Origin of the sequence: Glutamicibacter uratoxydans, assembly GCF_006539925.1 — a bacterium.
GTDB classification, from domain to species: domain Bacteria; phylum Actinomycetota; class Actinomycetes; order Actinomycetales; family Micrococcaceae; genus Glutamicibacter; species Glutamicibacter uratoxydans.
Window position 1 is genome coordinate 1 of the sequence record NZ_BJNY01000014.1, and the last position, 57,671, is coordinate 57,671.

General features: G+C 61.9%; 49 protein-coding genes, 1 tRNA gene and 1 pseudogene (1 of these 51 running past the window's edge). 34 read left to right on the forward strand and 17 right to left on the reverse strand.

Annotated features, from left to right (window positions below):
* The 10 genes and pseudogenes from AUR04nite_RS17940 to AUR04nite_RS12430 all read left to right on the forward strand — a co-directional run.
* Window positions 1–973: pseudogene (locus tag AUR04nite_RS17940) on the forward strand (hypothetical protein); the annotation flags it as partial.
* A gap of 57 nt (window positions 974–1,030) precedes the next feature.
* Window positions 1,031–2,047 (forward strand): HAD-IIA family hydrolase, encoded by a 1,017-nt coding sequence (locus tag AUR04nite_RS12390; RefSeq protein WP_141365484.1) that lies wholly within the window; start codon window positions 1,031–1,033, stop codon window positions 2,045–2,047.
* A complete protein-coding gene (locus AUR04nite_RS12395; protein ID WP_141365486.1) occupies window positions 2,044–2,244 on the forward strand; it encodes a hypothetical protein in 201 nt (66 codons plus the stop codon). Before AUR04nite_RS12390 ends, AUR04nite_RS12395 begins: the two co-directional genes overlap by 4 nt.
* Complete coding sequence (locus AUR04nite_RS12400) at window positions 2,241–3,053, forward strand: TlyA family RNA methyltransferase (RefSeq protein ID WP_141365488.1); 813 nt, start codon at window positions 2,241–2,243, stop codon at window positions 3,051–3,053. Before AUR04nite_RS12395 ends, AUR04nite_RS12400 begins: the two co-directional genes overlap by 4 nt.
* A gap of 87 nt (window positions 3,054–3,140) precedes the next feature.
* Complete coding sequence (locus AUR04nite_RS12405) at window positions 3,141–4,175, forward strand: NAD kinase (RefSeq protein WP_141365490.1); 1,035 nt, start codon at window positions 3,141–3,143, stop codon at window positions 4,173–4,175.
* Window positions 4,176–4,295: 120 nt separating this feature from the next.
* Window positions 4,296–6,050 carry a DNA repair protein RecN gene (gene recN, locus AUR04nite_RS12410; RefSeq protein ID WP_141365492.1) on the forward strand — a complete coding sequence of 585 codons (1,755 nt, stop codon included), beginning with the start codon at window positions 4,296–4,298 and terminating at the stop codon, window positions 6,048–6,050.
* A gap of 107 nt (window positions 6,051–6,157) precedes the next feature.
* Window positions 6,158–7,843, forward strand: coding sequence for a CTP synthase (locus AUR04nite_RS12415; RefSeq protein ID WP_141365494.1), 1,686 nt, complete (start codon window positions 6,158–6,160; stop codon window positions 7,841–7,843).
* A 132-nt stretch (window positions 7,844–7,975) separates the two neighbouring features.
* Complete coding sequence (locus AUR04nite_RS12420; protein ID WP_141365496.1) at window positions 7,976–8,617, forward strand: NUDIX domain-containing protein; 642 nt, start codon at window positions 7,976–7,978, stop codon at window positions 8,615–8,617.
* Window positions 8,618–8,629: 12 nt separating this feature from the next.
* Window positions 8,630–9,553, forward strand: coding sequence for a site-specific tyrosine recombinase XerD (gene xerD, locus AUR04nite_RS12425; protein ID WP_141365498.1), 924 nt, complete (start codon window positions 8,630–8,632; stop codon window positions 9,551–9,553).
* A 4-nt stretch (window positions 9,554–9,557) separates the two neighbouring features.
* Window positions 9,558–10,064, forward strand: coding sequence for an 8-oxo-dGTP diphosphatase (locus AUR04nite_RS12430; protein WP_141365500.1), 507 nt, complete (start codon window positions 9,558–9,560; stop codon window positions 10,062–10,064).
* Here the strand turns inward: AUR04nite_RS12430 and AUR04nite_RS12435 are convergent.
* From AUR04nite_RS12435 to AUR04nite_RS12460, 6 genes are all read right to left on the reverse strand, one after another.
* Window positions 10,042–10,323 (reverse strand): helix-turn-helix domain-containing protein, encoded by a 282-nt coding sequence (locus tag AUR04nite_RS12435; RefSeq protein ID WP_141365502.1) that lies wholly within the window; start codon window positions 10,321–10,323, stop codon window positions 10,042–10,044. The genes AUR04nite_RS12430 and AUR04nite_RS12435 overlap by 23 nt on opposite strands.
* Complete coding sequence (locus AUR04nite_RS12440; RefSeq protein ID WP_141365504.1) at window positions 10,323–10,820, reverse strand: DUF2975 domain-containing protein; 498 nt, start codon at window positions 10,818–10,820, stop codon at window positions 10,323–10,325. Before AUR04nite_RS12440 ends, AUR04nite_RS12435 begins: the two co-directional genes overlap by 1 nt.
* 136 nt (window positions 10,821–10,956) lie before the next feature.
* A complete protein-coding gene (locus AUR04nite_RS12445) occupies window positions 10,957–12,093 on the reverse strand; it encodes a bifunctional 2-methylcitrate synthase/citrate synthase (protein ID WP_141365506.1) in 1,137 nt (378 codons plus the stop codon).
* Between the two features lie 95 nt (window positions 12,094–12,188).
* Window positions 12,189–13,118 carry a methylisocitrate lyase gene (prpB, locus tag AUR04nite_RS12450; RefSeq protein WP_141365508.1) on the reverse strand — a complete coding sequence of 310 codons (930 nt, stop codon included), beginning with the start codon at window positions 13,116–13,118 and terminating at the stop codon, window positions 12,189–12,191.
* Window positions 13,119–14,636 (reverse strand): MmgE/PrpD family protein, encoded by a 1,518-nt coding sequence (locus AUR04nite_RS12455; RefSeq protein WP_141365510.1) that lies wholly within the window; start codon window positions 14,634–14,636, stop codon window positions 13,119–13,121. It lies immediately after the preceding gene.
* A complete protein-coding gene (locus tag AUR04nite_RS12460) occupies window positions 14,633–15,286 on the reverse strand; it encodes a GntR family transcriptional regulator (RefSeq protein ID WP_141365512.1) in 654 nt (217 codons plus the stop codon). Before AUR04nite_RS12460 ends, AUR04nite_RS12455 begins: the two co-directional genes overlap by 4 nt.
* Before the next feature lie 162 nt (window positions 15,287–15,448).
* Between AUR04nite_RS12460 and AUR04nite_RS12465 the strand changes: the two genes are divergently transcribed.
* Window positions 15,449–17,365, forward strand: coding sequence for an acetate--CoA ligase (locus AUR04nite_RS12465; protein WP_141365514.1), 1,917 nt, complete (start codon window positions 15,449–15,451; stop codon window positions 17,363–17,365).
* Here the strand turns inward: AUR04nite_RS12465 and AUR04nite_RS12470 are convergent, their stop codons facing one another.
* Genes AUR04nite_RS12470 through AUR04nite_RS12480 form a run of 3 tightly spaced genes read right to left on the reverse strand, consistent with a single transcriptional unit; the run spans window position 17,366 to window position 20,571 of the window.
* Window positions 17,366–18,094 carry a VIT1/CCC1 transporter family protein gene (locus AUR04nite_RS12470; RefSeq protein WP_170184199.1) on the reverse strand — a complete coding sequence of 243 codons (729 nt, stop codon included), beginning with the start codon at window positions 18,092–18,094 and terminating at the stop codon, window positions 17,366–17,368.
* 51 nt (window positions 18,095–18,145) lie between these two features.
* Window positions 18,146–18,865, reverse strand: a complete 720-nt coding sequence (locus AUR04nite_RS12475) for a response regulator (protein ID WP_141365518.1) — start codon at window positions 18,863–18,865, stop codon at window positions 18,146–18,148.
* A gap of 20 nt (window positions 18,866–18,885) precedes the next feature.
* Entirely contained in the window at window positions 18,886–20,571 is a 1,686-nt protein-coding gene (locus AUR04nite_RS12480) for a sensor histidine kinase (protein WP_141365520.1), read from the reverse strand.
* A gap of 215 nt (window positions 20,572–20,786) precedes the next feature.
* On the opposite strand from AUR04nite_RS12480, the gene AUR04nite_RS12485 reads away from it, so the two are divergent.
* The 13 genes from AUR04nite_RS12485 (at window position 20,787) to AUR04nite_RS12545 (ending at window position 34,818) form a co-directional block, all read left to right on the forward strand.
* The gene (locus tag AUR04nite_RS12485; RefSeq protein WP_141365522.1) at window positions 20,787–22,082 is read left to right on the forward strand and encodes a cation:dicarboxylate symporter family transporter; all 1,296 of its coding nucleotides are present in this window, start codon (window positions 20,787–20,789) and stop codon (window positions 22,080–22,082) included.
* A gap of 89 nt (window positions 22,083–22,171) precedes the next feature.
* A complete protein-coding gene (locus tag AUR04nite_RS12490) occupies window positions 22,172–22,582 on the forward strand; it encodes a cytidine deaminase family protein (protein WP_141365524.1) in 411 nt (136 codons plus the stop codon).
* Between the two features lie 199 nt (window positions 22,583–22,781).
* A complete protein-coding gene (locus AUR04nite_RS12495) occupies window positions 22,782–23,678 on the forward strand; it encodes a ParA family protein (protein ID WP_141365526.1) in 897 nt (298 codons plus the stop codon).
* Window positions 23,678–24,598 carry a segregation and condensation protein A gene (locus AUR04nite_RS12500; RefSeq protein ID WP_141365528.1) on the forward strand — a complete coding sequence of 307 codons (921 nt, stop codon included), beginning with the start codon at window positions 23,678–23,680 and terminating at the stop codon, window positions 24,596–24,598. The genes AUR04nite_RS12495 and AUR04nite_RS12500 overlap by 1 nt, the downstream gene beginning before the upstream one ends.
* Window positions 24,591–25,181 (forward strand): SMC-Scp complex subunit ScpB, encoded by a 591-nt coding sequence (scpB, locus tag AUR04nite_RS12505; RefSeq protein ID WP_141365530.1) that lies wholly within the window; start codon window positions 24,591–24,593, stop codon window positions 25,179–25,181. Before AUR04nite_RS12500 ends, scpB begins: the two co-directional genes overlap by 8 nt.
* Window positions 25,182–25,282: 101 nt before the next feature.
* Window positions 25,283–26,419, forward strand: coding sequence for a pseudouridine synthase (locus AUR04nite_RS12510; RefSeq protein ID WP_141365532.1), 1,137 nt, complete (start codon window positions 25,283–25,285; stop codon window positions 26,417–26,419).
* A 5-nt stretch (window positions 26,420–26,424) separates the two neighbouring features.
* Complete coding sequence (locus AUR04nite_RS12515; RefSeq protein WP_141365534.1) at window positions 26,425–27,525, forward strand: prephenate dehydrogenase; 1,101 nt, start codon at window positions 26,425–26,427, stop codon at window positions 27,523–27,525.
* A complete protein-coding gene (gene cmk / locus AUR04nite_RS12520; protein ID WP_407646698.1) occupies window positions 27,522–28,202 on the forward strand; it encodes a (d)CMP kinase in 681 nt (226 codons plus the stop codon). The genes AUR04nite_RS12515 and cmk overlap by 4 nt, the downstream gene beginning before the upstream one ends.
* A gap of 65 nt (window positions 28,203–28,267) precedes the next feature.
* Complete coding sequence (gene der / locus AUR04nite_RS12525) at window positions 28,268–29,800, forward strand: ribosome biogenesis GTPase Der (protein WP_141365538.1); 1,533 nt, start codon at window positions 28,268–28,270, stop codon at window positions 29,798–29,800.
* A gap of 102 nt (window positions 29,801–29,902) precedes the next feature.
* Window positions 29,903–29,979, forward strand: a tRNA-Pro gene (locus AUR04nite_RS12530).
* Between the two features lie 82 nt (window positions 29,980–30,061).
* Window positions 30,062–30,901, forward strand: a complete 840-nt coding sequence (locus tag AUR04nite_RS12535) for a PhzF family phenazine biosynthesis protein (protein ID WP_246055520.1) — start codon at window positions 30,062–30,064, stop codon at window positions 30,899–30,901.
* 207 nt (window positions 30,902–31,108) lie between these two features.
* A complete protein-coding gene (locus AUR04nite_RS12540; protein ID WP_141365540.1) occupies window positions 31,109–32,800 on the forward strand; it encodes an ABC-F family ATP-binding cassette domain-containing protein in 1,692 nt (563 codons plus the stop codon).
* A 125-nt stretch (window positions 32,801–32,925) separates the two neighbouring features.
* The gene (locus AUR04nite_RS12545) at window positions 32,926–34,818 is read left to right on the forward strand and encodes an FAD-binding monooxygenase (protein ID WP_141365542.1); all 1,893 of its coding nucleotides are present in this window, start codon (window positions 32,926–32,928) and stop codon (window positions 34,816–34,818) included.
* Between the two features lie 203 nt (window positions 34,819–35,021).
* Here AUR04nite_RS12545 and AUR04nite_RS12550 read toward each other — a convergent pair whose 3' ends face one another.
* A complete protein-coding gene (locus tag AUR04nite_RS12550) occupies window positions 35,022–35,384 on the reverse strand; it encodes a DUF488 domain-containing protein (RefSeq protein WP_141365544.1) in 363 nt (120 codons plus the stop codon).
* 233 nt (window positions 35,385–35,617) lie between these two features.
* Between AUR04nite_RS12550 and AUR04nite_RS12555 the strand changes: the two genes are divergently transcribed.
* From AUR04nite_RS12555 to AUR04nite_RS12570, 4 genes are all read left to right on the forward strand, one after another.
* Window positions 35,618–36,070 (forward strand): FHA domain-containing protein, encoded by a 453-nt coding sequence (locus AUR04nite_RS12555; RefSeq protein WP_141365546.1) that lies wholly within the window; start codon window positions 35,618–35,620, stop codon window positions 36,068–36,070.
* Between the two features lie 83 nt (window positions 36,071–36,153).
* A complete protein-coding gene (gene ftsR, locus AUR04nite_RS12560) occupies window positions 36,154–36,903 on the forward strand; it encodes a transcriptional regulator FtsR (protein WP_141365548.1) in 750 nt (249 codons plus the stop codon).
* 41 nt (window positions 36,904–36,944) lie between these two features.
* Window positions 36,945–37,424, forward strand: coding sequence for a bifunctional nuclease family protein (locus tag AUR04nite_RS12565; protein ID WP_141365550.1), 480 nt, complete (start codon window positions 36,945–36,947; stop codon window positions 37,422–37,424).
* A 245-nt stretch (window positions 37,425–37,669) separates the two neighbouring features.
* A complete protein-coding gene (locus AUR04nite_RS12570) occupies window positions 37,670–38,263 on the forward strand; it encodes a MerR family transcriptional regulator (RefSeq protein ID WP_141365552.1) in 594 nt (197 codons plus the stop codon).
* A gap of 115 nt (window positions 38,264–38,378) precedes the next feature.
* On the opposite strand, the gene AUR04nite_RS12575 is transcribed toward AUR04nite_RS12570, so the two are convergent.
* Window positions 38,379–39,194 (reverse strand): ParA family protein, encoded by an 816-nt coding sequence (locus AUR04nite_RS12575; RefSeq protein WP_141365554.1) that lies wholly within the window; start codon window positions 39,192–39,194, stop codon window positions 38,379–38,381.
* 350 nt (window positions 39,195–39,544) lie between these two features.
* Here AUR04nite_RS12575 and AUR04nite_RS12580 point away from each other — a divergent pair, with 350 nt between their 5' ends.
* Both AUR04nite_RS12580 and AUR04nite_RS12585 read left to right on the forward strand, forming a co-directional pair.
* Window positions 39,545–42,997, forward strand: a complete 3,453-nt coding sequence (locus AUR04nite_RS12580; RefSeq protein ID WP_141365556.1) for a pyruvate carboxylase — start codon at window positions 39,545–39,547, stop codon at window positions 42,995–42,997.
* Window positions 42,998–43,145: 148 nt separating this feature from the next.
* A complete protein-coding gene (locus AUR04nite_RS12585; protein ID WP_141365558.1) occupies window positions 43,146–43,685 on the forward strand; it encodes a hypothetical protein in 540 nt (179 codons plus the stop codon).
* Here the strand turns inward: AUR04nite_RS12585 and AUR04nite_RS12590 are convergent.
* The 3 genes from AUR04nite_RS12590 to AUR04nite_RS12600 all read right to left on the reverse strand — a co-directional run bounded on the left by AUR04nite_RS12590 (window position 43,658) and on the right by AUR04nite_RS12600 (window position 46,784).
* Window positions 43,658–45,469 (reverse strand): AMP-dependent synthetase/ligase, encoded by a 1,812-nt coding sequence (locus AUR04nite_RS12590; protein WP_141365560.1) that lies wholly within the window; start codon window positions 45,467–45,469, stop codon window positions 43,658–43,660. The genes AUR04nite_RS12585 and AUR04nite_RS12590 overlap by 28 nt on opposite strands.
* Window positions 45,470–45,579: 110 nt before the next feature.
* A complete protein-coding gene (locus AUR04nite_RS12595; RefSeq protein ID WP_141365562.1) occupies window positions 45,580–46,026 on the reverse strand; it encodes a hypothetical protein in 447 nt (148 codons plus the stop codon).
* Entirely contained in the window at window positions 46,023–46,784 is a 762-nt protein-coding gene (locus AUR04nite_RS12600) for an alpha/beta hydrolase (protein ID WP_141365564.1), read from the reverse strand. Before AUR04nite_RS12600 ends, AUR04nite_RS12595 begins: the two co-directional genes overlap by 4 nt.
* A gap of 134 nt (window positions 46,785–46,918) precedes the next feature.
* Here AUR04nite_RS12600 and AUR04nite_RS12605 point away from each other — a divergent pair, with 134 nt between their 5' ends.
* On the forward strand, window positions 46,919–47,593 hold the full coding sequence (locus AUR04nite_RS12605) for a lysophospholipid acyltransferase family protein (RefSeq protein WP_141365566.1): 675 nt from the start codon (window positions 46,919–46,921) through the stop codon (window positions 47,591–47,593).
* 105 nt (window positions 47,594–47,698) lie between these two features.
* A complete protein-coding gene (locus AUR04nite_RS12610) occupies window positions 47,699–49,090 on the forward strand; it encodes a class II 3-deoxy-7-phosphoheptulonate synthase (protein WP_141365568.1) in 1,392 nt (463 codons plus the stop codon).
* Window positions 49,091–49,165: 75 nt separating this feature from the next.
* Here AUR04nite_RS12610 and AUR04nite_RS12615 read toward each other — a convergent pair whose 3' ends face one another.
* Together AUR04nite_RS12615 and AUR04nite_RS12620 are read right to left on the reverse strand one after the other, a co-directional pair.
* Window positions 49,166–51,439 carry a Stk1 family PASTA domain-containing Ser/Thr kinase gene (locus AUR04nite_RS12615; protein ID WP_141365570.1) on the reverse strand — a complete coding sequence of 758 codons (2,274 nt, stop codon included), beginning with the start codon at window positions 51,437–51,439 and terminating at the stop codon, window positions 49,166–49,168.
* 148 nt (window positions 51,440–51,587) lie between these two features.
* On the reverse strand, window positions 51,588–51,836 hold the full coding sequence (locus AUR04nite_RS12620; protein ID WP_047118688.1) for a WhiB family transcriptional regulator: 249 nt from the start codon (window positions 51,834–51,836) through the stop codon (window positions 51,588–51,590).
* 353 nt (window positions 51,837–52,189) lie between these two features.
* On the opposite strand from AUR04nite_RS12620, the gene AUR04nite_RS12625 reads away from it, so the two are divergent.
* A complete protein-coding gene (locus tag AUR04nite_RS12625) occupies window positions 52,190–52,603 on the forward strand; it encodes a hypothetical protein (protein WP_141365572.1) in 414 nt (137 codons plus the stop codon).
* Here AUR04nite_RS12625 and AUR04nite_RS12630 read toward each other — a convergent pair.
* Window positions 52,600–56,319, reverse strand: a complete 3,720-nt coding sequence (locus tag AUR04nite_RS12630) for an FHA domain-containing protein (protein WP_141365574.1) — start codon at window positions 56,317–56,319, stop codon at window positions 52,600–52,602. The two genes, AUR04nite_RS12625 and AUR04nite_RS12630, sit on opposite strands and share 4 nt — an antisense overlap.
* 283 nt (window positions 56,320–56,602) lie before the next feature.
* On the opposite strand from AUR04nite_RS12630, the gene AUR04nite_RS12635 reads away from it, so the two are divergent.
* A protein-coding gene (locus tag AUR04nite_RS12635; RefSeq protein WP_141365576.1) for a CpaF family protein crosses the window boundary here: on the forward strand, window positions 56,603–57,671 show its 5' portion. The gene runs 158 nt beyond the window's last position; only the first 1,069 of its 1,227 coding nucleotides appear in the window; it begins with the start codon at window positions 56,603–56,605; its stop codon lies beyond the right edge, outside the window.

Here is a 57,671-nt window from a genome sequence, read left to right on the forward strand (position 1 = left end):
GCCACGCGAGCAGAAGAAATTTGAAGATCCACAGGCACAGGCTCCTCGCGCCCACAACCCGGGCGATCTTCGTATCTCGAACCGTGCTGACCGCGCCCAGTCTCCAGAAATCGATGAGGATGTCACCGGTAAGGAGTTGGACCGCGTCGCTCGCGCCCAGCTGCGTTACCTTGAAGACCGCTCAGCATCATGGGTTGCCAAGCACCTAGTCATGGCAGGGCGTCTGCTGGAAGAAGATCCAGAGCTTGCCTACGAACACACCCTGGCAGCCTCACGCCGTGGCGGCCGTGTAGCGGTAGTCCGCGAAGCCGTCGGCATTGCCGCATACCACGCAGGCAAATATGCAGATGCATTGCGTGAGCTGCGCACCCATCGCCGTATTTCAGGTTCTGACTACAACCTGCCATTGATCGCCGACTCCCTGCGCGGCCTAGGCCGCGTCGAGAAGGCTATCGAGTTGGCGCAGTCCGAGGAATGCGCGAACCTGGAGCCAGCAGTCAAGGTCGAGATGCAGATTGTTGCCGCCGGCAGCTACGCTGATCTGGGCAAACTGGATCAGGCCTTGGCTGAGCTGGAATCATTGGAACAGCTGGACTTCAACCGCGCCTTCTCCTTCAGCCCTCGCCTGTTCGCAGTTTATGCAGAGCTGCTGGCTGCTGCTGGCCGCTCTGAAGAAGCTGCCCGCTGGGAAAAGCAGGTAGCTGTAGCCGAACGCGCATTGGGCATCGAAGAAGAGACCGAGTCCTTCATCGTCGATCTGGCCCCAGAGATGGATGAGGAAGAGGAAACTCCTCGTGCACGCGATCTCGTTGAAGCAGACCAGGACGCCGACGCCGAGGAAGCACCGGAAGCTGACGATGCTGCCGAGCAGACTGGCATCGATGAAGAGGACGGCCTGAACGAGGTCCCTGCAACAGATGAAGCAGCTGAATCGGAGGCTGTCCAGGCAGCCGAGGACAGCGAAGAGAACTAGTACACCGTAGACTCGCAGTAGTACTAGTTAGCTTCAAGAAGTAGGAACCACCACCACATGCTGATCTCCGGATTTGATGCTGTGCTCTCCGACCTGGACGGCGTCGTCTACGCCGGCCCGGACCCGATCGAAGACGCAGTTGAATCGCTGAATACCTTGGCTGAAGTCAACGTTGCGCACGCGTTCATTACGAACAATGCGGGGCGTTCGCCAATGTCTGTCGCCGCCCATCTGCGCAAGCTGGGTGTGAAGACCAGCGCGGAGCAGGTCTTCGGCTCGGCAGATGCTGGAGCCGAGCTCTTGGCCCGCGAGTTGAATCCGGGCAGCAAGGTGTTGGTTGTCGGGTCCCCGTACCTGCGTGAATGCATCGCGGTGCGGGGCCTTGAAGTGGTCGAATCCCATCTGGACGAGCCCGTGGCGGTCATCCAGGGATTCGACCCGGACGTCTCCTGGAATGACCTCGCCCAGGCATCCTACGCCATTAACAACGGGGCAAAATGGGTGGCGACGAACACCGACCTGACAATTCCGCGCGCCGAGGGCATCGCCCCGGGCAACGGATCATTGGTTCATGCGGTCAAGCTTGCCACCGGTGTGACCCCGCGGGTAGCGGGCAAGCCGGAATCCTACCTTTTCACGCGCGCTGCAGACCGTCTGGATGCCAAGCGTCCGCTGGTTCTCGGGGACCGCCTGGACACCGACATCCTCGGCGGCTTCCACGCGGGCTTCTCCACTGCGTTGGTGCTCACCGGCGTGGATACCCCGCAGACCGCACTGGGCGCACCGGTGCAGGAGCGCCCCAACTACCTGATCTCCACTCTTGCCGACATCTATCGGCCGTATCCAACCATCAAGGTGCTCGGCTACGGAGTGCAGGTCGGCGACACCGTGGCCCGCATCAAGGACGGCTCGATTCAAGTAGACGGCAACGAATCAGACTTGAACGCTTGGCGCGCCGCCTGCCATGCCTGGTGGCTGGCACATCCCCGCCAGCAGACCCACCAGAGTCCAGACATCGAATTCACTTCCCGAGGGCTGCAGATGCTGCGCCGCAAGACGGGGGAGAACGCATGAGCCAGTTCGGAGCAGCTGGGATTCCCAGCCCACGGGATCCGCGTCCCGCCGCCCCTGTACGGCGCCTAGATGAACATGAACTTGAATCTGCCTTGTCTTCGCTGGCAGACCACGACGTCACCGAGCATGCCCGGATCTACGAATCATTGTTGGAAGGGCTGCAGCAGGAGCTGAACAGTTCGGAGCATGGAGCATGAGCAGGCTGGACCAGGAACTGGTAGCCAGGGGGCTTGCACGCTCTCGAACTGAAGCCGCGAAGCTGATCGAAGCCCAGCGCGTCACGCTCAGCGGCGTACTGTGCACCAAAGCTTCCAAGAAGGTCGAGCCCGAGGCAGTACTTGAAGTCATCGCGGCGCAGGGCGAAGAATACGTCTCCCGCGCAGGGCACAAGCTTGCCGGGGCACTAGATGTATTCACGACTATTTCCCCAGAAGGCTTGCGCTGTTTGGACGCGGGCGCGTCGACCGGTGGATTCACCGATGTGCTGCTGCGCCGCGGAGCACGGCAAGTCGTCGCGGCAGACGTCGGACATGGGCAGTTGGTTGACCAGATCCGAGAGGACCGCCGCGTCGTGGTCCTTGAAGGATTGAATGTCCGGTACCTGGAGCCATCAGATATTGGTGGAGTTGTCGACCTGGTAGTAGCCGATTTGTCATTCATTTCGCTGACCTTGGTGCTCGATGCCCTCGCGGGCGCGACCAAACCCGGCGGCTCGCTGGTGCTCATGGTCAAGCCCCAATTCGAAGTGGGACGCGGACATCTGAACCGCACCGGCGTGGTGACCGACCCGCAGCTGCGCCGCAGCGCGGTGGAAGCGGTGATCGCCAAGGCGAAGAGCGCAGGATTGACGCTACGCGGACTGGCCCGCAGCCCACTGGCCGGGCAGGACGGCAACGCTGAATTCTTCCTCTGGCTCGCAGCCCCGGGGTCGGCGCAAGGAGCTCAAGAAGCTACCGAAGATGACGTGGCAAACTCTGCAATGCTACAGAGCGTTGACTATTCTTAGAACTGTTGCGGCAAGACCTGCTGGTTAATGCAGGTCCCAGCGCGGCAGACCTGACGCACCCATCATCGTTGAGAGGGGCACACCGCCTTGCGCCGAATCCTTGTCTTCACCCACACCGGCCGTAGGGACGCGGTAGTCGCCACCCTTGAAACCTGCTCCCTGCTTTCAGCCGCCGGGATCGTTCCGGTCATGCGGGCCAAAGACCAGGCCGCGTTGACCCAGGCAGTGGGCGAACCAGTGCCGGGGGTACAGATCCTGGATGTGGACTGCCAGCTCGACGACATCGACCTCGGGGTGGTGCTGGGCGGCGACGGTTCGGTGCTGCGCGCGGCAGAACTGGTCCGCGATGCAGCCCTGCCGCTGGTGGGCGTAAACCTTGGACATGTCGGCTTCCTTGCAGAGGCGGAGCGCAGCGAACTGGAAGCCACCGTGGCCGCCATCGTCAACGGAAGCTACACGGTCGAAGAGCGCATGACCATCGAGGTCAAGGTCTGGGCGGACAACGTGTGCCTGGCCGAAACCTGGGCGCTGAACGAGGCCGCAGTGGAGAAGGCCAACCGCGAACGCATGGTCGAGGTAGTCATCGAAGTCGACGGGCGCCCGATCTCCACCTTCGGCTGCGACGGCGTCGTGATGGCAACGCCTACCGGTTCCACCGCCTACTCGTTTTCCGCCGGAGGGCCCGTTGTCTGGCCGGATGTTGCGGCGCTGATCATGGTGCCGATCTCCGCCCATGCCCTGTTCGCCAAGCCGCTGGTTGTTTCCCCGACCTCCACCATGGCCGTTGAAATGCTCACCCGCACCGACGCCACTGCTGTGCTGTGGTGCGATGGGCGCCGCACACTGGATCTGCCGCCGGGAGCGCGAATTGAGGTCACCCGCAGCGCCACTCCAGTGCGCCTGGCGCGCATGAACACCACCCCATTCTCCGAACGCCTGGTCAACAAATTCGAGCTCCCGATCACCGGATGGCGCGGCCCAGCCAAGGAAGACAAGCGGCGGACTGCTACCACCGCGCTGCCGGTGATCGTGCCCGGCATGCAAAGCGTCGAGCCGCACCATAAGGACGAACCGAGCATTCCGATGGTTGGCCGCCCCGAGGACTCGTCGCAGGAGCACTAGCACCGTCCGAGACTGCGCCACGAGTTTTCCACATGTTCGAATGTAGCTACGAAACTGCGCTTAGAACACATATACTAATCCTGCACGATCGAACATGAACTCGACTTTCGGGAGCAGGCCATGATTCAGGAAATCTCGATCTCCAACCTCGGCGTCATCACCAACGCCACCCTTCCACTGGGACCGGGGCTCACCGTTGTCACCGGCGAAACCGGCGCGGGCAAGACCATGGTGATCACTGCGCTTTCGCTGCTGCTCGGGCGGCGTGCCGATGCAGGCGCGGTGCGCAACGGCGCTGACCACGCGCTGGCTGAGGCCGTGGTGCATCTGGATCCCGACCATCACGTACTTGATGCGGCGGCGCAGGCCGGCGCGTTCATAGAGCCCGCTGACGGATGCAGCGAGCTGCTGCTGTCCCGTTCGCTATCCTCCCAAGGTCGCTCCCGCGCCACCGTAGGCGGACGCAGCGCGCCGGTGGGCCTGCTGGCCGAGCTGGGGCAGGAGCTGGTTGCTGTGCATGGCCAGTCCGACCAGATCAGGCTCAAGGACCCCGGCGCCCAGCGGGACGCACTGGACCGTTTTGCGGGTTCTTCCCTGGCCCGCACGCTGAGCAGCTACCAGCGCAACTACCGGCTGTGGCGTGCCGCTGCCAAGGAGCTGGCCTCGCTGAAGCAGGATTCCCGCAACCGCGTGCGTGAAGCAGAGAACCTGCGCTTGGCGCTTGATGAAATCGACTCGCTTGATCCGCAGCCGGGCGAGGACGAAGCATTGCGCGAGCAGTCGATCAAGCTGGGCAATATCGAGTCGCTGCGCAACGCAAGCCTGCAAGCCCAATCGGTGCTTGATTCAGAGGACTTCGAGAACCCCGGTGTGACAACCCTGGTTGAAACCGTCCGGTCGGTGCTTGCGCAGGCCAGCGGCGACGACGCGGCGCTGGCAGGATTTGCCGAGCGGGCCGCGGAACTGGGAATTCTTGCCGCCGAGCTCTCAAGTGACCTGAGCGGCTATGTCGCCGACTTGGATGAAGAAGGCCCGGAGCTGCTGGCCCAGATCGAGTCCCGCCGGGCGGAGCTTAGCAAGCTGATGCGCAAATATGCTCCAAGCATTGACGAAGTGATCGCCTGGGCCGAGGCTTCGCGCAAGCGCCTTGACGAGCTGGGGGGAGACGACTCGCGTATCGAGGAGCTCGAAGCTGAAGTGGTTGTCCTCGAACAGAAAGTCGCTGCGCTGTCCTCCGACCTCAGCGACGCCCGCCGTAGGGCGGCCAAGAAGTTGGCTACTAGGGTCTCCGCGGAACTTACGGCTCTGGCGATGCCTGATGCGAAGCTTGTTATCGAAGTCAACGAGCTCGAAGAACCGGGGGCCTTCGGCCAGGATGCCGTTGCCATGCTGCTGGCCCCGCATGCGGGCGCTGTGCCGCGGCCGCTGGGCAAGGGCGCCAGCGGCGGTGAGCTGTCCCGCGTCATGCTCGCGATCGAAGTGGTGCTGGCTGCCGTAGACCCGGTGCCGACATTCGTCTTTGACGAAGTCGACCAGGGCGTCGGCGGCAAGGCCGCGGTGAGCATTGGCGAGCGCTTGGCCATGCTGGCACGCCACGTACAGGTCATTGTCGTGACTCACCTGCCGCAGGTGGCCGCCTATGCGGATCGCCATATTCGCGTCATCAAAAATTCGAATGCCAAATCGAACGCAGGTGCAGGATTCACCGCCAGCGATGTGATCATGCTCGATGAGCAGGACAGGGTGCGTGAGTTGGCGCGCATGCTGGCGGGGCAGGAAGAATCCGATACAGCCCAGGCCCACGCCGAAGAGCTGTTGTCTGAAGCTCAGAGGTTAGTGTCTTCGCTCACCGAGCAGCCTGCTAAAAAGTCCTAAATGACGCGGTCGTCAGGCAAATTCGGGTGCGTGCTAGGGCAATGCCGAAGTGTGCACTACAGTGAATGTGGATGTTTATTGTTGGAATGGTGATAGGATGAAATTCCGTGGTGCAGCGTAATTTAACTCGTGATTCTCGGTCGTCTGAAACGACAAAGCATATCTTCGTCACCGGTGGCGTAGCCTCTTCCCTGGGTAAGGGCTTGACGGCATCCAGTCTCGGACATCTCCTTCGAGCTCGTGGTCTTTCTGTGACCATGCAGAAGCTCGATCCGTACCTGAACGTTGATCCAGGTACCATGAACCCATTCCAGCACGGCGAAGTCTTCGTTACCGACGACGGCGCCGAGACCGATCTGGATATTGGCCACTACGAACGTTTCCTGGACGAAAACCTGCCAGGCAGCGCCAACGTGACCACCGGCCAGGTGTACTCCACTGTTCTCGAACGCGAACGCCGCGGCGAGTACTTGGGCGACACCGTTCAGGTCATTCCCCACATCACCGATGAGATCAAGCGCCGCATGCGCTTGGCCGCCACCGAACCAGGTGCGGGCAAGTCGGCTCCAGATGTGATCATCACCGAAATCGGCGGCACCGTCGGCGATATCGAGTCCCAGCCATTCCTTGAAGCAGCCCGCCAGGTCCGCCAGGACATCGGCCGCAAGAACGCATTCTTCGTGCACGTATCCCTGGTGCCGTACATCGGCCCAAGCCAGGAACTGAAGACCAAGCCAACCCAGCATTCGGTCGCGGCCCTGCGTTCCATCGGCATCCAGCCTGATGCGTTGGTCATCCGTTCGGATCGTCCAATTCCAGATGAGATGCGCGCCAAGCTCGGCCGCACCTGTGACGTTGATACCGAAGCAGTGATCAACTGCGCCGATGCACCAAGCATCTACAACATTCCAAAGGTCATCCACGCACAGGGCCTCGACGCCTACATCGTGCAGACCCTTGACATGAAGTTCCGCGATGTCGACTGGGAAGACTGGGATCGCCTGCTGGACGTAGTGCACAACCCGAAGACTGAAGTCACCGTGGCATTGGTCGGCAAGTACATCGACCTGCCCGACGCTTACCTTTCGGTCACCGAGGCGCTGAAGGCCGGCGGCTTTGCCAATGAAGCAAAGGTCAACATCCGCTGGGTCCCTGCAGATGACTGCGCTACCGAAGCAGGTGCAAAGAAGGCTCTCGCCGGCGCTGATGCAATTTGTGTTCCAGGCGGCTTCGGCATCCGCGGCCTGGAAGGCAAGCTCGGTGCGCTGAAGTTCGCACGCGAACACAAGCTTCCGACCCTGGGCCTGTGCCTTGGCCTGCAGTCGATGGTCATCGAGTACGCCCGCAACGTCTCAGGTCTGGCCGATGCGTCGTCCACCGAATTCGATCCTGAAACCACTGTTCCAGTGATCGCCACCATGGAAGAGCAGCTGGCCATCGTCGACGGCAAGGGCGACCTTGGCGGAACCATGCGCCTGGGCCTCTACGACGCAAAGCTGAAGGAAGGCTCGGTCGTGGCCGAGACCTACGGCAAGACGGACGTCGCGGAACGCCATCGCCACCGCTACGAGGTCAACAACGCCTACCGCGCACAGCTGGAAGAAGACGGTCTGGTCTTCTCGGGCACCTCGCCGGATAACAGCCTTGTTGAATTCGTCGAGCTGCCAAAGGACGTACACCCTTACTACGTCTCAACCCAGGCCCACCCTGAGCTGTCCAGCCGTCCAACCCGACCTCATCCATTGTTTGCAGGTCTGGTAGCGGCAGCCATTGCACAGCGTGACGCCAAGTAGCAGATAGCATCAGCTGGGACCCGGTACAACGGTAGTTTCAGCAGGGCAGCGCGCCGGTCAATCATGACCGGCGCGCTGCTGATTTAAGCTTGAAATAGTCAATAAGAGAACGAAGCAGTCCAGGGGGCACGCGTGAGCAAGCAACAGGTAGCCGACGAATTTTCAGACCGCGAGCTGGTAGCCCGAGAAACTGTCTATCAGGGGCGGATCTGGGACGTTTTGCACGACACAGTCCAGCTGTCGCCTAGTTCGCGCATCGAGCGGGACTATATCAGCCATCCCGGAGCGGTATGCGTCCTGGTTCTGGATGAGCAGGACCGCGTCTTGATGATCAACCAGTACCGACACCCGGTTGCCATGAGGCTGTGGGAGCTGCCAGCAGGACTGCTCGACGTCGCCGGAGAGCCGCCGCTGGAGGCAGCCAAGCGCGAACTCTGGGAAGAAGCCGACCGCACCGCCGACCAGTGGTCGGTATTAACTGACATCTTCCTGAGCCCAGGATCCTCCTCAGAAGCCATTCGCATCTACTTGGCTCGCGGGGTGCATCTGGTTCCTGAAGACCAGCGCCATACCCGTACTGACGAAGAAGCGGAGATGGTGACCGCCTGGGTGCCGTTGGATGATGCTGTTGCCCAAATTCTTGCAGGAAAGATCCACAACCCAGCCGCGGCAGTAGGACTGCTCGCGGCCCAGGCGGCCCGCGCGGTGAACTACGAAACCCTGCGTGATGCTCGGGAGCCTTTCGACGTACACCCAGGCCTGCGCGGACAATAGCAGGGCTTCGAGATGGAAGATGAATTGGGCCTTGCGCTGAGGCGCTATCTGCAGCACCTGGCCATCGAACGCGGATTGGCCGAGAACACGCTTGCTTCCTATCGGCGGGACCTGACCCGCTATTTATCGGCCCTAGCTCAAGCCGGGGTGGACCGTCCTGCCCAGATCACCGAAGGTCTCATCAACGGCTACCTGCAGCAGCTGGCACGCGGGGATGAAGAACACCCGGCTTTGGGCGCGCGTTCGGTGGCGCGGCATACCGTCGCGATTCGCCAGCTGCACAAGTATTGGGAGCTGGAAGGGATCTGCACGCCGAGCCCTGCCCGCGAGGTGCAGCCTCCGGCAGTGGGACAATCGCTGCCCAAGGCGATTTCGATTGCCGAGGTGACGCGCATTCTGGACTCGATCTCCCTTGAAACCCCTTCGGGGCTGCGCGATCGGGCGATGCTGGAGTTCCTCTATTCAACTGGGGCGCGCATTTCGGAAGTCGTTGCACTGGATGTCGATGACCTGCACTTCGCCCAGGATGCGGTGGTGCGGCTTTTCGGCAAGGGGTCCAAGGAAAGGGTGGTGCCGGTAGGCAGCTATGCGCAGCGTGCGGTCAGCGACTATCTGGTGCGTTCCCGCCCAGGCCTTGCTTCCAAGGGGAAAGGCACCCCTGCGCTGTTCCTGAACCAGCGCGGAGGAAGAATATCCCGCCAATCGGTGTGGATGATCTTGTCCAAGGCCGCCGCCCAGGCAGGAATTACCGCAGAAGTTTCCCCGCATACGCTGCGCCATTCTTTTGCCACCCACCTTTTGGAGGGTGGAGCGGATGTGAGAGTAGTGCAGGAGCTGCTGGGGCATGCCTCGGTCACCACTACTCAGATCTACACGAAGGTAAGCGTTGATTCGCTGCGTGAGGCTTACCAGTTGGCGCACCCGCGCGTAAACTAGCCCCATGAGCGAGCAATCCACCGACCCCAAAGCAGTAGTCCTAGCCCTTGTCCTGCGGGAAATTCATGGCACGCAGCAGGTCCTGCTGGGGCGAAAGCTCACCGGTTTTGGCGCCGGAAATGTGGTGGCCCCCGGTGGGAAGGTCGAACCGGGGGAGAGCGCCCGGCAGGCAGCTGCGCGCGAGCTGGCCGAAGAGACGTCGCTGAGTACGCCGGCTGAGCTATTGATGCACAGGGCCACGGTACTGTTCCGTTTCCCTGCCCGCCCGGCCTCGGATATGGACTGCGAAGTGTTCACCGCTCATGAATTCAGCGGCACGCCGCGCCCCAGCAGCGAGCTTGACGCGCGATGGTACGACGTAGAAGACCTGCCGCTGGACCAGATGTGGCAGGACGCCGACCACTGGCTGCCGAAGATCGTTCACGGCGAACAGTTCACCGCGACGGTGGTCATGGCCGAGGACAACCTCGGTGTGCAGCGGGTGGAATTCAATGATTGGCAGCAGCCGTAGTTTCAGCCAGTTCTCCGCTGGGACCAGTCTCTGCAACGGCGTCCGGCTGCGTGTCGTCCGGTTCGTAAACCAGAAGGTCTCCGGGCTGGCAGTCGAGCACCTCGCACAGGGACTGCAAGGTCGTGAAGCGCACAGCTTTGGCCCTGCCGTTTTTCAGCACGGCCAAGTTCGCAGGGGTGATTCCGATGCGCGATGCCAGTTCGCCAACCGCCATTTTGCGCCGGGCCAGCATGACGTCGATGTCTACGCGGATTGCCACTAGATCACCGTCCCGAGCTCCGCACGCAGATCCTCTGCCTGCGACTGGGTGGTTGTTGCCTGGATGAGCAGCTGGCGCAATACCAGCACGATGACGCCGACGCCCACCAGCAGCACTCCAACCCCGCCAAAGAGCAGCACTACACCCGGGGCAATTTCGGTGCTGCTGGCAAGTATGGCGGCAAAGGCGAAGGTGGCCACAGCGCCGCAGCCGATCGAAATGATAATCGGCGCGACGAACTTGTTCGATGCACTGTCGAACACGGTGCCGCGGGCTACCCTGGTTGCCAGCTTCCATACGCAGTACACACAGGTCTCAATGATCAGCCCGGCGAGAAACAGGTATGCGAGGAACGATGATTCCACTATCCGTTCGGTCCCGGTGCCTGGGGAGGAATTGAGCACAATCATCGGGATCATCACCAGCTGCACGAACAGCGTGCCTGCCAGCACCAATGCAAGAACGATGCGCAAAGCTGTCACTGTCGCTCGACCCATGGCTATTTCCTATCGTAGGGCAGAATGTTTCTATCGTTAAACGATAGCTTATTCTTGATCAGCCGGCCGCGCAATCCTCGCTGCGCACACAAAGAAGGCACCGCCGGGTGGCGGTGCCTTCTGGGAGGGAAGTGCGTCAGAGTGCGCGCTGCTCGGGGCCGTTGTAGGCGGAGAGCGGGCGGATCAGCGCGTTGCTTGCACGCTGTTCCATGATGTGCGACGTCCAGCCGATGATGCGCGAAGCGATGAACAGCGGGGTGAACATCTCGGTGTCGAAGCCCATCAGGTGGTATGTCGGGCCGGCGGGGTAGTCGAGGTTCGGCTTGATGTTCTTTGCTTCGTCCATGGCGGCTTCCAAGCCGTCGTAGAGTCCGAGGATCTCGCGGCGTCCGTAGTGCTCGATCATCTTGTCCAGCGCGCCCTTCATGGTTGGGACCCGCGAATCTCCGTGCTTGTAGACGCGGTGGCCGAATCCCATGACCTTCTTCTTGGCGGCCAAGGCCTCTTCCATCCATGCCTTGGCGCGGGCCGCCGCGTCTTCACGGGATTCGTCCTTGTTGATGCCGATCTCGGTGAAGGTGTGCATGACGGCCTCGTTGGCTCCGCCGTGCAGCGGGCCCTTCAATGCGCCGATGGCGCCGGTGACTGCTGAATGCAGGTCGGAGAGCGTGGAGGTGATCACGCGTGCGGTAAAGGTGGAGGCATTGAAGGAATGCTCTGCGTAAAGCACCATCGACACGCGGAATGCGTCGACTACTTCCGGCGCCGCCTCCTCGCCGAAGGTCATCCACAGGAAGTTGGCGGAGTAGTCCAGGTCCTCGCGCGGGGCCACTAGCTCCAGCCCGCGTCGGCGGCGCTGGTCGTAGGCCACGACGGCGGGGAACGCCGCAAACAGTTCCTTGGCCTTGAGCAGCTCGGCCTCTGGCGATGAATTCTCGGCTTCGGCGTGGTTCGCGCCGATCACCGATACAGCGGTGCGGCAGACGTCCATGGGATGGCAGTCGGCCGGAAGTAGGTCGATTGCGGCCTTCACCGCTGGATCCAGTGCGCGGTTGGCGCGTTCGAAAGCGCAGAACTCGGTCAGCTGGCTTTGGGTGGGCAGTTCTCCGGTCCACAGCAGCAGCGCAACTTCTTCAAACGACTTCGAGGCCGCCAAGTCCTGCACCGGGTAGCCGCGGTACAGCAGCGAATTGGTCTCGGGATTGACCTTGGAAATGGCGGTGTAGTCGACGACGACTCCTGCAAGGCCCTTCTTGATGTCCTCGGTACTCATGCTCGTTCTCCTCTTCGTTGACTCAAACTTTATGGTTCCTCGGCCTCCGGGCCGCCCGGCGGCGGCTCGGAGGCCAAGGGATGCTGCGCCCCGGCCTACAGGTTCGCGTTGTTGGAATCGATATCCAGGGTTGGGACCTGGAAATTGAAGATTCCGGTGTCAAAACGGTTGTATGCCTCGTAGTCCACCAGCTCGTACAAGCGTGACCTAGTTAACATGTTATCCACTTCGCGTTCCTGGGTGCCGTCCTGCGCGATCGCGTCGAGCACCCGCTCCGCCGCGCCCATGGCGCTGCGCAGCAGGGTCACCGGGTAGATGATCATCGCGACGCCGCCGTCGGCCAGCTGCGCCCGGGTGAACAGCTCGGACTTGCCGAATTCGGTCATGTTCGCCAGCACCGGCACATCCACCGCCTTGCAGACGGCCTCGAACTCGGAGATGTCCTTCATCGCCTCCGGGAAGATGGCGTCCGCCCCGGCGTCCACCATGGCTTTGGCCCGGTCGATGGCCGAATCCAGGCCTTCGATGGCACGGATGTCGGTGCGTGCCATGATCAGGAAGTTCTCATCGATGCGGGCATCGGCGGCCGCGGCGATGCGCTTGAGCATGGTGTCGGTGTCCACCACGTTCTTGCCGTCCAGATGCCCGCAGCGCTTCGGGTTGTACTGGTCCTCGATGTGGCAGCCTGCAAGGCCCGCATATTCAAGTTCCTGGATGGTGCGGGCCACGTTCATCGGCTCGCCGAATCCTGTGTCGGCGTCCACGATGGCCGGCAGGTCGCTCATGCGGGCGATCTGCCCGGCGCGCGTGGCGACCTCGGTCAGCGAGGTCAGCCCGATATCCGGCAGACCCAGCTCATTGGCCAGCACCGCGCCGGAGATGTAGATCCCGTCGAAGTTCTTCTCGCCGATCAGCTTGGCTGAGAGCGGGTTGAACGCCCCGGGGAACTGGCGGGCGGCTCCCGGGGTGAGCATTTCGCGCAGGGCCCGGCGCTTGGCGGCGGGGGAGACGGTCGAGTACAGCATTTAGAACAGCCCCTTGGGTGCGCTGGCCAGGTCGATGACGCCCGGGGCGGCGGTGATGTTCAGCTGGTCCAGCTCGCCTGCTGCCAGGTTTTCAAGGTTCTCGGCGGCGGCGATGAAGCGCTCGATCTCCGCCTCTTCCACCAGCCCGGCAGCCAGGGTGCGGAACTTGTTCACGTACTGTTCGCGGGCGAACGGGCGGGCGCCGAGCGGGTGGGCGTCGGCCACGGCGATCTGATCGGTGATCACGGTGCCGTCGTTCAGGGTGATTTCCACGCTGCCGCCGAAGGCTTTCTCGTTGATGTCCAGCGAGTGGTAGCGGCGGGTCCACTCCGGGTCTTCCTCGGTGGTGACCTTGTGCCACAGCTCGACGGTGTCAGCGCGGCCTGCGCGTTCCGGAGCGTAGGAGTCCACGTGGTGCCAGGCGCCGTCCTGCAGTGCGACGGTGAAGATGTACGGGATCGAGTGGTCCAGGGTTTCGCGGCTGGCGGTCGGATCGTACTTCTGCGGGTCGTTGGCGCCGGAGCCGATCACGTAGTGGGTGTGGTGGCTGGTTTTGATCAGCACGGAGGCCACGTTCTTCGGGTCGGTGGCTTCCGGGTGCTCGGAGTGCAGCTTGCGAGCCAGGTCGATCCAGGCTTGGGCCTGGTATTCGGCAGAGTGTTCCTTGGTGTAGGTGTCCAAGATGGCGCGCTTGGCTTCGCCGGCCTCGGGCAGCGGCACCTCGTAGGCGGCATCCGGGCCATCGAGCATCCAGGCGATGACGCCGTCTTCGCCCTCATAGATCGGCACCGGCGAGGTCTGTCCGCGCATGGCGCGGTCGGCTGCCTCGATGGCCATCTTGCCAGCAAAGGCAGGGGCGTGGGCCTTCCAGGTGGAGATTTCGCCCTTGCGCGACTGGCGGGTGGCGGTGGTGGTGTGCAGGCCCTGGCCCACTGCCTGGAAGATGGTTTCGATATCCAGCCCCAGCAGGGTGCCGATGCCGGCGGCGGCCGACGGGCCCAGGTGGGCGACGTGGTCGATCTTGTGCTTGTGCAGGCTGATGGCCTTGACCAGGTCCACCTGGATTTCGTAGCCGGTGGCGATGCCGCGGATCAAATCGCGGCCCGACGCTCCGGTGTGCTGGGCCACGGCGAGGATCGGCGGGATGTTGTCGCCCGGGTGGGAGTACTCGGCGGACAGGAAGGTGTCATGGTAATCCAGCTCGCGCACTGCCACGCCGTTGGCCCAGGCGGCCCATTCGGGGGAGACCTTCTGACTGATGCCGAAGATGTGGGCGCCGGCGCCGCCGGTGGATGGGGCGTGGGCCAGCGCCTGGGCGCGGGCTGCGATGATCGGGCCGCGGTTCAGCGAGGCGATGGCCACCGAGGCGTTGTCGATGATGCGGTTGATGATCATTTCGCGCACCTCGTCGCCGACCTCGACCGGGTCTGCTGCGACGACGGCGATCTTGTGGGCCAGCTGGTCCTCGCGGGCCAGGTTTTCTTCGGAGCGGTAGACGCGCACTGGGTGATTGATCATGGATGCTGCCTTTCGGTGGTGGGGGTGTAGTTCTTGATGTGCGTTAAAGACTGGTGCAAGTGCACGGTGGTGGCCGCCGCTGCGAGATCCGGATTCTTCTGGGCGATGGCCCAGGCGATGGATGCGTGTTCCCTTGCCGAGGCGCGCAGCCGCTGCGGATTGTCCTGGGCCAGCCGGCGGACCCGCTGCAGGTGGACGCGCAGGTTGCGCAGCGCGGCAGACAGGTAGGAGTTGCCGGCGGCCTGGTCGATCGACTCATCGAGCCGCGCGACCAGTTGGTAGTAGCCGCTGGCGGCATCCGGCATGGACTCCTGGGCGGCGGCGCGGTCGAAGGCTTGGGCTAGTTCGGCGAATTCACCGGCGTGGGCGGAGTCGGCGGCAAGCCTGGCGTTTTCGCATTCAAGCACGCGGCGCAGGACGAACAGGTCCTCCAGATGGTCCTTGCCGACCTCGGAGACGACGACGCCACGCCCGCGCTGGGCGACTGCCAGCCCGTCGGCCACCAGGCGGGCCAGGGCTTCGCGCACCGGGGTGCGCGAGACGCCTAGGCGCTCGGACTGTTCGACCTCGGCAAGCACGGTACCGGGGACCAGCTGCCATTCGACGATTTCGGTGCGCAGGGTGTCGTAGACCTTGTCGCTCGCTCTCATGCTTCGAGTGTATACATAAAAACGGGCAATGGGCGAAGCTCCTCGTGATATATCGATAAAACTCCAAAATGTGTATACAAGCCCATTGTCTTGCTGTGATCTGCGCCATAGGCTGGGTGCATAGTCCAGGGGCGGGCCGCCGGGTTCGCGGGAAGGAAGAACATGGCGCAGGAATACCGCAGGGCCTATGCCCAGGCCACAGAAAACCCGTCGCAGTTCTGGCTCCAAGCCGCAGAAAAACTTGAGTGGGAGCGCATGCCGAGCATCGCTGTCGACGAATCGCGGGCGCCGCTGTACAGCTGGTTCCCGGACGGCGAGCTGAACCTTTCGGCCAACGCGCTGGACCGGCACGTGGCGGCCGGCCGCGGGGACCAAGCGGCGCTGATCTACGATTCGGCCATGCTGGGGACCTCCACGACCTACACCTACTCGCAGCTGCTCCAGCAGGTGGCTGTTTTTGCCGGGGTGCTGCGCGAGCGTGGGGTGCAGGCCGGGGACCGGGTGCTGATCTACCTGCCGATGATCCCGCAGGCGGCCATCGCCATGCTTGCCTGCGCGCGGATCGGCGCGGTGCATTCGGTGGTGTTCGGCGGATTTGCGCCCAAGGAGCTCGCCGCCCGCATCACCGACTGCGCCCCGGTCGCCGTCGTGACGGCTTCCGGAGGCATCGAGCCGGCGCGCAGGATCGAATACCTGCCGGCGGTGGCCGAAGCCCTGGAGCTGGCCCAGCCGGAGGTCAGGGACGTCATCGTCGCCCACCGCGAAGGATTCGAGCACGGGACATGCGAATACGACGGGCAGTCCTTCAATGGGCATCGCGTGGCCTGGCACGACTGGGACCGCCTCGCCGCACATGCTGAGCCGGCCGATCCTGTGCCGGTGCCCTCCACCCATCCGCTCTATGTGCTGTACACCTCCGGCACCACCGGCACGCCCAAGGGGGTGGTGCGGGACACCGGCGGCTACGGCACCGCGCTGCAGTTCTCCATGAACGCGGTCTACGACGTGCACGAGGGCGATGTCATGTTCACCGCCAGCGACGTGGGCTGGGTCGTCGGGCATTCGTATATCGTCTACGGGCCGTTGATTGCCGGGGCTGCCACGGTGCTCTACGAGGGCAAGCCGGTGGGCACTCCCGACGCCGGGGTATTCGGCAGGATCATCCAGGAGCACAAGGTCACCACGATGTTCACCGCGCCCACCGCGCTGCGTGCGGTGCGCAAGGCGGATCCGGGCGGCGGGCTGCTCACCGGGCACGACCTGTCAACGCTGCGGGCGCTGTTCGTCGCCGGCGAGCGCCTGGATCCGGACACCTATCATTTCGCCGTCTCGCTGCTGGGCGTGCCGGTGGTGGATAACTGGTGGCAGACCGAAACCGGCTGGCCGATCGCCTCGAATCCGTTGGGACTTGAGCAGCTGCCCGCCAAGGCCGGCAGCCCGACCACCCCGGTGCCCGGCTTCGACGTGCAGATCCGCGACGTGCTGGGGGAGGCGGTGCCCGCCGGCGGCGAGGGGAATATTGTGGTGAAGCTGCCGCTGCCGCCTGGCGCTTTGACCACGCTGTGGGGCAACGACCAGCGCTTCATCGACACTTACCTGAGCCAGATTCCCGGGTACTACCTCACCGGGGACTCGGGGTTCATCGACGAGGACGGCTACCTATTCGTGATGGGGCGCACCGACGACGTGATCAACGTGGCGGGTCACCGGCTGTCCACCGGGGCGATGGAACAGGTGCTGGCAAGCCACTCCGCGGTGGCCGAGTGCGCGGTGATCGGGCTTGCCGATGAGCTCAAGGGGCAGCGCGCCGCCGGGTTCGTCGTGCTCAAATCAGGGGTGCAGATCACCGAGGAGCAGCTACGCGCCGAGATCGTGGCCATGGTGCGCGAGCACATCGGCCCGGTGGCCGATTTTAGGCAGGTGCAGGTGGTGGCCGCGCTGCCCAAGACCCGTTCGGGCAAGATCCTGCGCAAGACCATGCGGCAGATCGCCGACGGGCAGGACTATGTGGTGCCCTCCACCATCGAGGACGCCTCGGTGATCGAGGCGCTGCTGCCGGTGCTGCGCCCGGAAGCCTAGCTAGGAGACGGCGACGCCGAAGAGCAGGCCGATCAGGTAGGTGGCGGCCATGGTGGCGCTGCCCATGACGACGTTGCGCAGCACTGCCGGCCCGCGCGGCGCCTTGCCCAAGGTGGCGCTGATCCATCCGGTCAGGAACAGCCCGAGCACCACGGCGACAGCGGTGTTCACCACGGGGCGCCCAAAGGGCAGGAAGACCATCAGCAGCGGGATGGCCGCGCCGATGGTGAAGGCGATGAAGGAGGACAGGGCCGCGCCCAGCGGGCTGGTCAGGTCCCCGGGGTCGATGCCCAGCTCCACCTCGGCGTGCGCCGCCAGCGCGTCGTGGGCTGTCAGCTCCTCGGCCACCTGGGCGGCCAGGTGCTCGGACAGGCCGCGCTCGCGGTAGAAGCCTGCCAGTTCCTCCAGCTCTTGTGCCGGCTGTTCGCGCAGCTCGGCCAGTTCAGTCTCGATCATCGCCTTCTCGGTGTCGCGCTGGGTGCTGACCGACACGTATTCGCCGCCGGCCATGGAGAAGGCCCCGGCGACCAGCGCGGCGATGCCTGCGGTGGCGATGGCGGGAATGTTCTGCGGCGTGGCGGCGGCGACGCCGACGACGACGCCAGCCACCGAGACGATGCCGTCGTTGGCTCCGAGCACCCCGGCGCGCAGCCAGTTCAGCTTCTGCCCCACGCGGGGCTGGTCGTGGGCTTCGCCTTCATGCGGCGCTGTGTGGCTCATGGTTGCCATCATGCGCAGTTGCGCGGGGGAAAACAAGCAGCCTGCGCGGTGATATGCGCCCTAGCTGCGGGCCTGGTATTCGTACTCCGGGCGCCCGCGGGTTCCGTGCCGGGGCTGTTTGACGGCGTTGTTGCCCTCGGCCAGGTGCTCCAGGTAACGGCGGGCGGTGACCCGGGACATGCCCAGGGCGGCGGCCAGTTCGGTGGCTGAAAATGCCTGCCCGCGGTGCGCCGCCAGGAATTCGCCGATGGCGTTCAGTGTTTCGGGGATCAGCCCCTTGGGCAGGGTGCTGGAGGCGCCGGCGCTGCGCAGCGCCGAGAAGGCGTGGTCCAGCGCGGCCTGGCTGGTGTCGGTTCCGCCGGCCTGCATGCCGGCAATGAACCTGCGGTGGTTTTCAAGCTTTTCGGCGAAGACCGCGAAGGTGAAGGGCTTGATCAGGTACTGGGTAATGCCGGTGGCCACCGCCGAGCGCACGACGCCTAGGTCCCGCACCGCGGTGATGGCGATGATGTCAGTGGTCAGCCCGCGGCCGCGCATCCGCTTGGCCACGTCGATCCCGTGCAGGTCCGGCAGCGTCATGTCCAGCAGCACCAGGTCGAATCCTCGCCCCGCGGCCTGGGCCTGGTCCAGCAGCGCCAGGGCCTGTTGGCCGCTTTCGGCGGTGGCGGCGGCGGTGAATCCCGGCACGCGATCCACATAGGCCGCGTGGGCGGCGGCGGTGCCCGGCTCGTCGTCCACTACCAGCACCCTGAGCGCCTTCTGCTGATCGGCTGTGCCCATCCGTTCCTTTCACCCCGTTCTCAAGCGGCCATTGGCAGGCTCACGGTGAAGATCGCCCCGGCGTCGTTGTCAACACTTATTGTGCCACCCAGGCGCAGCACCGCCTGCTGGACCAGCGCGAGCCCCAGCCCGCGCGGCAGCACCCCCTCCTTGGTGCTCACGCCCAGGCGCAGCAGGTTCTCCAGGAACTCCGGCTCGATGCCCGGTCCGGAGTCCGCCACCAGGATCATCAGCTCGTTATCCAGCACGCTGACCTCCACCCAGACGGTGGCCTCGGCGGTGCCCACGGAGACGTCCAGCGCATTGTCCAGCAAGTTGCCGACGATGGTGACCAGGTCCGTGGCGTGGAAGACGTCGTTGGGCACCGTGCCGTGCGCGGTGATGTCCAGGCGCACCCCGCGCTCGTGGGCCTGGGCGGCCTTGGCCACCAGCAGGCTCGACAGGTACACATCGTCGATGCTGTGCACGATCGCGTCGGTCAGCTGCTGGGAGTGCTGGCGGTCGTCTACCGCGAATTCCAGCGCTTCGTCGGCCCTGCCGTTCTCGATCAGCGCTGCGATGGTGTGCAGCCGGTTGGCATGCTCGTGCGTCTGCGCCCGCAGCGCGGTGGAGAAAGTCTTCAGCGAGCGCACCTCGCCGGCCAGCTCCTGCACCTCGGTCAAATCCTTCAAGGTGAGGACCTGGCCGGTCAGCGGGGCGGTGCCGAACCAGTGCCAGCGGGCCCTGCCGCGGCGCGGCAGCTTGGCGTTGGACAGGCGTGCGGGGGACTGGGACACCGAGAGCACTGTGTCCATGCCCAGATGGATTTCGTCCTTGCAGCTGCGCCCGGTGCGCATCAGTTCCGCCAGGGTTTCGGGCATGGCCGTCTGGCCCGGGTCCAGCCCCTCGGCCGGCACCTGTTCGGGCAGCCGCAGCAGCCTGGCAGCCTCCTGGTTGTAGAGCACGATGCGGTGCCGCCGGTCCAGCAGCACGAGACCTTCCTGGACCGAATGCAGCGCGGAGAAGTAGAAGGCATAGAGCCGGCGCAGCCCGGCCGGGCCGAAGCCCAGCGTTGCCTGGTTGACATAGCGGGAGAACAGCCAGGAGGTGAAGCCCGCCAGCAGCAGCGCCAGCGCTGAGAACAGCAGGATCTGCGGCAGCTCGCTGCGGTAGATCAGCTGCAGGTTGTGCATGGTGAAGCCGCTGGAGACCATCCCCACCAGCTGGCCGTCCCGGTAGACCGGGGCGATGGTGCGCACCGAATTTCCCAAGGTGCCCGTGGCCTGCTCGTTGTAGGTCTGCCCGGCCAGCGCCTGCGCAGTGGAGCCAATGTACTTCTTACCGATCTGTGATGGGTCCGGGTGGGTGACGCGGATGGCGTCGGGGGTCATGATCGTGATGAAGTCCACCGATTCGGCCCGGTCCAGGACCTTCTGGACATAGGGCTGCAGCTGTTCGGTGGGGTTCTTCGAGCTCAGCGCGCTGCCCACGAACGGGTCGTTGGCCAGGGTGACGGTGATCGCGGCGACGGTGGACTGCCGGTCGGCGAGGATCACCTTGTTTTGCTGCTGGTAGGCGGCGAAGCCAAGCCCTGAGACCAGCAGCAGCATCACCAGCATCTGCCCGATGAAGATCAGCAGCGCCAGGGACCAGCCGTCGCGGGAGAGCGGGGCCGGTTCATTGGCCGCGGCGCTGGCCGTTCCGGAGTCGAGAAAGTGGTCGCTCATTGCCCTGCCCTTCGTATAACAGCCCGGCGCCAACGCCCCTGCGCAACACCAGTATCCAGCCAACGGGTGCCTGATCTTAAGCGCCGCATGACCAATATGAACGCAAAGGAGATGAACATCACGATGGGGCGCACCATGGATTTGACGATCTTACCCACCGCCTTCGCAGCAATGAAGCTGCGCAGGCTTTCACACGCACAAGGTTGGTTGAACCCATGGCTATCGCCGAACAGACCCCGCCCGCCGCTTCCGGGCAGGCGAAGAAAAAAGACAAGACCCACTGGCTGTACATCTCAGTGATCGCCGCTGTCATCCTCGGCGCGGCGATCGGCCTGATCGCCCCGGATCTGGGCAAGGCGCTTAAGCCCCTGGGCGACGGCTTCGTGGCGCTGATCAAGATGATCATCGCACCTGTCATCTTCTGCACCATCGTGCTGGGCATCGGCTCCATCGCCAAGGCTGCCACCGTGGGCAAGGTCGGCGGCCTGGCGCTGCTGTACTTCCTGACGATGTCCACCTTTGCCCTGGCCCTGGGTCTGATCGTCGGCAACATCATCCACCCCGGGTCGGGGCTCGACCTGCAGCCCTACGACCCGAACAAGCCGAAGGCCTCCAACGGCACCGTCGACTTCTTCATGTCGCTGATTCCCGGCGACATCCCGGTGCTGCCGACCCTCGTGGTTGCACTGCTGGTCGGCTTCGCGCTGCAGGGCATGGGCAAGTCCGGAGAGCCGGTGCTGCACGGCATCCAGGCCATCCAGAAGGTCGTCTTCCGCATCATGATGATGATCATGTGGGTTGCGCCGCTGGGCGCGTTTGGAGCGATCGCCGCAGTGGTTGGCGCCACCGGCTGGGCCGCGATCGGCTCTATGGCGATCCTGATGGGCGCCTTCTACCTGACCTGCATCATCTTCATCGTCGTGGTCCTGGGCACCCTGCTGAAGGTGGTGACCGGGCTGAACATCTTCGCGCTGCTGAAGTACCTGGCCCGCGAATACCTGCTGATCTTCTCTACCTCCTCTTCGGAGACCGCGCTGCCCCGACTGATCGCCAAGATGGAACACGTCGGAGTCTCCAAGCCGGTCGTGGGCATCACCGTTCCCACCGGCTACTCCTTCAACCTCGACGGCACCGCCATCTACCTGACCATGTCAGCCCTGTTCGTCTCCACTGCAATGGACATGCCGATGAACCTGGGACAGCAGATTGGCCTGCTGGTGTTCATGATCATTGCTTCCAAGGGCGCCGCAGGCGTCACCGGCGCAGGCCTTGCCACGCTGGCCGCCGGCCTGCAGGCCCACCGCCCCGAGCTGCTCGGAGGCATGGGCGTGATCGTGGGCATCGACAAGTTCATGTCCGAGGCCCGCGCACTGACCAACTTCACCGGCAACGCCGTGGCGACCTTGCTGATCGGCAAGTGGACCAAGGAAGTCGATCTGGAGCAGGCCAAGGCAGTACTTTCCGGCGAACGCCCGTTCGACGAGGCAATGCTGGAAGAAAGCATGCACTAGCCCACGTGTGATCATCGAAAATCCGCTGCCGCAGCCAAAGCTGAGGCAGCGGATTTTCTGCGTCTTGGGCCAGCGGCTAGGCTCGGGGCATGAGCCCAGAAGAATTACAGCTGATCGAGGCCGCGCGAGAAGTCATCGAGAAGCACACCGACGCCGATGAGCATGGCGACGGCTTCCACACCATGGGCTGCGCGGTGCTTGATGAGCAGGGCAGGGTCCATGTGGGAGTCAATTTCTACCATTTCACCGGAGGCCCCTGTGCGGAGCTTGTCGCGCTGGGCGCCGCGCGGGCCTCCGGCGCCCGCAACCCGCAACTGATCGTCGCTGTTGGAAACGCCGGGCGCGGGGTCAAAGCGCCGTGTGGGCGCTGCCGCCAAATCATGTCAGACAACTACCCGCAGATTCGTGTCATCACTCCCACCAGTCAGGGTGTGAAAAGCATGGAAATCCAGGAGCTGTTGCCCTATGGCTTCGACTGGAACGCCGCCCAGAGCTCCTGAGGCTAGAACCGGGCCGACCATTGCGTTGGGACGAAGGATCCACCCAGCTTCCATACAACGTTTGAGTTAAGGTTCAAGGTAAAGGCTCGCCGTAGAACGGGACAAAAAATAGTTAAAGTCGGTGCTGGAAGATAATCTTGAATGGAGCGCTGAGCTCAGAGTTTTGTCTTAAATCAACGGGAAGTGTGGTTGACCCATCGTGAGCGAGGAACAGGGAAGCAAGGTCCGCGGCGCGGGAATGCTCAAGGAGCCGCGCCCCTTAGGCCCCACTGGCAAGCCGTTGTCCGAATTCCCCGTCCCTGCACCGCTGCCTTCGCACGGTCCAGCGCGCGTGATCGCCATGGTGAACCAGAAGGGCGGCGTTGGCAAGACCACGTCCACCATCAACCTGGCCGCTGCGCTCGCCGAGTACGGACGCAAGGTGCTGCTGGTTGACTTCGACCCGCAGGGCGCATTGTCGGCAGGCTTCGGCACCAACCCCCATGAAATGGACATCACCGTCTACAACGTGTTGATGGACCGCAACGTGAAGATCACCGACGCCATTTTGCACACCGATGTCGAGAACATCGACCTGCTGCCGGCAAACATCGACCTCTCCGCCGCCGAAGTGCAGCTGGTCAACGAGGTAGCCCGCGAGCAGGTGCTCGAACGCGAGCTGCGCAACGTGATTGACGACTACGACGTCGTGCTCATCGACTGCCAGCCTTCGCTGGGCCTGCTGACCATCAACGCGCTGACCGCCGCCCACGGCGTCATCATCCCGCTGACCGCAGAGTTTTTTGCCCTGCGCGCGGTGGCCCTGCTGATGGAAACCATCGACAAGGTCAAGGACCGGCTGAACCAGGTACTGGAGCTGGACGGCGTGCTGGCCACCATGTACGACCCACGCACCCTGCACAGCCGCGAAGTCATCACCCGACTGGACGAGGCCTTCGGCGAAAAGCTGTTCGAGACCGTCATCAAGCGGACCATCAAGTTCGCCGACGCGAATGTCGCGGCCGAGCCGATCACCACCTATGCGGCGAACCATCCTGGCGCCGAGGCCTACCGCAGCCTGGCGCGGGAGCTGATCTGGCGCGGCGGCGCCCCGTAATGAGCGCAGTACTGCGCGAAGAACCCAGCGTGCAAACCGCCGCCGATTCACCTGCCACGGACCCCGAGAGCGGGGCCGAGGAATCGGCTGGCGGTTTTCGCCTTGCCCTGGACAACTTCAACGGCCCCTTCGACGTGCTGCTGCACCTGATCACCAAGCGCGAGCTGGACATCACCGAGGTCGCGCTGGCGGAGGTCACGGACGAGTTCATCGCCTACCTGCGCGAGCTGCAGGCAAGAAGCCTTTACGAGGGCGATGACGGGATGAAGGTGCTGGATGAAACCACAGAATTCCTGGTGGTCGCCTCCACGCTGCTGGACCTAAAAGCCGCCCGGCTGCTGCCACGCGGGGAGATGGCAGACGAAGAAGACTTCGAGCTGCTTGAAGCAAGGGATCTGCTCTTTGCCCGGCTGCTGCAGTACAAGGCCTTCAAAACTGCCGCCGAATTCCTAGGCGGGCGCTATGAGTCGGAGGGCGCCCGCAAGCCGCGCGAGGTGGCGTTGGAGCCGCAGTTTGCGGCGCTGCTGCCCGAACTGGTCTTCAACATTTCCGCGCAGCGTTTCGCCCAGATCGCGGCCGCCGCGCTGGAGCCCAAGCCCGAGCCGCAGACCGAGGTGGGGCTGGGCCACCTGCACGGCGCGAATGTCACCATCGCCGCAGAGGCGGAGGCCATCGCGGGGATGCTCCGCGAGCACGGCGCCATGGACTTCACCGCGCTGGTGGCCGACGCGCAGCTCCACCTGGTCGTCGTTGTGCGCTTCCTGGCCCTGCTGGAGATGTTCCGCCAGAAGGTCATCGTGTTTGAACAGCAGCACCCGCTGGGAGACCTGCAGATCAGCCTGGCAGGGGAGTCGGACTTTGACGCCGAAGCGGTGCAGGACGACTACGACGCGTCGGAGGGTGAGGGGGATCATGAGTGAGATTGCACCCATAGACCAGCTGCCCGGAGGGCTTGAATCAGGGTTGGAAGCGGTGCTGATGGTCGCCGATTCCCCCGTAACTTCGGCGCGTTTGGCCCAGATCTTCGAGGTGCCGGTGGCCCGGGTGGCCGCCGCCCTGGAGAAGCTGGCGACCGAGTATGATAGTAAGGATCGACCGCGGGGATTTGAACTTCGTCGCGTCGCCTCCGGGTGGCGCTTCTATTCGCGGGCCGATTATGCCGATTTCGTCTCCAGTTATGTGCTCGACGGGCAAACAGCACGCCTGTCTCAGGCCGCCCTAGAAACTCTGGCTGTCATCGCTTACCGACAGCCGGTCTCGCGTGGACGTATTTCGGCGATTCGAGGTGTCAACGTCGATTCGGTGGTGCGCACGCTGCTCACCCGCGGATTGATTACCGAGTATCCGGAAATGGGCGATGGCGGCGCAACGCTGTACCAGACCACCGAATACTTCCTGGAACGACTGGGATTGGGCTCGCTGGATGAGCTGCCTGCGCTGTCCCCGTATCTGCCAGGGGTGGCGGATCTCGAATCGCTGGATTCGGCAACCTACGACGACTAAGCGGCGCCGCAGCGCGGCACCGCTTCAAGGACCAGCGCAGAGTGCTGCCCGCACCGGGCAGAAGAACTCGCGAACACGTAACAGCAAGGGACATGTTTAGCATGAGCAGGGGATCATCCTCCGGCCGCACCCCACGCGGCAACAATTCGAACTTCGGCGGCAAGAGCTCCGGCGGCCGCGGCGGCCAGGGCTCCAAGCCAACGGGCGGCAAGTCCAGCGGCGGCAAGTCCTTCGGCTCCAAGCCGGGACGTCCGGGCGTAGGTTCGGCCAAGCCCTACGGCAAGTCCGCCGATGCCAAGCCTTTCGGCAAGCCGGCAGCCGGTTCCAAGTCCGCCAGCGGCTCGGCCAAGCGCAATACCTCGGCAGTGCGCAAGAACTCCGAGCGCGCCTTCGCCAAGGAGCGCTTCGGCAATTCCGTGCCGACCAACTACGCCCGCCCGACCCAGCGCGCCCGCGCCCAGGCCCGGGCCGAAAGCCAGGCCAACCGCGCCGCGTTCGGCGAGTCGCAGGACGGCATCCGCCTGCAGAAGGCCATGGCCAACGCCGGCGTTGCATCGCGCCGCGTCTGCGAGGAGATGATCCTCGAAGGCCGCGTAGAGGTCAACGGCAACCTGGTCGTGGAGCTGGGCAGCCGCGTGGACCCCGAAAAGGATTCGATCCACGTGGACGGCATGCGCATCCAGCTGAGCAAGGCCACCCGCTACTACGTCTTCAACAAGCCCAAGCACGTGATGTGCACGATGGACGACCCAGAGGGCCGCCGCGTGATCTCCGACTACTTTAAGAACGAGCACCACTCCCAGCGCCTGTTCCACGTCGGCCGCCTCGACTACAAGACCGAGGGCCTGCTGATCCTGACCAATGACGGCGAGCTGGCCAACCGCCTGCAGCACCCCAAGTACGAGGTCCCCAAGACCTACCTGGTGCAGGTTCCCGGCCCGCTGCCGCGCTCCGTGGGCAAGCAGCTGCGTGACGGCATCAAGCTGGAGGACGGCTGGATCAAGGTCGACGACTTCAAGCTGATCGACCAGTCCCCGAAGCACGTGATGGTGGAAGTGACCCTGCACTCGGGCCGCAACCGCATTGTGCGCCGCATGTTCGACGCCGTCGGCTTCCCGGTCCAGCGCCTGGTGCGCGTGGCCATCGGCCCGATCCAGCTCGGCGACCAGAAGCAGGGCACCATCCGCTCCCTGGGCAACCAGGAAGTCGGCCACCTGATGAAAATGGTAGGAATGTAATTCGCATGGCAACTTCACATCTCGCCGGACCGGTGCTGGTCATCGGCACCGGCCTGCTGGGCACCTCCATCGGACTTGGCCTGCGCGCCAAGGGCGTGGGCGTCTACCTGCAGGACATCTCGCCGACCGCCCAGGGCGTGGCCCAGGACATCGGCGCCGGCGTGGTGCTGGAGCATGCAAAGATCGCACCGGAGCTCGTAGTGATTGGCGCCCCGCCGGATGTCACCGCGGCCCTGGTGGGCGACGCGCTGCTGGCCTACCCGAACGCCACCGTGGTGGACATCGCCAGCGTCAAGGGCTCGATCCTCGACGCGGTGCTGGCCGACCCGCGCCTGGGCCCGGCGGAAACCTCCCGCTACGTGGGCACCCACCCGATGGCAGGTCGCGAAAAGTCAGGCCCCGCCGCTGCGCGCGGCGAGCTGTTCACCGCCATGCCGTGGGTGATCTGCGCCCATGAGCAGGCCGCCGCCGAACGGGTCAAGGTCGCCGAATCGTTGGCCATCGACCTGGGCGCGACCATGCACCGCATGAGCGTGAAAGAGCACGACGAATCCGTCGCCCTGATTAGCCACTTCCCGCAGGCCGCCAGCTCCATGATCGCCTCTCGGCTGCTGAACGCCGAGGGCCACCAGCTGGCCCTGGCGGGCAACGGGCTGCGCGACACCACGCGCATCGCGGCCAGCGATGAGAAGCTGTGGATCCAGATCTTCTCGCACAATGCCAAGGCGCTGGTGCCGATCCTGGAAGGGATGAAAGAAGACCTGGACCGCCTGATCAACACCCTGCAGCACCCCGGCGAGCCGGGCGCGCTGCTGGACTTGTCCCAGCTGATGACCGAGGGCAATGCAGGCAAGGCCCGAATTCCGGGCAAGCACGGCGCCCCGCCGCAGGCCTTTGCCCTGGTCACCGTCGTCATTGACGACAAGCCCGGCCAGATCGCGGCCCTGCTGACCCAGATCGGGCAGGCGGGGATCAACATCGAAGACTTGCGCATGGACCACTCGGCAGGCCACCAGGTCGGCATGGTCGACGTCTCGGTGGTTCCGGGACGGCGCGACGAACTTATCAACGTACTGACTTTCAACGGATGGAAGGTTGCCCAGTGAGCAGCGTAGAAAACGGCCGCATCGTAGTAGCAATTGACGGACCCAGCGGTTCGGGCAAGTCCTCGGTCTCCAAGGCCGTGGCCCGCACCCTGAACGCCGCTTACCTGGACACCGGCGCCATGTACCGCGCCATCACCTTCTCGGTGCTGGCCGAGGGAGCCGACCTCAACGATGCCGCAGCTGTGGCCCAGGCGGTGCGCGATGCGCAGCTTCAGATCTCGGTGGACCCGGATGCCGAGCTGGTGCAGATCGCAGGCCAGGACGTCACGCAGGCCATCCGCGAGCCGCGCATCTCCGAGAACGTCTCCGCGGTGGCCACCAACCTGGAGGCCCGCGCCGAACTGGTGCGCCGCCAGCAGGAAATCATCGCAGCCAATGAGCGCATCGTCGCCGAAGGCCGCGACATCACCACCGTGGTGGCCCCCGACGCCGACGCCCGCATCCTGCTCACCGCCTCCGAAGAGGCGCGACTGCGCCGCCGCGGCTTGCAGCTGGGCGGCACCCAGAACGACGCGCAGCTTGAGGCTCAGGTGCTTGCCCGCGACGCCAAGGACTCCACCGTCGTGAACTTCACCGAAGCAGCCGACGGTGTAATGACCGTCGACTCCTCGGACCTCGACTTTGAACAGACCATCGCCGCAGTGCTTGACGCAGTGCAGGCGGCTAAGAAAAACTAGCCTCGAGCTGGTGCCCATCCTCGGCGGGAGCCGATGAAGATGACAATCGCTGTGAAGGGAAAATCATGAGCGAAAACAACTCCACCCACGACGAGGACTACATCCCCGTTGGAGACGACGATATCGCCGAGCGCCTTGCCGAACTGAGCGATGAGGATGCAGCCATCCGCACGCAGGCGCTGCTCTCCGGCCTGGACGACTACGACCTGGACGAAGAAGACGCAGCCCTGCTCGCCGGCCTGGACGAGTACGACGACGATGACGCAGACGTGGTCATCCCGCCGGTGCTGGCAGTCATCGGACGCCCCAACGTTGGCAAGTCCACCCTGGTCAACCGCATCATCGGCCGCCGCGAGGCAGTGGTGGAAGACACCCCTGGCGTGACCCGCGACCGCGTGTCCTACTCCGCTGAATGGATGGGCCGTCCGTTCACCATCGTTGACACCGGCGGCTGGGAGCACGACGCCAAGGGCATCCACGCCTCGGTGGCCGACCAGGCGGAGATCGCCGCCGACGTGGCCGACGCGATCCTCTTCGTGGTCGACGCCCACGTGGGCGCCACCGCCACCGACGAGGCAGTGGTCAAGATGCTGCGCAAGAAGGGCAAGCCGGTCTTCCTGGTGGCCAACAAGGTGGACGACTTCAACCAGGAAGCAGAAGCAGCAGTGCTCTGGGGCCTGGGCTTCGGCCAGCCATGGCCGGTTTCCGCGCTGCACGGCCGCGGCGCCGCAGACCTTCTGGACGCGGTCATGGAGAAGCTGCCCGAGCATTCGGCCTACGGCGGCCTGATCCCTTCGGGTGGCCCGCGCCGCATCGCGCTGATCGGCCGTCCGAACGTGGGCAAGAGCTCGCTGCTGAACAAGCTGGCAGGCTCCGAGCGCGTGGTCGTCGACGACTACGCGGGCACCACCCGCGACCCTGTTGACGAGCTGATCGAGCTGGGCGGGGAAGTCTGGCGCTTCGTCGACACCGCCGGCATCCGCCGCCGCCAGCACATGGCGGTGGGCTCGGACTACTACGCTTCGCTGCGCACCCAGGCCGCCCTTGAAAAGGCAGAGGTCGCCGTGGTGCTGCTTGCGGCCAACGAACGCGTTTCCGAACAGGACGTGCGCATCATCCAGCTGGCCATCGAGGCCGGCCGCGCCCTGGTGGTCGTCTACAACAAGTGGGACGAGGTGGACGAGGACCGCCGCTACTACTTGGAGCAGGAAATCGAGCTGGACCTGGCCCACATTGAGTGGGCGCCGCGCGTGAACATCTCGGCGAAGACCGGCTGGCACAAGGACAAGCTGATCCCGGCGCTGAACAAGTCGCTGGAATCCTGGGACAAGCGCATCCCCACCGGCAAGCTCAACGCCTTCCTCGGCGAGCTTGTCGCGGCCCACCCGCACCCGGTGCGCGGAGGCAAGCAGCCGCGCATCCTGTTCGGCACCCAGGCCTCGGCCCGTCCGCCGCGCTTCGTGTTGTTCACCACAGGATTCCTGGATCCGGGCTACCGCCGCTTCATCACCCGCCGCCTGCGCGAGACCTTTGGTTTCGAGGGCAGCCCGATCGAAGTTTCGATGCGCATCCGCGAACGCCGCGGCCGCAATCGCTAGCAGTTCGAAATTACCTGCCGACTTGGTGTAGGGTAATAACGGAGCTTTTCGCAGACGGCACCCTTGGTTCTCACGACTTGGGGATAACGGCTGCGGAGGCATCGGGCTATGGCGCAGCTTGGTAGCGCGCCTGACTGGGGGTCAGGAGGTCGCAAGTTCAAATCTTGTTAGCCCGACCAACCGCGCAACCCCGGCAAGCAGAGATGCTTGCCGGGGTTTTGCCGTCTTGCAGCGCGGGCCACAACCACAGGAGCAGATGTAGTGAAGCGCCGTTTTATGCAGGTCGATGTCTTCAGCGGCCACCCGTTCAAGGGCAATCCGCTGGGCGTGGTGCTGGACGGGAGCGGACTGAGCGATGAGCAGATGCGCGACTACTCCCGCTGGTCGAACCTCTCCGAGGTCACCTTCATCCTCCCCACTCAGGAGCGCGCAGCCGACTACCGGTTCAGGATCTTCTCCGGAGACACGGAGTTCCCCTTTGCCGGCCACCCCACCCTGGGTACCGCCCATGCCTGGCTGGCCGCCGGCGGCGCCCCGCGGGTGCCGGGGAAGATCCACGCCCAGTGCGCCGCAGGAATCGTCCCGGTGAAATTCGGGGCCGCTGGATACGCCTTTGTGTCCCCGCCGCTGCAGCGGACCGGTGAATTCGACGCCCAGCGCCGCGAGGCCGTGCGCGCCATCCTGGGCGTTGATGACTCCCAGATCCTTGCCACCCAGTGGGTGGACAACGGGCCGGGCTGGAGCGCGGTACTGCTCGACAGCGCGCAAACGGTGCTGGACTTGAAACCAGATGCCTCGGCGCACCGCCAAAAATGGAAGATCGGCGTCGTCGGCGCCCTGCCCGGGGGATCGGATGCGGCATTCGAGGTCCGGGCCTTCAACTTCAACCACGGCGCGCTGCGCGAGGATCCGGTCACCGGAAGCCTGAACGCGGGCATTGCCCAATGGCTCGTGGACAGCGGCCGGGCGGCGCTGCCCTTTTCAAATCGACAGGGCACGGCGATGGGGCATCTTGGACGCGTCGACTTCACGCTGGATGAGGGCCTGCTATGGACCGGAGGCGCGGCGGCAACCCTGATCGACGGGCACATCGACATCTAGGGCCGCGCCAATGTGATCGAGGCGATTGCCAGAACCCGGCGCCGCGCCTAGGCTTGTACCCATGGGTACGCTGTTCAACTAATGACCGTCTTGCGTCCAGCACCGCTGCGCACCACGGTCCGCCGCCAGCTGCATCGCAGCTCGCGGCATCCCTCGCCCGTCCAGCGGCGGTTGTCATGCCGTCGACGTGAGGATTGAGAACACACCATGACTTCCCCCTTGCCTGCAGAAACACTCCACACTCCCGAGGCCTTCTGCCTTGAACTGCGCGGCGTCAGCATGAGCTTCGGCGACCGTGACGTCCTTGACGGCGTCGACCTCAGCCTTGGACCCGTTGACCGCGTGGCGGTCCTGGGCGAGAACGGCTCCGGAAAATCCACGCTGCTCCGCCTGGCCGCCGGATCGCTGGCCCCCGTCCATGGTGTACGGCGCGCCAATGTTCCCGGCCATATCGCCTACGCCGCCCAAGCTCCCCGGTTCGGGCCGGAACTGAGCATCGGCCAGGTCATCGACTCCTACCACCACCGCTTCCGCGAGCTGGAGCGGCTGATGGATGCCGTCAGCAGGCGGCTTGGCGCAGCTTCGGGCAGCCGGCAGGAGCAGCTGCTGGGCCAGCTGCAGCAGCTGACCGACATCTACGAAGCGGCCCAGGGGTATTCGCTGGAGCAGCGGATGGACCGCGCCCTGCAGCAGTTGGGGCTGGCGCACCTGGACCGGCGGATGCCGGCGGCAAGGCTGTCAGGAGGGCAGCGCTCCCGGCTGGCCCTGGCTTGCGTGCTGTGCTCCGGGGCCCAGCTGCTGCTGCTTGACGAACCGACCAACGACCTCGACGAGACGGCGATGGCTTGGCTGGAACGCAGCCTCGACGCGCATCGCGGAGCCTTGCTGGTGGTCAGCCACGACCGCATGTTCCTCAAGCGCTTCGCCCGCAGCATCGTGGAAGTCGCCGACGGGGCGCTGCGCCACTATGGGGGCGGCTATGACGGCTACCTGAAGGCCAAGGAGCAGGAACGCCAGGCGGCGCTGGCGGCCTATGAGAGCTGGAAAGACGAGCTTGAATGCTCCCAAAGCCTGGTGCGGAAGAACACGTCGAGGGTTGCCGCGATTCCGCGAAAGCAGGAAAAGGCCGCGTTCGGCCATGGAAACTTCCGCCCGCGCAGCCGTAACCACGGCTCCACCTCTAAAGTCAGGCAGGCCAAGTCGCGCATCGAGGAGCTCGAATCCCATCCTGCTCCGCGCCCTGCGGAAGAACTTGAATTCACGCTGCCTACAGCGGGGGAGCAGGGCAATGAATCCGGGCTGCTGCTCAGCCTGCATGAACCGGTGCGTGCCACCGAGCCCCGGCTGGCGTGCCCCAATCTGGACATCAGCCTGGGGCAGCGCTGGCTGGTGACAGGCCCCAACGGCGCAGGCAAGACCACCCTGCTCAGGCTGCTGGCAGGGGAGCTGGAGTACAGCAGCGGCGGCATCCACCGCGCCGAGGACCTGCGCTGCGCCTGGCTTCGGCAGGAAGCGGCTCCGTTGCGCGGACAGAGCCTGCTGCAGTCGTTTGCCCTGGCCACCGGCCAATACCTCGACGATGCAGCCGAGACGCTGGCCGCCCTGGGGCTTTTCGACCCCCGTGATTTCCTGCGCCATCCGCAGGCCCTGTCAACGGGCCAGCAGCGGCGCCTTGAGCTGGCGGTTGCCGTCAGCTCGCAAGCCCAGCTGCTGCTGCTCGACGAACCGACCAACCATCTGTCCCCGGCCTTGGTTGAACAGCTTGAAGATGCGTTGGCGGAGTACCCGGGCACCGTGATCAGTGTCAGCCATGACCGCAGGTGGCAGCAGAAGCTCGGGCAGAACGGAGCATTGCACCGGCTGGAGGTCCGGACGGGCACCGTGCGGCAGCTGGGCTAGCCGCCGGTGCCCAGATGGTGGACTTTTATGTGCATTGGATCACATATCGTATATGATCTATCTGCAATGTAGCGCTACAAGTTCTCAGCCAGGGCCACCGGCAGGGAGAAAGGGAGGCTGACGCTGTGCAGTTCCACCACAACGGATATGTGTCCGCGGACCCCCGGGTCCAGCCCGCGGCGGGAACCGGGCTCGACCGCCTCGAGCAGCTGCCCGATGAAATGGACGTGCTGATCGTCGGCGCAGGCCCGGCCGGCATCATCACCGCCGCCCAGCTCTCCGCCTTCCCCGACGTGCATACGCGCATCATCGACCGCCGGCCCGGCCGCCTGCAAATCGGCCAGGCCGACGGCATCCAATCGCGCACCGTGGAAACCTTCCAGGCGTTCGGATTCGCCGAGCGCATCACTGCCGAGGCCTACGTCATCACCGAGACCGCCTTCTGGAATCCTGACCCCCAGGATCCTGGTCGGATCATCCGCACTGACCGCACCGCGGACGATCCGACCGGGGTCAGCGAGTTCCCGCACCTGGTGGTCAACCAGGCCCGCGTGATCGACTACTTCGCCGAATTCGCAGCCAACAGCCCTGCACGCACGGCGCCCGACTACGGCTGGGAGCTCAAGGAACTGTCGGTCGATCAGGCCGGCGACTACCCGGTCAAAGCCGTGCTGACCGGCTGCGGGGAAGACAACGCAGGCATCGAACGCGTCGTGCGGGCCAAGTACGCCGTAGGCGCCGACGGCGCGCGCAGCAACGTCCGCCGCTGTATCGGCGCAAAACTGGCAGGGGACAAGGCCAACCACGCCTGGGGCGTCATGGACACCCTGGCCGTGACCGACTTCCCGGATGTGCGCACCAAATGCGCCATCCACTCCAGCGCCGGTTCCATCCTGCTGATTCCCCGCGAAGGCGGCCAGCTGTTCAGGCTCTACGTGGACCTGGGCGAAGTTCCTGCCGATGACGGCGGCCGCATCCGGCAGACCCCGCTGGAGGAAATCATCCGGCGCGCCCAGGCAATCCTGAAGCCCTACACCCTTGAGGTGAAGGACGTCGCCTGGCACAGCGTCTACGAGGTAGGGCACCGCCTCGCCGACCGCTTCGACGATGTTCCACTGGAACAGGCCGGCACCCGCGAGCCGCGGGTCTTTATTGCCGGCGACGCCTGCCACACCCACTCAGCCAAGGCTGGCCAAGGAATGAACGTCTCCATGCAGGACGGCTTCAACCTCGCCTGGAAGCTGGGCTACGTGTTGTCCGGACGGGCCCCGCAGTCGCTGCTGCGCACCTACTCGGCAGAGCGCACGGTGATCGCCCGCGACCTGATCGACTTCGACAAGCAGTGGTCCTCGATGATGGCAGCCAGCCCGGCAGAACTTGAAGGCAAGGAGGGCGTGGCCGAATTCTACGTCCGCACCGCGGAATTCCCTGCCGGTTTCATGACCGAATATGCGCCGTCCGAGCTGACTGCCGCTTCCGCGCACCAGCACCTGGCCGCGGGCTTCCCGATTGGCAAGCGCTTCAAATCAGGGCAGGTCATGCGCCTGGCCGATGCGAATCCACGGCATCTGGGCCATCACCACCGGGCCGACGGGCGCTACCGGATCTATGTATTCGCCGATGAGCACCCGGCAGGCCAGTCCCAGAAGATCGCCGACCTGTCGGACTGGCTGCTTGGATCCGAACGCTCGCCGATCGTGAGGTTCACGCCTGCTGGTGCTGATGTCGACGCAGTGTTCGACGTGAAGGTGGTGTACCAGCAGGACTATGCACAGATGGACATCAATGATGCGCCCAAGGTCTTCCGTCCCAGCGTTGGAAAATTCGGGTTGACTGACTACGAAAAGGTCTACACCACGCTTGGAAGCCCCGACATTTTTGACGAACGGCAGATCTCGCGCGACGGCGCCATCGTGATCGTCCGCCCGGACATGTATGTTGCCAATATTCTTCCGCTGGATGCCACTGACGCGTTGGCATCGTTCTTTGAACCCATCATGCTCCAGCAGCACGGCTAGACGGGCGTTTCAGCCAGCAGCCAGCGGGCGCCGCAGAACACTTCGGCGTCCGCAGGAATAACTGCTGGCTGCTGGAGGTTGAAACTCCTGAACAGGCAAGCATTCGTGGAAGGTCAATGCCATGAGCCAAGAATTCACTTTCCACCTCCAGCAGGTGGTCGACTCCGAACAGATCTGTACTGACGGTGTGTGCTTCGTGCCGCCTAGTGTCCAGACAACTGATCCAGCAGATAGTCCCGAAGAATCACCGCGTGGTTGATGTGCTCGTCCTTGGCCCCATAGACAAAGGTAACCTTCGGGTGCTCGCTGAGAACTTCTAGAAATTCATCAACCGCTGGATTCTGATTCAGCTCCTGCAGGTAGTGCTCGGCGAACTCGTCAAAACGGTCCGGGTCATGATGCCAGGCCTTGCGCAGATCGGGGCTGGGGGTGATGGATTTCGCCCACAGATCCAGCTTCAATTTGTCTTTTGACTGCCCGCGGGGCCACAGTCGATCCACCAGAATCCGGAATCCATCGGATGCTTCAGGGTCGGAATAGGCGCGCTTGAGAAGAATATCGGTCATTGCTCCACACGCTTTCATCGTTTGAGATGTTCACGGTTGATGCGCCCTGAACACCATCCATATTCGAATCATCCCACGTTTGAGCTTGGAGCGAGATGAAAATATCGACTTTTCTGTTATCGCTTGCGCATTGAGTAGGCTAATCTGGAAATAGTTTGGTACTCATACCAAGCCGATGTTGAATACAAGCTCGTCGTGTACGAACTTGATGCAGATTTTCTGGAGGACCACAAATGTCGGAACATGGGCCGGTTGACCCGCATATCGAGTCTGCCTCCGAGACGACGAATATTTCCCTTCCGACGTTCCAGAGCTCTTCGGAACCAGCGATTATCTATGCGCTGAACGACGATGAGAAAAAGGCTGTTGCGGCTTTGCCCCAGGGTTCTGCCCTGCTGATTGCGCACACCGGTCCGAACAAGGGCGCTCGATTCCTGCTGGATACCGACGAGAGCATTGCCGGCCGCCACCCAAACGCCGACGTCTTCCTGGACGACGTCACCGTTTCGCGCCGACATGCAAAATTCGTCCGCACCGCACAGGGCTTCACCTTGAGCGACATTGGCTCGCTGAACGGCACCTACATCAACGGCGACCGGATTGACTCCATTGCCCTGAGCAACGGCGTGCAGGTGCAGATCGGAAAGTTCCGGCTCAATTTCTACCAGAGTGTGCCAAACCTTTAAACTAGTGAAGTTTGAAGTATTAGGTTCCAACGCCAATGATGTTTTGGCGTCTATTTGATCTTTGAGGTGTTTGTTCTTTGCCGATGTTTGACGCAGCCCGCAGCCCACGAATCGAGGCAGTTCGCCAAGATAATGTGCGACAGGCAGTCCTGAACATCGGCGAAGTCCTCGCTGAACTTAAAGACCAGTTTCCCCGGGTCACCGCCTCCAAGATCCGCTTCTTGGAGGACAAGGGGCTGATCATTCCCCAGCGCACCTCGGCTGGCTATCGCAAGTACACAGCATCCGACGTCAACCGGCTGCGGTTCATCCTCTCGGTCCAACGCGACCAGTATCTGCCGCTGAAGGTCATCAAAGACCATCTAGACGCGGTTGATCGGGGCGAAAGCCCTGCTGCCCTGCCTGGAGGCGCGCCAGCGGCCCCTGTAGCCGTAAGCACCGATATGACCGAAGCGGCCGAGCTTCATTCGCGCTCGGTGTCGCTTGCCGAGCTGCAGGGGATCACCGGCGCCAGCGAGAAACTCGTCGTCGAATTGCTGAACTACGGGCTCATTGAATCAGCGAACGGCCTCTTCGACGCAAATTGCATCCGCGTCACGAAGTCCGCTGTGCAGCTTTCCGCGCATGGAGTCGAGCCTAGGCATCTTCGCCAGTTCAGGACCGCCGCCGAGCGCGAGTACTCGCTGATCGAATCAATCGTCGGAAACGATCTGCGCAAGCCAGAGGTGTCTGCCCGGGCACGGGCGGCGGAAGAAGCCCAAGAAATTTCGCGGCAATGCCTGGAACTGCACGATGCCTTGGTGCAGCGTGCTGTTTCGCAAATCGACCGCTAAGCTGAAGCCAGAAGCGACTTTCCAACTCTCAGGGGGCAATCATGCTGGATTTGGAGTTCGCAGGAATACGTATCCAACTGCCGACGAATCAGCCGCTGCTGTTGCTGAAGCAGCAACATGAAAATCTCTTTCTCCCATTGTGGATCGGCGCGCCGGAAGCCTCGGCGATCGCCATGTCTGAACAGGGTTTGACACCACCTCGGCCGATGACCCACGACCTCCTGCTCAGCGTCTTGGAAGCCATGGAAGTGACTCTGGAGCGCATCGAGATTGTGGCCGTCCAGAATGCAGTCTTCACCGCCGAGCTGGTTCTCTCCAACGGCAAGCGGGTCGATTCCAGATCCTCAGATGCCGTGGCCCTTGCCGTCAGGGTGCAGTGTCCTATCCAATGCACCGAGGAAGTCATGAACGAAGCCGGCGTGGTTATCGAGAGTAGCTCCGAGGGCGAAGAAGCACCCGAAGAACAGATGCGCGAATTTCGGGAATTCCTCGACAATATCGATCCTGACGACTTTACCTAGGCCCTGGATTCATGGCGATTTTCTGAACGGACTTTTGCTCCGTGCGGCAGCCGTAATTTCGGGGAAAGCGACACGGATTAAAGTTAAGCTTGAAGGTCTTTGACCCTGCTTCAATATAGCCGTACCGTCGAGGCATAGGGATTATTCTGCTGGCTCTGCATGGCTTATCATCACTCGTACCTGCAGGTATCGCACGACAGTCCCCAACTCGTAACGATTCGCGCTGACTTGCAAGGAGCATTTGGATGGAGACTAACCAGGTGGGTCCCCGTACCGGGGCCGTCGGTGGTATGCATCGGTCCAATACTCAAGGCCTTCTCTTCACCGACGACCTGCCGCAGCTCGACGAGCATGCGGGGTACCGCGGGCCGATTGTCTGCAAGGCGGCGGGAATCACCTACCGGCAGCTGGACTACTGGGCGAGAACCGGCTTGGTTGAGCCCGCGGTCAGGGGTGCGCAGGGATCTGGCAGCCAGCGTTTGTATTCATTCAGGGACATCTTGGTCCTCAAGGTCGTCAAGCGGCTGCTTGACACCGGCGTATCGCTGCAGCAGATCCGGACTGCCGTCGCGCATTTGCGGGAACGCGGGGTTGAGGACCTGGCTCAGATCACCCTGATGAGCGATGGCGCTTCGGTGTACGAATGCACCAGCGCAGATGAGGTCATCGACCTCGTGCAGAAGGGGCAGGGCGTCTTTGGCATCGCTGTCGGCCGAGTTTGGCGAGAAGTAGAAGGCTCACTGGCCCAGCTGCCCTCAGAAAGTTCTGCTGAGCAGGCAGGCCTCGGAGACGAGCTGGCGGCCCGCAGGGCGGCCAAAGCGGCCCGCCACGTCGGGTGACAACAAGTTCAGAGAAGACCAAGAAGTGCGGCGGTTGAATCATTAGATTCAACCGCCGCACTTCTTTGTTTGTGCTTGGCCCGTGTCCCGACAGGTCGGGATCTGTGGGGGAGCGCTATTTATTTCCCTGGGATGATTTGCTCATGACGTCTTTGAGCAGTGCATCAAACTGCGAAAGCATCGGGGCAGTGCTCTTCGACGGCCAGAGGTGGACCGAGTAGGCGGCACCCTGGATCTGTTGCCATTCAGGATGCTCAGGAATCTCTGGCTTGACCATCGAGTCCCCGAACATCTGCCGCATCTCAGCCAAGCGGAAAGTATGTTCCGCCGAGTCCTTGCGGACGCGGTTGGCCACGACGCTGACTGGGCCCAAAGAAGGGGCGAACTCCCGCCGGAACAGCTCCAGTGCTCGCTGGGTGCGCTCGGTGCCTGCAACAGAGAAGAGGCTTGGCTCGGCGACGAGCAGCAGCTGGTCGGAAGCGCTCCATGCCATGCGGGTCAGGCCATTGAGCGAGGGAGGGCAGTCGATGAGGACCAGCTGGTAGCCGCTGGTGCGGCTAAGCAGCTGGGTCAGGCGGCGCAGGTCTCGAGTGCGCAGGTCCGGGCGGTCGTAGACGCTGGTGAATGCGTCGCCGACGGCAACGTCCAGAACCGGGATGCGCGTACGCGACTTCTTCTCGGCTGCCTTGGTTTGCCACGCGGCGGCGACCACGTTGTCCTGCAGGCGGGTGCGGCGTGCGTACTTCAGCATCTGGCCAATAGGCTGGTTGCCGTTGACTCGGACGCCAAGGCCGGTGCTGGCGTCAGCATGAGGGTCAAGGTCGATGACCAGAGTCGGGATGCCTGCGGCAAGTGCCGCCGAAGCCAGCCCGAGTGTTACGGAGGTCTTTCCAACGCCGCCCTTGAGGCTGCTGATGCTCACTACGTGCACGGACCAGACCACGCCTTTCACTGTTCGCTTCTTGAACGTCCCACCGAATTATTTAGTCTCTCATCATCATAGTGTGCAAGAGGGTGTTTCCCCGACTTTGCAACGGCGGATTTCGCACTTAGAACCAACTTAGTGATTAAAGCATCAGCTTCGCCCAATATTTCATGTGGTCTGACCACATGAAGAAATGTTTGGGTGTTCTGTGGGTCACCCGTGTAGGGTGTTGCCAGAAGGTGCTTGATTCAGCGCCTTTGCCAGACCCGACACATCTGGTTGCCTCCGGAATTGAATTCGTTCAGAGCCACGAATGCCGGCGGGAAGCAGCTGTGCTGATTCGATGTAGGGACACTATGTTTGAAAAAATTTTGGTCGCCAACCGCGGTGAGATCGCAATCCGTGCATTTCGTGCAGGTTACGAGGTAGGCGCAAAAACTGTTGCCGTGTACCCACATGAGGACCGCAACTCAGTTCACCGTCAGAAGGCCGACGAAGCCTACCAGATTGGTGAAGAAGGACATCCGGTTCGTGCGTACCTGGATATTGATGAGATCGTCCGCGTTGCCAAGGAAGCCGGCGCGGATGCCATCTACCCAGGCTACGGATTCCTTTCGGAAAACCCGGAACTGGCCCGCACCGCGGCAGCCAACGGAATCAAGTTCATTGGACCGAAGGCCGAAATTCTCGAGCTGGCAGGCAACAAAGTCGCTGCCTTGAAGGCCGCTCGTGAAGCAGGCATCCCGGTACTGGCCTCCTCGGAGCCGAGCGACGATGCTGAAAAGCTCATTGCCGAGGCGGACAAGATTGGATTCCCGATCTTCGTCAAGGCAGTTGCCGGCGGCGGCGGCCGCGGCATGCGCCGCGTCGACAAGCGCGAGGACCTGCCAGAGGCACTGGGCGCCGCGATGCGCGAGGCCGGCACGGCCTTCGGCGATTCCACGGTATTCCTTGAGCAGGCGGTACTGCGTCCGCGGCACATCGAGGTTCAGATCCTTGCCGACGAGCATGGCAACATCGTCCACCTGCATGAACGCGACTGCTCGCTGCAGCGCCGCCACCAGAAGGTCGTCGAGATCGCCCCGGCGCCGAACCTGGATGAGAGCATCCGCCAGGCATTGTTCCGCGATGCGGTGAAGTTCGCAGAAGCCTTGGGCTACCAAAATGCCGGCACCGTCGAATTCCTGGTCGACACCGTCGGCGAACGTGCAGGGCAGCATGTCTTCATCGAAATGAACCCGCGCATCCAGGTGGAGCACACGGTAACCGAAGAAGTCACCGACATCGACCTGGTCCAGGCGCAGATGCGCATTGCCTCGGGCGAGTCCCTGAGCGATTTGGGCATCAGCCAGGACAAGATCAAGGTTCGCGGCTGGGCACTGCAGTCCCGCATCACCACCGAGGACCCGGCCAACGGCTTCCGTCCGGACGTGGGAACCATTACCGTGTACCGTTCGGCCGGCGGTTCGGGCGTGCGTCTTGACGGCGGCACCATCTACACGGGCGCCGAAGTCTCCCCGCACTTCGACTCCATGCTGGTCAAGCTGACCTGCCGCGGCCGAGATTACGCCACCGCTGTGGGCCGTGCCCGCCGCGCGCTGGCCGAGTTCCGCGTGCGCGGCGTGGCAACGAACATCCCGTTCATCCTCAACGTGCTCAACGACCCGCAGTTCATCGCCGGCGACGTCGCCACCGACTTCATCGACTCGCGCCCCGACCTGCTCACCGGCAATGAGTCGCAGGACCGCGGCACCAAGGCGCTGAGCTACCTGGCGCATGTCACCGTCAACCAGCCCAACGGGCCGCGCATCGAAGGCATCGACCCGCGCAAGAAGCTGCCTGCCTTCCCCGGCGACAAGTCCAGCGAGCCGCTGCGTTCGCCGTTCGACGGCCCTTCGGCTGAAGCGCATCCTGCCGACGGCTGGCGCCAGAAGCTGCTGGAGCTAGGCCCCGTGGGCTTTGCCAAGGCGTTGCGCGATTCCAAGGCGGTCGGCATCACCGATACCACCTTCCGCGATGCGCACCAGTCGCTGCTGGCAACCCGCGTGCGCACCCGCGACCTGCTGGCCGCCGCGCCCGCCTACGCGCACACCGTCCCACAGCTGTTCTCCATGGAGGTCTGGGGCGGGGCAACCTACGACGTCTCGCTGCGCTTCCTGGGCGAGGACCCGTGGAAGCGCCTGGAACTGCTGCGAGCTGAGCTGCCGAACATTCCGCTGCAGATGCTGCTGCGCGGCCGCAACACCGTGGGCTACACCCCGTACCCCACCGAGGTCACCGATGCGTTCGTCAAGCAGGCGGCCTCCGCCGGCATCGACATCTTCCGCATCTTCGACGCGCTGAACGACGTGTCCCAGATGGCCCCGGCGATCAAGGCGGTGCGCGAGACTGGCACGGCGGTGGCAGAGGTGGCCCTGTGCTACACCGGCAACCTGCTGGATGCCAACGAGAAGCTGTACACCCTTGACTACTACCTGGACCTGGCGCAGCAGATCGTCGACGCCGGCGCCCACATCATCGCGATCAAGGACATGGCGGGCCTGCTGCGCCCGGCCGCGGCGGCCAAGCTGGTCACCGCGCTGCGCGAGCGCTTCGACCTGCCGGTGCACCTGCACACCCACGACACCTCCGGCGGACAGATGGCGACCCTGATGGCCGCCATCGACGCGGGCGTGGACGCCGTGGACGTCGCCAGCGCGGCGATGGCCGGCACCACCTCGCAGCCATCGGCGTCGGCGCTGGTCGCGGCGCTGGAATTCACCGAGCGCGATCCAGGCCTGTCCCTGGAAGCGGTCGCCTCGCTGGAGCCGTACTGGGAAGCCGTGCGGGCGATGTACAAGCCGTTCGAGTCCGGGCTTCCGGCTCCCACCGGCCGCGTCTACCAGCACGAAATCCCCGGCGGACAGCTGTCCAACCTGCGCCAGCAGGCCATCGCGCTGGGGCTTGGCGAGCGCTTCGAAGCCATCGAGTCGATGTACGCCTCGGTCAACGACATGCTGGGCAATGTGGTCAAGGTGACCCCGTCGTCCAAGGTAGTCGGCGACCTGGCGCTGCAGCTGGTGGGCTCGGGAGTGCCAGCGGAGGAATTCGAGGCGAACCCGCAGAACTACGACATCCCGGATTCGGTGATCCAGTTCCTCTCCGGCGAACTCGGCAACCCTCCAGGCGGCTGGCCTGAGCCTTTCCGCACCAAGGCGCTGCAGGGCCGCAAGGTCAAGGCGCACATCGAACAGCTGAGCGCAGAGGACGCCGCCGCACTGGAAGGCGACGATGCAACCGTGCGCGCCACCCTGAACCGCCTGCTGTTCGCCGGACCGGCCCGCGACTTCGCGAAGTCGGTGGAGAACTACGGCGACCTGTCGGTGCTGCATACCCGCGACTACCTCTTCGGCCTGGTCCGCGGTGTCGAGCACGTGATTTCGCTGGGCACCGGCGTGCGCCTGCTGGTCAAGCTGGTCTCGGTTTCGGAGCCCGACGAGAAGGGCATGCGCAGCGTGGTCGTCACGCTCAACGGCCAGTCCCGCCAGGTCAAGGTCCGCGACGAGTCGGTGGAGTCCACGATCAAGACCGCCCCGAAGGCGGATCCGAACAACACCGGCCATGTGGCGGCCCCATTCGCCGGCGCCGTCACCGTCAACGTCCAGGTCGGCGACCTGGTGGAGGCGGGCCAATCGGTCGCGACCATTGAGGCGATGAAGATGGAAGCAGGCATCACCGCCAACGTTTCCGGCATCGTCGCCCAGGTGACGCTCAACGGCACCAGCCAGGTGCAGGGCGGAGACCTGCTGGTAGTCGTCGAGCCGAAGTAGCCGCAGGCAGGCAATCTGCCGCCAAGGGGCGGTGCGCGATCAATGAATCGTGCACCGCCCCTTGTTTGTGGAAAAATCGTGCTGGTGTGCGGCGCCGAGTCCAGCGGCCGGCACCATGCAGCAGTCCAGGAGCAACAGGGGAGCCAGTATGAAACCAGCAAGAACTTCTTCGCGGGCCGAGCAGCGGCGGCTGGGCAAGGCCGCGGCCCACGTTTCCTCGACGCTTGGAGAGCTCGGGATCCTGCTGTTCACCCTGGGCGGGCAGCTGCCGCACCAGGAGGTTGCGCAGCGCCTGGGAAGCCAGCTGGAGTCGCTGGGCCTGGCCGCTGCGGTAGACACCGCAGGCCCTGCCCGGGTGCGCAGCGTGATGGACGGGAAGTTCGACGACGTCGACGTCCTGGTCGTGCTCGGCGGGTCGGGGCCTGATGGCGAAGACCAGCTCATGGATCTGGTGCAGTGGCTCTTGGCCAATGGGCGCACCGCGCTGGCCCAGAACCTGGTCTTCGCGCAATGGGGCGAAGGACGAGCCAAGCACCAGCCGGTCTTCAACCATGTGGTGCTCCAGCCTTCCTACCTCGGCGGGGAACAGCAAAGCGGCCGCAGGTTTCCCTGGGCCGCTTCTGCCGACGACTCGTGGGCTCTGGCCCGCGCCGTGCTGGACTACGCTGTCGGCTTGGGCGCCGAGTAGATGCCTTCGATGACGTCGCTGTAGTCCTTGACGACTACAGCGCGCTTGATCTTCATCGACGGGGTCAGGTGTCCCGAAGATTCGGTGAAGTCATCTGGAACGATGCGGAATGCGCGAATTGATTCGGCGCGGCTTACAGTGCTGTTCGCCTTGTCGATGACCTGTTGTATCGCCTCGGAGATCTGCGGAAGCTCGATGGCGTCCTTCATGGCGGTGTTCTTGTCCAGGTTGTGGCGTTCGAGCCAGCCCGGCAGTGATTCCGGATCCAAGGTGACCAGTGCGGAAATGAACGGGCGGCCTTCGCCGAGCACCAGGCACTGGGACACCAGCGCATCGGCGCGGATCTGGTCCTCCAGCAGGGCCGGGATGACGTTCTTGCCGCCGGCGGTGACGATGATTTCCTTCTTGCGCCCGGTGATCTTCAAGAAGCCTTCGGAATCCAGCTCTCCGATGTCGCCGGTGTGGAACCAGCCATCGGTGAAGGTTTCATCCGTGAGTTCCGGACGGTTGCGGTAGCCGCGCATAACGCAGATGCCCTTGGCGAGGATCTCGCCGTCGTCGGCGATGCGCACAGCATTGCCCGGCAGCGGCTTGCCGACGGTGCCGATCTTGATTTTTGCCAGGGTGTTCACGGAGATCGGCGCGGTGGTTTCGGTCAGGCCGTAGCCTTCCAGCACGGTCACGCCAATGCCGTTGAAGAAGTGCCCGAGCCGTTCGCCCAGCGGTCCGCCGCCGGAGACTGCATGGCGGATGTTTCCGCCCATCGCGTCGCGCAGCTTCTTGTACAGCAGCGCGTCGAAGAGCTTGTGCTTCAGCGTCAGGGCCAGCGGGATCTTCCCTGCCTGCTGCGCGCGGGAATAGCGTACTGCCACGTCGACGCCGGCATGGAAGATCTTGCCCTTGCCGCCGTCTTCGGCCTTGAGCATGGCCGAGTTGTAGACCTTTTCGAAGACGCGCGGCACAGCCAGAATAAAGTTCGGTTTGAAGGACTGCAGATCCTCCAGCAGGTGCTTGACGTCGGGAGTGTGGCCGGTGCGGCAGCCTGCGGCCACGTTGACCACGGAGATGAAGCGCGCAAAGACATGGGCCAGGGGCAGGAACATGATAGTTGATGCCCCCGGGTAGACGGCTTCTGGAAGCTCTGCCACCGAGTTCTCTGCCAGCTCAACAAAGTTCGAGTGGGTCAGTTCGCAGCCCTTGGGGCGGCCGGTGGTGCCCGAGGTGTAGATGATGGTGGCGACATCGCTCAGGCCCGCTGCGGTGCGGCGCTCTTCGAGCTGTTCGTCGCTGATCTTCGCACCGTCTTCTGTAAGCTGCTGCAGGCCGGCGCCGAACTGCCATACGTGGTTCAGGCCCTCCAGCTGTTCCTGATGGGCTGCCTGGCGTACGACGCTTTCATGCGACGCTGATTCGACGACGGCGGCGACGGCTCCGGAATCGGCGATGATCCAGGCGACTTGGCTGGGGGAGGAGGTCTCATAGATCGGGACGGTGACGCAGCCGGCGAACCAGATGGCGAAATCGACCAGCGACCATTCGTAGCGGGTGGCCGCCATGAGTGCGATGCGGTCGCCGGGCTTGATGCCGTTGGCGATGAAGCCCTTGGCGATTGCTCCGGCTTCGGCGGCGAACTGCGATGCGGTGACATCCTGCCAGCCCGAGCCGTCAGTTGGTTTAGAGAATAGGGCGGGGTTAGCGGCGGAGTTCGCATGGCGCAGTAGTAAATCGGTGATGTTGGACTGTGCTGGCGAGTGAATGCGTAGCGGTGAGCTATATTCGCGCATCTAATACTCATCTCCTGAACTTTGATGTGACCCCATGAGCAACGCGACGTAATCCGCGTCACAATGATATTACTCTACAGTAACCTAGCGGTCTGCAAGTACAAAGTCCGCTAGACCCTGGCCCCATCATCTCCCGGATCGCGTTCGGTGGGTAGCCGGAGCAGCAAGTAGGCCGTGCCAAGCACCGCGGCGATGGCCAGTCCGATGTAGACAAATGTTGGAGCCGACCGAAACAGGATGACGCACAGCAGCAGCCCGACCGGCCCGCCGACCGCGGCGGTCCACGCGAGGTTCACCAGCGGATTTCCAGACCCCAATGCGGGAGGCTCTTCGGGAATGAACTGCTCGCCGCCATCCTCCTGGTCATCTTGAGGCTGGTAGTCCCGCGGACCTGGCAGCGCGCCGGGCCCGGTGTTGAACAGCTTTCGTAGCTGCTGTTCACGCTCCTGGGCGCTGGGTTCGCGCGGTGCATCCTGGTCCAAGGTGCGGAAATTCTCCACCAGCTCGTCCCACCTCGGATCGTCCGACCCGGCTGGAGTCATATCTTCTGGCTTCATGATGCGGCTTCCGGACGGCTGGCAGGGGGCAAGATCAACTGGCGGAAGAACCTGGCGGATTCCTCGAAAATCTGGTCCGCGTCATAGTCCAGGGTTGCCACGTGCTTGGAATGCAGCAGCTGATGATGTTCGACCAAAACCCCCTGCCGCAGCCCACTGGACAGGGCCCGCACGGAATCTTCGGACACGATGTTGTCCACCGTCGAACGGAACAGCTGCACCGGTGCGGTCACCAGCCCCAACCGGCTGCGGGTCTGGGCGAAAAGCTTGTACAGTTCTTCCACTGCAGCCACCGGAGTGCGCTCATAGGCCTGTTCATCGGCTCCGCGCTTGGCAATGTCGTTGCTGATGGGTTCCACGGACTTCACGACATGCTTCAGCCACTTCGTGAACGGAGCCAGCTTGCTGTCAACGACTAGTCCGGGATTAACCAAGGAGACACCGGCGACGTTCCGGCGGGTTGCCAGATGCAGGGCCAGCGCACCGCCCATGGACAGGCCGGCGACGAAGACGCGGTCATGGCCGGCGGCGAGCTGGTCAAATGCCTGCTCTGTAGCCTGAATCCACTGTCCGAATTCGACGCCGATCATATCTTTCCACTGCGTTTCATGGCCGGGCAGCACAGGGCAGGAAGTTTCGAATCCGGCATCCTGCAAATACTGCGCCCATGGCTTCATCGCCGTCGTCGACCCGGTAAAACCATGGATCAGCAGCACTGCGGGCTGCATGGACTTTGGCGCATCGTGGTCTTGATTCATTGCATCCCCCTACATTGACTGCAATCTCCCTCGAGCGTAGTGCACAATTGAAGGGTGCGGACCCGCATTGCGGTCAACTTTCGCGATGAGAGGACCGTGCAAGGCTTGAAGACGAGAAAAGGAATCGCCGCACCGTGCTTTACGACTTTCTGAAACGATTCGCTGTCAGACCATTGCTGCGGATCTTCTTCAAGATCGAGATTCAAGGCCTCAACAATATTCCGGACTCGGGCGGGGCCATTCTCGCGTCCAACCACTTGTCTGTGAGCGATTCCGTTTTCCTCCCTGCTTCATTGGAACGGCCCGTCGTCTTCTTGGCGAAGGATGACTACTTCAACGGCAAGGGGCTCAAGGGCCGCTTTGTTGCCTGGTTCTTTCGCAACATCAACCAATTGCCGATGGACCGTTCCGGAGGCCAAAAATCCGCCGCCTCGCTGGCCAGCGCCAACGTCGCTTTGGCTGAAGGCAAGCTTTTGGGGATCTATCCAGAAGGCACGCGCTCGCCGGACGGACGCTTGTACCGGGCAAAGCTCGGGGTAGCCAAGCTCGCATTGGAAACCGGCGTTCCGGTCATTCCCATCGCCATGATCAACACTGACAAAGTGCAGCCCATTGGCCAGCGCCTGCCGCATCCGGGACGCATCGGCATTAAGATCGGCAAGCCGCTGGACTTTTCGCACCTGAAGAACGAGGCAGGCAACCCGATCGTGATGCGACAGGTAGCCGACGAAATCCGCAAGGCCATCAATGTTCTCTCAGGACAGGTCTATGCCGACGTGTATGCGCCAAGCAAGGCCAAGAAGAAGTAGCCGGTTCCGCGAAGCGCCAGATGGGGAACTGCTCGTGTCCAGTGTTACGTGTGGCTGTTACATTTCACGCGGTGCTTTGGCCCGAAGACACGTAGACTTGTCAAGGTGAGCGAAGTAAACCGAACCCCATTGCCAGGCTCCTCTGTAGCCGGCCCCGCCACCGACCCGCAACTTGATCTGTGGCGTGATCTGCCTATTGCCCAACAGCCCACCTGGAGTGAGCATCCGGACTATAGTGCCTCAATTGCTGAACTGGGTTCGCGTCCGCCACTGGTATTTGCCGGCGAAGTCGATGTTTTGCGCGAGCGCCTGGCGCAGGCCGCCCAGGGCAAGGCCTTCTTGCTGCAGGGAGGCGACTGCGCTGAAACCTTCGCAGATGCCACTGCCGACAAGATTTCCGCCCGTGTTCGCACCATTTTGCAGATGGCCGTTGTGCTGACCTACGGCGCTTCGATGCCAGTGATCAAGATGGGCCGCATGGCTGGCCAGTTTGCAAAGCCTCGTTCCTCGAACGACGAAACCCGAGACGGCGTTACCCTGCCGGCATTCCGCGGCGACATCGTCAACGGCTACGAGTTCACGCCAGAATCCCGCGCCCACGACCCAAAGCGCATGGTCCAGGCCTACAACACGTCTTCTGCGACCCTGAACCTGATCCGCGCCTTCACCCAGGGTGGATTCGCCGATCTGCGCAGCGTGCATTCGTGGAATCGCGGATTTATGGCGAACCCTGCGCATTCGCAGTACGAACAGCTTGCCGGAGAAATCGATTCGGCAATCCGTTTCATGGATGCCTGCGGAGCCGGATTCGAGGGACTGACCCGCACTGAGTTCTTTGCATCTCACGAGGCACTGCTGCTCGACTACGAACGAGCGCTGACCCGAACTGATTCACGCACCGGTCTGCCATACGACACCTCGGGACACTTCCTGTGGATCGGCGAACGCACTCGTCAGCTGGACCATGCACACGTCGACTTCCTTTCGCGTGTGCGCAATCCGATTGGCGTCAAGCTCGGCCCGAATACTTCGGTCGACGATACGATCGCGCTGATCGACAAGCTCGACCCGAATCGCGAGCCGGGCCGATTGACCTTCATTACGCGCATGGGTGCCCAAAACATCCGCGAGAAGCTGCCGAATCTTGTCGAGAAGGTCACCGATACTGGTGCCCAGGTCCTGTGGGTCACCGACCCGATGCATGGAAACACCGTAACCAGCAAGAACGGCTACAAGACCCGAAAGTTCGACGACGTCATGGACGAAGTCCGCGGCTTCTTCGAAGTCCACGACTCGCTGGGCACTTACCCAGGCGGCGTTCACGTGGAAATGACCGGCGACGATGTGGCAGAATGCCTCGGCGGTGCAGATCCAATCCGCGAGGAAGACTTTGATTCGCTGTACGAATCATTGTGCGATCCGCGCTTGAACCATCGCCAGTCCCTGGAAATGGCGTTCTTGGTGTCTTCGGCTCTGCAAAGCCGTGCACGCCGATAGCTAGCAGCACAAAAACAAGGTCCGTTAGCTTTCACTCAGTGAAAGCTAACGGACCTTTTGCCGTCTGCGCTCTACCTAAAAGGTGTAGATGGTGACTTCGCTGCCGCGGACAGCAGTTTGATTCAAAGGAGTCTGCATGCGGACAGTTTGCGAGAAACCGCCCAGAACATTATGGGTATTCACGCTGAACCCGGCAGCTTCAAGTTCTGCAACAGCCTGGTCGGCTTCCATTCCGACGACCGAAGGAACTTCGATGTATTCCGGACCCTTGGACAGCCGGATTTCCACAGAGCTGCCGACGTCTGCTGTCGAAGAAGAAGGAGTCTGCGAGACCACCTGATCTTGCGGAACATCTGAAGAGAAGACGGAATCTCCGGTTTCTAGCTTGAGACCGATCTCTTCAAGTGCGGTGCGCGCTTCGTCCTCGCTCATGCCCCGCAGATCGGGAATCTGGACCGGAGCGGGTCCCTTCGACACGGTTAAGGTAACCAGATCCTTGCGGGCGATGTTCTTTCCAGCAGCCGGCGAGGAGCCGATCACTGAGCCTTCCGGGATGTCTGCAGAATATTCGGACTTGCTCTTGTGATTGGCAAAACCGAGGCTCTCAAGCTCAGCGATAGCGTCGTCAAGCCCCTCGCCCTTGAGTGAGGGGACTTCGAATAGTTCAGGGCCCTGCGAGACGGTCAGGTCCACGCCCTGGAACTTCATGATATTCATCCCGGATTCAGGGCGGGTGTCGACGACTCTTCCAATTGCAAGCTCATCATCGTAGGCAGTGGTGACGCGTACAGGAACGCCTTGACCCTCCAACTGTGCCACGGCCTGTTCTTGTAATAATCCTGTCAGCGAGGGAATCCTGATGATCGTCCCAGGGCCCTTGCCGAAGAACCAGCCGGCAGACGCTACAAGTGCGACAACAAAAATCCAGACAAGGGCGATGACGAGTTTCTGCGAACTGCTTTTCGCCTTCTGGAGTCGATGCGTGGGAATCTGCGCTTCTTTGCGCCATTGTTTCTCTGCCTGCTTTTCAGCTCGTTTCTGCGTCCGAGCTGAAGTACCGGAGGCCAACGACGCATCTGGCTGAATCGTTCGCGCTGAGAGTTCATCAGAGAATTCTGGGCGCATCATGGCTTCCGTGTGCTTGAGGCGCTCGACATCGAGAGCCCCTGGAGCATGCACCACAGTTGCCTGGGCCTCACGAAGATTCAGTACCTCAGTGGCATCCGAGGTAGCGATAACAGACGTAGCTTCTGGGTCAACGCTGTCAGTCCTGGTTGAAGCCTGGGTCAATTGCTCAGACTTTCGAAGGTGCCACTGCTTTTCACGCTCTTCTTCACGCTCTCGCTGCATCTCGTCAAGGCGCTGCTGCAGGGTCGTGGGCATGTGGGTGATGGCGCGAGGGATGAGGTCCTCAACGCCGCCGAGGGACTCGGCGTCGAGATCGAGCTGGTCATCGGTCAGCATAGAACGGATCTGTACTACTTCATCTAGCAACAGCCCTGCATTCTGCGGGCGGCGCTCCGGATCCTTTTCGGTACACCATTGAACCAGCTCGTCAAGGTCTTGGGCCACACCTGGAACTATCGACGAAGGCAGTGGCATGGGCGAGTCCAAGTGGTGCTTCATCAGGGCTGCGGCATTGGATTCGCTGTAGGGCAAACGCCCTGTAAGCATCTGATAGATCATGATGCCAACTGCGTAGATGTCGCTGCGCGAATCAGCTGGTGAGCCAGAGACCAATTCGGGGGAGACATGCGACAAAGTGGCAACTAGTGTTGCCGACTGCGTGTGTGCGCTGGCAGCACGGGCTAGCCCAAAATCAGTAATCTTTACTTCACCCGAATCTGCCAGGAGGACATTCGCCGGCTTCATATCTCGATGAATGATGTCTTCGGCGTGGGCGGCACTCAGTCCACGGCAAACCTGCTCCAAAACGCTCAAGGTCTGCCGAGGAGTGAACCGTCCGCGTTCGGCGATGACCTGTTCGAGATTTCTACCCCTCACATATTCCATAACCAGATACACGATGTTGTCGGTGACATTGTGATCACGAATGGAAACTACGTTCGGATGAGTAATATTCGCTGCGATGACGGCTTCAGACTCAAATCGCTCGCGAACAGTGGATTCATTGGCAAAATTCTCGTTGAGAATCTTGATGACAACGGCCCGGTGCAGGCGCTTGTCCATCCCGCGATAGATTCGAGACATGCCGCCCAAAGCGAGCAGATGGTCGATTCGGTAGCGTTCATCGAGGGTTCTGCCGAGGTTTGGGTCGGTGTGCGCTTGGCTCAACGTGAGCTCACCCCCGATACATGTTGGGATGCCGAATAGGTGAGGATCACCCACGACTCCTTTCGAACAAGATTACTACCTTTAAATGTACCTAGCTGACCTGAGAAATCCCGGTTTAAAGTCGAAATCCGCCAGCGGTGTCTACCACTGACGGATTTCGTACAGCGTCCCGGGTTGCGAGATTTACCTCGGGCGCAGTCTATTAAGATGCGCGACGTGCACGTGCTGCACGGCGCTTTAGAGCACGACGCTCGTCTTCGCTCATGCCACCCCAAACACCAGCATCTTGGCCAGATTCGATTGCCCACTGCAGGCAGGTTTCGGTGACTTCACATCGACGGCAAACGCTCTTGGCCTCTTCAATCTGTAAGAGGGCCGGACCGGTGTTGCCCACCGGGAAGAATAGTTCCGGGTCCTTATCCAGACACGCCGCGCGGCTACGCCAATCCATGCTAATTGATGCTCCTTGAAATCTTTGAGGGTAACGAACAGCCTCTCGAATGAACGCACGCTAAAGAACCACCAAATTTAAGGTGAAGTTCAAGATTGCGGTCCAGTTACCGAAGTGCTCTTCGAATGGTCAGGCGATACGAAGGGGTCATCGTTTTGCCGACCACATAAGGTTTTCATGTTACGGGAAAGTAAACAAGGGTCATTCATGCGAAATATGTCGTATTGCCTGAGTGCTTTCTCACATGGATTTCACGTTGCACTTAGGCTAGTTGACAAGGCTCTGGCTACGTCTCCCGCAGAATTGCAGGGCTACGTTTGAGTTCCCGACTCTGGTCGACGAAAATTGTTGACGTGAACAACGAAGAGACTGAATTTCCCCGACCAACGACCGTTGTCGTCATCGCAGGACTTGTCCTGCTCGAAGCTCTCGCGGTACTGGCCTATGCGGTGAACTACGCGTTCAACATTTCGGGAGACGGAGCTCTGAACCTAGGCGGCCAGTTATTCATGCTGGCCCTCTGTCTGCTGTTGGCCGTTTGGCAAGGAGCGGTTGCGGTGAACTTTTTCAAGGGGAAAGCCTTCACCAGAGCACCAATCATCGTTTGGCAGTTGTTCCAGCTGATCCTGTCAGTCTCTTTCCTCAAATCAGACATCATGGGCGTCATCATCGGGGCTATCCTTTCCATTGCCATCGCTGGAACGATCGTAGTGCTTCTCTTTGCTCCTCAAACTACGAGATTCCTTGGGGACCGCCCGCAGAACTAATCTCGACGGATCTCGATGGCGTGCAATTGACCAGAGACTTGAGCCAGTGCACGCCAAGATTCTTTGTCTTCGCCAGTATTCCTGTTTGGTTCAATCGGCAGGGGCGGCCAGTTCATCGGCTGCAAGTCTTGTGGATGCTCGGCTTCGACTGCGACGACATGACGCTCATCCAGCATTCCTCCTGGAACGCCTAAATCGAACGCCAAGCGGGGAGACGGCGGAATGAACAATGCCAAGTGGAGTACTTGTGCAGACAAACATGCAATGAGCTGACCAAGCTCTGGAACGGACGTTGAAGCCAATTCGACGCAGAGAATCGGAGTTTTGTGCACGTCTGCACTATGGCTATTTGCGGCGGCCCATTGGGAAGCTTGTTCAAATGTCGTCAGCAAGTCTGAGTTCCAGCGCCGGGCAAGAACTCGTGGAAGATTTAATCGTTGGTGCAGCTGTGGACATAAGAAATATGTCGTACCTTCGACGGGAAGCAGATACGGCTCTGCCGTGAATGACGTCGAACCGAGATACAGTTCAGCGTCGGACATCGTGTTCCGACCGGAGCTGTCCAGCACCCACGATGAAGTTTCTTCATTCCGCTGTACCTTGGGATTCTCTGGAACTAGCAACTGAAAAGTAGCCGGTACAGAAGCCGAAGAACAGCGGATGCCACGTCCAACAATTTGGCTGCATGGAGGAATCTTGGGCCAGGCCATTCTTAGCTGCTCAGTCGCATCGAGCGGAAAATACCATTGTTCTGCACAAAGAGTTGTAGCCTTCAACAGATTTTGATCCCTGTCGACGCTGAGAACGAGCCGATATGATGACGTGCTTTGTTGACGAAGCAAGGTCATGAGCACCTCGTCAAACCGCTGAAATGTTCTTGGATCAAGCTGTGCGCACAGATTTGCGACGTCGTGAACGAGGACTAATATTTCCTTGTCATCGGACCATGTCTCAATGAAATCGAGTGCTTCGGAGAACTCAAACCTGTTCGTCCCCGTGACGCAGCGGATATTCGGTGCAGATGCATCCATTCCGACGGGCATAGGTCCAAAAACGATTACCCGGGGATGATGGCTCGCCAGTAACTGAATCAACAGCCGCCCTCCAGATTCGGGAAGGCCACAAACGAGCAGCCCGCGCGAACTTGCAGGGCCCAAGACCAGTGGGTCGAGAGAACCATTATCCAGATTGTCGAGCAAACCGCAGAAGATTGAATCGATCTCGTCTGTTGGCGAGGAATCAACTCGGACGTCATAAGCATCGGGCAGTGCTTCTGCGAAGCTCCTGGATGGCCTTTCGACGTACGACCACTTTTCTTGAATCTGCTGAACGAGTTCCGGGAGCATCGATGAATCGGGATGAGCAGTTGACTCGCCGAAAGTTTTCACCGGTTCGAGGACCAAGTTGTTGGGGCCGCGCATCGAAAGTACACCGTGCAATTCAGGGGATACCGATAAAGAGAACTGAATGTTCTGGGTCGTGCGGTTGCTCCTTGCCACGATTGCGCTACCTGGATCGACTAGATTGGCAGCTGCCGTGCTGCCAACCAGCTCCAATGACTCCGCAGCATCTTTTACGCGCAACGCGATGATGGTGTTGATGTTGGCGCGAGTCTGTCCGCTTACGGCGCCTGCTGCCCGTTGGGTACTGAGTAGAAGGTGCATCCCCAATGAACGTCCTACCGCCGCGAGACGGTCAATTCGTTCGTTGGCTCTTTGAACCGATTCTATAAATACTCGGAACTCATCAATGACTATCAAAAGACGTGGAAGCATCGGTGCTTCCGGGAGTTTGTAGTATTCCTCAAGATCGCTGCAGTTGTGGCTCGACAAGATACGTTCGCGCCTAGCCACCTCATGTTCTAGCTGCGCCAGGGTGCGCTGGGCGCTGGGGGCATCGAGGTCACTGGCAAAAAGCTGGACCTGAGGAAGATTTCGGAATGCAGCAAGTCCCGCCCCGCCCTTAAAGTCGATGAGCGCGAGGGCCAGCTGTTGTGGATCGTAGTTCGCCGCAAGGTCTGAAACTATCCGGCGCAATGCTTCAGACTTTCCCGACCCGGTGGTGCCGCAGATCAATACATGGGGGCCGTCAATATCGAAATCGAGAAACTGGAAATCATGTTTCTGATCCGTTCCGACGAGAGCTTGGAGCGAGGAGCGACAGCTTGAAGTGGTCCGCTGACGTTTTTCCGGTTCCGCAAGGTCTACGCATCTTTGGACGATTCTCATGAGTCGATCAGCATTAAGAAGCAGCGGTTGTTCTAAGGTCATCTGAGCGTCGGGAAGCTTGGCTTTTTTCGTCTGTGGGTTTATCCAAAAATCACTCTTGTTGGACAAGACAGGATTTACCGCCAAAACAAAGGCCCCATCGACGGAACACGGCGTTGTCGTGATGTAGATGGTCGTTACTTTCTGCCTTCTATCCGAATTCGAAGCATCAGGGACAAATGAAGACAGAACACCGTTGCGATCCTCATCAGCTTGCTCTGGAGCCATCACTTTCTGCTGAACGTTTGCCAACAACATGATTTCAGGTGGCAGCTCGATAAAGGATGGGTCGATGACAAGTGAAACGCCACCGGAGGCAACATGTGGAATAAAACGTCCAAGAATTGCGTAAAACAATCCCAGTTGACTCGGATCTTGTTCGCATACGACCTGCCAAGTTTGCGCGCAGACGTGAGCAAATACCGGGGCATTATGCAATTCTTTCCATGGCGTGGACCTTGGATTCAACCAGGATTTTTTAGCATGAGAGCGGCGAGTACTTTGGCTGTCAACGCCGGAAAGGTTCCAAGTGCCTTTCCCGAGCACGAGCGGTGGGAGCTCTTTGGGAAGAATTCCCAGCTCGAGTCGCGTAATTCCAGCAATTAATGAAGGTCCCAGAGGTGAAGCGTATTGCGCACGAGCGCGCGATACTTGAACTTGCTGTTTCATAACCTTGCGCTTCCAAAAGCGTCGTTGGGAGAGCATCTCACCAGCAGGGATAAGGCCAAGGGAAGCTGAAAGCCCGCTGATTGCGAGAAAAAGAAATGACCCGGTAAACAGTGCCAAGAAAATGCCGGAAAGTATCGGCACAAGCGAGGCCAAGCAGAGGGCAAGCAAACGACCAAGTTCCGGGGCCTCTGGAATCTTGAAGGTCAGCTGGTCCGAAGAAACTAGATGCGACGCTTCCAAACTGGCTGGCTCGCCCACCTGCAAGACTGTATCGCCCAATACGAGAATGGAACCGTCATGAAGTTCTGCCTCGTCATCGACTGTCAGAAACCCTGAGTCTGTAGCGAGCCGGAATGATTTTCCGGGCTCAGGACGAATCATCAGTCGCTGATCGGTCACGCTGACCCTGGCATGAACTCTGGAGACTTTGGCATCTGATAGTTTCAGTGGCGCGCAACGCCCCACGTTATGGACGCCATGGGAAAGGTTGATGAATGCACCTGAGTCGCGGCCGTCAACAACGAAAAGTTTCAGCGCGATCGACTGATTCTTCGAAAGCAACTGCGGGCGCGGTAGATCGGATAGGAGCACGGCAGTCGAAGGTATGACAGTCTGATAATCATCCAAGCGGTTTTCTCCAAGAAACCAATGCTGTCCAGGGAAAATGGGGTCAAGCAGCAGGGCCAGCTGACAGCCAGATAACTCGTCATTGACTTCCAGATGCAATTGGTGCGGATGGGCAAAAGCTCTTGATGAAACGACTACTTCATACTGATGCATTGTTGCTCGCTTTGTTGAGGTGGGAGTCTATGAAATTCCATTTGAGCAGTGTCGTGAGAATGGCTATTCGAGTTTCTAGCTGGTTGTGGATATGACGGTGGTTTATCCACAAATTTTTCGTACACCTTGAAAGCCCACATTGTCGGGGATAGGCTCCGGTGATATAACTCGCAAAATTCGTTGAAATACTTTTAGACCGACCTGCTGAACCGGTGAACACTCCCGGTCGTCCCCGGAACGAACGGGAAATTGCCGACCCCCCCAAGGCATGAAGGATCTAATCGTGGATGCCTTATCCATCGTGGAAGACGAAGTACGTGAACTAGTCCGACGGCGCGGACTAGATCCGGCGAAACAGCCGGCAGCAATGAAATCACTGATTGATGACGTCCTGCGTGACTATGACGAACGAGCATTGCTCGGTGCTGTTCCTGCCTTGGGTGCGATCGAACTTGCTAGGCAGACAATCTATGACAACGTTGCAGGCTTTGGTGCATTGCAGCAGTTGCTCGATGACCCCAGCATTGAAGAAATCTGGATAAATTCGCCGCAACAAATATTTTGCGCTCGTGGGGGACAGAGCGAGTTGACCCACATTCGACTCAACTCCGAAGAAGTGGCATCACTTGTAGAGCGCATGTTGAAGTCCTCGGGGAGACGATTGGACTTGTCGCAGCCGTTCGTCGACTGTCAGCTGCCGGACGGTTCCCGACTCCATGTGGTTATTCCCGACATTACCCACGAACATTGGGCAGTAAACATCCGAAAGTTTATTGCTAGGGCATCAAAACTCGAAGACCTCGTTGACCTTGGTTCGCTGACGCCAGCAGCTGCCAGCTATCTAGGCTGGGCGATTTCAGCAGGACTCAATATCATCGTCACCGGTCCAACCCAGGCAGGCAAAACGACGATGCTCAATGCACTGTCTGCTGCGATTGGATCACGTGAACGCGTAATTACTATTGAAGAAATTTTTGAACTCAACCTCAAACTTCGTGACGTTGTCGCGATGCAGACCCGCATGGCAAACCTAGAAGGCACCGGTGAAATAACGATGCGACGCCTTGTCAAAGAAGCGTTGCGTATGCGGCCGGATCGCATCATCATCGGTGAAGTGAGGGAAGCGGAATCTTTGGACATGCTGATTGCGTTAAACTCGGGAGTTTCTGGGCTCTGCACACTTCACGCAAATTCTGCACGAGATGCGATTGTTAAAATTTCGACGCTTCCATTGCTGGCAGGCCCGAACATCACCAGCGATTTCACGATAAAGACCGTTGCCGCCTGCATTGATTTGGTAGTTCATTGCATTCGAGATGCTTCTGGCCACAGGTTTGTCAACGAAATCCTTG

Bases quoted from the DNA above. Each gene is read 5' to 3' on its own strand.
- prpB (WP_141365508.1), bottom strand. From the start codon at position 13,118: ATGCTGTACTCGACCGTCTCCCCCGCCGCCAAGCGCCGGGCCCTGCGC.
- AUR04nite_RS12510 (WP_141365532.1), top strand. From the start codon at position 25,283: ATGAGCAGGGGATCATCCTCCGGCCGCACCCCACGCGGCAACAATTCG.
- AUR04nite_RS12485 (WP_141365522.1), top strand. From the start codon at position 20,787: ATGGCTATCGCCGAACAGACCCCGCCCGCCGCTTCCGGGCAGGCGAAG.
- scpB (WP_141365530.1), top strand. From the start codon at position 24,591: ATGAGTGAGATTGCACCCATAGACCAGCTGCCCGGAGGGCTTGAATCA.
- AUR04nite_RS12585 (WP_141365558.1), top strand. From the start codon at position 43,146: ATGAAACCAGCAAGAACTTCTTCGCGGGCCGAGCAGCGGCGGCTGGGC.
- AUR04nite_RS12515 (WP_141365534.1), top strand. From the start codon at position 26,425: ATGGCAACTTCACATCTCGCCGGACCGGTGCTGGTCATCGGCACCGGC.
- AUR04nite_RS12475 (WP_141365518.1), bottom strand. From the start codon at position 18,865: ATGGGCACAGCCGATCAGCAGAAGGCGCTCAGGGTGCTGGTAGTGGAC.
- AUR04nite_RS12540 (WP_141365540.1), top strand. From the start codon at position 31,109: ATGACTTCCCCCTTGCCTGCAGAAACACTCCACACTCCCGAGGCCTTC.
- AUR04nite_RS12595 (WP_141365562.1), bottom strand. From the start codon at position 46,026: ATGAAGCCAGAAGATATGACTCCAGCCGGGTCGGACGATCCGAGGTGG.
- recN (WP_141365492.1), top strand. From the start codon at position 4,296: ATGATTCAGGAAATCTCGATCTCCAACCTCGGCGTCATCACCAACGCC.
- AUR04nite_RS12580 (WP_141365556.1), top strand. From the start codon at position 39,545: ATGTTTGAAAAAATTTTGGTCGCCAACCGCGGTGAGATCGCAATCCGT.
- AUR04nite_RS12620 (WP_047118688.1), bottom strand. From the start codon at position 51,836: ATGGATTGGCGTAGCCGCGCGGCGTGTCTGGATAAGGACCCGGAACTA.
- AUR04nite_RS12470 (WP_170184199.1), bottom strand. From the start codon at position 18,094: ATGGCAACCATGAGCCACACAGCGCCGCATGAAGGCGAAGCCCACGAC.
- AUR04nite_RS12570 (WP_141365552.1), top strand. From the start codon at position 37,670: ATGGAGACTAACCAGGTGGGTCCCCGTACCGGGGCCGTCGGTGGTATG.
- der (WP_141365538.1), top strand. From the start codon at position 28,268: ATGAGCGAAAACAACTCCACCCACGACGAGGACTACATCCCCGTTGGA.
- AUR04nite_RS12455 (WP_141365510.1), bottom strand. From the start codon at position 14,636: ATGATCAATCACCCAGTGCGCGTCTACCGCTCCGAAGAAAACCTGGCC.
- AUR04nite_RS12630 (WP_141365574.1), bottom strand. From the start codon at position 56,319: ATGCATCAGTATGAAGTAGTCGTTTCATCAAGAGCTTTTGCCCATCCG.
- AUR04nite_RS12600 (WP_141365564.1), bottom strand. From the start codon at position 46,784: ATGAATCAAGACCACGATGCGCCAAAGTCCATGCAGCCCGCAGTGCTG.
- AUR04nite_RS12400 (WP_141365488.1), top strand. From the start codon at position 2,241: ATGAGCAGGCTGGACCAGGAACTGGTAGCCAGGGGGCTTGCACGCTCT.
- xerD (WP_141365498.1), top strand. From the start codon at position 8,630: ATGGAAGATGAATTGGGCCTTGCGCTGAGGCGCTATCTGCAGCACCTG.
- AUR04nite_RS12555 (WP_141365546.1), top strand. From the start codon at position 35,618: ATGTCGGAACATGGGCCGGTTGACCCGCATATCGAGTCTGCCTCCGAG.
- AUR04nite_RS12550 (WP_141365544.1), bottom strand. From the start codon at position 35,384: ATGACCGATATTCTTCTCAAGCGCGCCTATTCCGACCCTGAAGCATCC.
- AUR04nite_RS12465 (WP_141365514.1), top strand. From the start codon at position 15,449: ATGGCGCAGGAATACCGCAGGGCCTATGCCCAGGCCACAGAAAACCCG.
- AUR04nite_RS12590 (WP_141365560.1), bottom strand. From the start codon at position 45,469: ATGCGCGAATATAGCTCACCGCTACGCATTCACTCGCCAGCACAGTCC.
- AUR04nite_RS12565 (WP_141365550.1), top strand. From the start codon at position 36,945: ATGCTGGATTTGGAGTTCGCAGGAATACGTATCCAACTGCCGACGAAT.
- AUR04nite_RS12460 (WP_141365512.1), bottom strand. From the start codon at position 15,286: ATGAGAGCGAGCGACAAGGTCTACGACACCCTGCGCACCGAAATCGTC.
- AUR04nite_RS12395 (WP_141365486.1), top strand. From the start codon at position 2,044: ATGAGCCAGTTCGGAGCAGCTGGGATTCCCAGCCCACGGGATCCGCGT.
- AUR04nite_RS12445 (WP_141365506.1), bottom strand. From the start codon at position 12,093: ATGAGTACCGAGGACATCAAGAAGGGCCTTGCAGGAGTCGTCGTCGAC.
- AUR04nite_RS12500 (WP_141365528.1), top strand. From the start codon at position 23,678: ATGAGCGCAGTACTGCGCGAAGAACCCAGCGTGCAAACCGCCGCCGAT.
- ftsR (WP_141365548.1), top strand. From the start codon at position 36,154: ATGTTTGACGCAGCCCGCAGCCCACGAATCGAGGCAGTTCGCCAAGAT.
- AUR04nite_RS12440 (WP_141365504.1), bottom strand. From the start codon at position 10,820: ATGGGTCGAGCGACAGTGACAGCTTTGCGCATCGTTCTTGCATTGGTG.
- AUR04nite_RS12390 (WP_141365484.1), top strand. From the start codon at position 1,031: ATGCTGATCTCCGGATTTGATGCTGTGCTCTCCGACCTGGACGGCGTC.
- AUR04nite_RS12430 (WP_141365500.1), top strand. From the start codon at position 9,558: ATGAGCGAGCAATCCACCGACCCCAAAGCAGTAGTCCTAGCCCTTGTC.
- AUR04nite_RS12480 (WP_141365520.1), bottom strand. From the start codon at position 20,571: ATGAGCGACCACTTTCTCGACTCCGGAACGGCCAGCGCCGCGGCCAAT.
- AUR04nite_RS12490 (WP_141365524.1), top strand. From the start codon at position 22,172: ATGAGCCCAGAAGAATTACAGCTGATCGAGGCCGCGCGAGAAGTCATC.